Genomic DNA, 57,671 nt, shown 5'->3' with positions numbered 1-57,671 from the left:
AAATTTCATTGCTACGCCAATCGTCAATGCGGTCACCAGCATCAACAACAATTTCACACGCTGTAATTTCACACCATCAACAAACGCCAGATCCGGGCTAATCGTCATCGACAGTAAATTGCGCCATTGCCAGAACAGAATCGCCACCACGATAACCACGCCAATCGCAATAGCGATAAGATCTTCCGGTGTTACTGCCAGCAAATCACCGAACAGGTATGCCATCAAGTCAACGCGAATGTTAGACATCAGGCTGACGACGACCAGACCCAGCGACAATGCACTGTGCGCCATAATTCCCAATAACGTATCGATCGCAAGTTGTGGGCGCTTCTCCAGCCATACCAGGCCGCCCGCCAGCAGCAGCGTAACCGCAATCACCGCATAGAAAGGATTCACATCCAGTAACAAACCAAACGCGACTCCCAGTAAAGACGCATGAGCCAGCGTGTCACCGAAATAAGACATACGACGCCAGACAACAAACGAACCCAGCGGACCTGCAGCACAGGCCAGCATGATCCCGGCTAACCAACCGGGAAATAATAATTCAATCATGAGCGGTCATTTCCCCGACGCAGAATAATTCGCCCCTGTAAATCGTGGCGGTGATTATGATGATGGCGATAGATACCTAGCTGTTCAGCACCCCGAGGTCCGAACATCGAAATAAATTCCGGATGCAGGGAAACGACTTCCGGTGTGCCGGAACAACAGATGTGATGATTCAGACAAAGTACTTCATCGGTTTTGGCCATCACCAGATGCAGATCGTGAGACACCATTAAAACGCCGCAATCCAGTTCGCGGCGCAGTTGGTCAATAAGGTCGTACAGCGCAACCTGACCATTCACATCCACGCCCTGAGTAGGTTCATCCAGCACTAATAATTGCGGTTGATTTAACAACGCGCGTGCCAACAATACACGCTGCGTTTCACCACCAGAGAGCTTTTGCATTGGCGCGTCAATCAGATGCCCGGCCTGAACGCGTTTCAGTGCAGGCAGAATGTCTTCTTTATGTGTACTGGGGCGTAAGCGTAAGAAACGGTTTACAGTTAGTGGCAACGTGGTGTCGAGATACAGCTTCTGCGGCACATATCCGATGCGCAGTTTTCCGTGGCGCTTGATAACACCTTCATCAGGTGTTACCAGTCCGAGCACAACCCGCACTAGCGTCGACTTACCGGCACCGTTCGGCCCAAGTAAGGTCAAAATTTTTCCAGGTTTAAGTTCCAGCGACACATCAGAGAGGACGCGGCGTTGGCCAAAAGAGACCGAAACATTTTCCAGGGAAACCAGACTTGTCATGTTAATTTTAGTCTTGCAGTAGTCATGAAATGTTATAATATCACACTTCTCATATTCATTACGATGATTGGTCGCATTATGTTACATAAAAAAACGCTTCTTTTCGCAGCATTATCCGCTGCTCTCTGGGGGGGCGCAACACAGGCCGCAAATGCCGCCGTTGTTGCTTCGCTTAAACCTGTCGGATTCATCGCTTCCGCCATTGCTGATGGGGTAACAGAGACCGAGGTATTACTTCCGGACGGTGCTTCTGAACACGATTATTCACTGCGTCCATCGGATGTAAAACGCTTACAGAACGCGGACTTAGTCGTTTGGGTTGGCCCGGAGATGGAAGCGTTTATGCAAAAGCCGGTGAGCAAATTACCAGAGGAGAAACAGGTAACGATTGCGCAGCTTGAGAATGTAAAACCGCTGCTGATGAAAAGTATTCACGACGATGATGATGATCATAACCACGCGGAAAAAAGTGACGAAGATCACCATCACGGCGATTTCAACATGCATCTTTGGCTTTCCCCAGAGATAGCGCGGGCTACAGCGGTTGCAATCCATGGAAAATTAGTGGAACTTATGCCGCAAAGTCGAGCCAAACTTGACGCCAACCTGAAGGATTTTGAGGCACAATTAGTTGCAACCGATAAACAGGTTGGTAATGAGCTCGCGCCGCTCAAGGGAAAAGGTTATTTCGTTTTTCATGATGCTTATGGCTACTTCGAAAAACAATTCGGACTGACACCGCTTGGTCATTTTACCGTTAACCCAGAGATTCAACCGGGCGCGCAGCGTTTACATCAAATAAGAACACAGTTGGTTGAGCAAAAAGCAACCTGCGTTTTTGCTGAGCCACAGTTCAGGCCAGCGGTCGTTGAAAGCGTCGCACGAGGGACATCCGTTCGTATGGGAACGTTGGATCCCCTTGGGACGAATATCAAACTGGGTAAAACAAGTTATTCAGAGTTTCTGAATCAATTAGCCAACCAGTATGCGAGCTGCCTGAAAGGAGATTAATGAGGAAGTGATTACGTGCAACAGATAGCCCGCTCTGTCGCCCTGGCGTTTAATAATTTACCGCGACCACACCGCGTTATGCTGGGGTCGCTCACCGTTCTTACCCTGGCCGTCGCTGTCTGGCGGCCCTATGTTTACCACCGCGACGCCACGCCAATTGTCAAAACAATTGAGCTGGAACAGAACGAAATCCGTTCACTCTTACCTGAAGCCAGTGAACCGATTGATCAAACCGCACAAGAAGATGAAGCCATTCCGCAGGACGAACTGGACGACAAAACCGCTGGTGAAGCGGGTGTGCATGAATATGTCGTTTCCACAGGCGATACGCTAAGTAGCATCCTCAATCAATATGGTATTGAGATGGGTGATATCACCCAACTGGCTGCTGCGGATAAAGATCTGCGTAACCTGAAAATTGGTCAACAACTCTCCTGGACATTAACCGCAGAGGGCGATTTACAGCGTCTGACCTGGGAAGTTTCTCGCCGCGAAACCCGTACCTATGATCGCACTGCTGCTAATGGTTTTAAAATGACCAGCGAAATGCAGCAAGGGGAGTGGGTTAATAATCTACTGAAAGGCACCGTTGGGTCGAGCTTTGTTGCCAGCGCCAGAAATGCTGGTTTGACCAGCGCTGAAGTGAGCGCAGTGATCAAAGCGCTACAGTGGCAGATGGACTTTCGGAAGGTGAAAAAAGGCGATGAATTTGCTGTATTAATGTCGCGTGAAATGCTTGATGGCAAACGTGAGCAAAGCCAGTTGCTGGGCGTGCGTTTGCGTTCTGAAGGCAAAGATTATTACGCAATCCGCGCTGAAGATGGCAAGTTCTATGACCGTAACGGTACTGGCCTGGCGAAAGGTTTCTTGCGATTCCCGACGGCGAAACAGTTCCGCATCTCCTCTAACTTTAACCCGCGTCGTCTGAACCCGGTAACTGGTCGTGTTGCACCACACAGAGGTGTTGATTTCGCGATGCCACAGGGTACACCGGTGCTTTCGGTGGGTGACGGTGAAGTGGTAGTAGCCAAACGCAGTGGCGCTGCAGGTTATTATGTTGCGATCCGTCATGGTCGTAGCTATACCACGCGTTATATGCACTTGCGTAAGATTCTGGTGAAACCGGGGCAGAAGGTGAAACGTGGCGATCGTATCGCGCTATCCGGTAACACCGGGCGTTCAACCGGACCACACCTGCACTATGAAGTATGGATCAACCAGCAGGCTGTAAACCCGCTGACGGCGAAACTGCCGCGTACCGAAGGGCTGACAGGTTCCGATCGTCGCGAGTTCCTGGCGCAGGCCAAAGAGATTGTGCCGCAGCTACTGTTTGATTAATTAACATCCATTCGCAGCCGGTACGCAGTCAGTACCGGCTTTTTTATTTGGTGCGGGGCAAATTGCGCCGCTACACTATCAGCAGATTGATTTTTGCCTTATCCGAAACTGGAAAAGCATGGAAACGAAAAAAAATAATAGTGAATACATTCCTGAGTTTGATAAATCCTTTCGCCATCCGCGCTACTGGGGAGCCTGGTTGGGCGTGGCGGCGATGGCCGGTATTGCTTTAACACCTCCGAAATTCCGCGATCCCATTCTGGCGCGACTCGGGCGTTTTGCCGGACGACTGGGAAAAAGCTCGCGCCGTCGTGCGTTGATCAACCTGTCCCTCTGTTTTCCGGAACGTAGCGAAGCCGAACGCGAAGCGATTGTTGATGAGATGTTTGCCACAGCGCCCCAGGCGATGGCGATGATGGCGGAACTGGCGATACGTGGGCCGGAGAAAATTCAGCCGCGCGTCGACTGGCAGGGGCTGGAGATCATCGAAGAGATGCGGCGTAACAACGAGAAAGTGATCTTTCTGGTGCCGCACGGCTGGGCAGTGGATATCCCCGCCATGCTGATGGCCTCGCAAGGACAGAAAATGGCGGCAATGTTCCATAATCAGGGCAATCCAGTTTTTGATTATGTCTGGAACACCGTGCGTCGTCGTTTTGGCGGACGTCTTCACGCGAGAAATGATGGCATTAAACCGTTCATCCAGTCGGTTCGTCAGGGCTACTGGGGCTATTATTTGCCCGATCAGGATCATGGCCCGGAGCACAGCGAATTTGTTGATTTCTTTGCAACCTATAAAGCGACGCTGCCCGCGATTGGTCGTTTGATGAAAGTGTGTCGTGCGCGCGTCGTACCGCTGTTTCCGATTTATGATGGCAAGACGCACCGTTTGACGATTCAGGTGCGCCCGCCGATGGACGACTTGTCAGAAGCGGATGATCATACGATTGCGCGGCGGATGAATGAAGAAGTCGAGATTTTTGTTGGTCCGCGACCAGAACAATACACCTGGATTTTAAAATTGCTCAAGACCCGGAAGCCTGGTGAAATCCAGCCGTATAAACGTAAAGATCTTTATCCCATCAAATAAAAAAAGCCTCTCACGAGGAGTAATGCCAGTCAGTTAAGCAACTGACTGGCTCTTTTTCGGGGCTGTGGGGTATTTCCAGGGCCTCTCCTTTACCACTCTCGGGAAGGCCCTTTCCCTTCTTGTCGGTAATTTCACAAGTTGTCCCATACTTGCAAGATCGCGCATCAGCTCCGGTATACGTCCCGGTGAAGCGCCCTGCAATGTCATCAGCATTCTCATCACCATTCCGCATGATTCTGAGAAACTCAGTTGATTCGGCCAGTAACCTTTCAGATGTTCTGCCATTTTAATCATCTGATATCTCACCAGATTATAAGCCAGTAAGACACCCCACAGCTCTTGCTCCACAAGCTCCGGCTTTTTACTTCTCAGCGTCAGCCTGCTCAGTTGCATCGTCTGTTTTATCTCCCTGTATCCCAGTTCGATTTCCCAGCGATGACTGTACAGATCCGCCATTTCTCCTCCGGGGAAGCGCATGGCGTCCGTCATCGACGTCAGCAGATGGCAGACTTTTCCTTTGCGCGTCACGGTCAGCAGGCGGGCTGTCACCTCATTTCCCAGTCCCGGCCACTTTTTTCGTGCCTGCGGGCTGGTTTTCAGCTTCACCAGATGATCGCCTTTACCCAGTTTTCTGATCTCTTCATATTGCGCTCCCTTTCTGAGAGGGATCATCCAGTGGCGGTGTTCTCCCGCCTGGCTCCAGGCATTTAACAGTCCCAGTGAGTAATAACCTTTATCCATTAACGTCAGGGTGTTATCGCCGGTTTGTTCTATAAGTTGCTCAGCAAGCTCATTTTCGCTGTTCTTCATCGTGCCGAAGGCTGCAGCCGTCAGCAGATGGCTGGTCAGTTCCATCTGGCAGACCATTTTGACCTGCGGGTAGAGCGCCGGGTTCCCGGCATGTGTCTGGCGGGGGAAGGCTGCATCGTTCTCTGGTGTATCCGGTGTGCGCCAGAACACACCATCGATGGCCAGCAGGGTCAGGCCGCACCAGTGCGGATGCGGCGTGGCGTTATGCCAGAGCTGCGCTGTTTTCGTGAACACGCGGCGGACAGCCTCACTTCCCAGGCGCTGGCGGGCCTGAATAACGGCACTGGGGGCAACGAAGGGGCGATTGCCCGGTAGCATGATGTCCAGGCGATTCACAATCTGGTGAAGAGGTTCTTTACGCTCAAGCGCCATGCCAACAATACACCAGACCATCATTTCGAGGGGAAGACGGCGCTTGCGTAGCGTTACAGTACCTGATTCGGCAAGGCAACGAGAGATGAGTTCGGGGTCGAGGTAATCCCCCAGAGAAGTCAGTGGGTTACGCAGAGAATCGTAACGGGATACCAGATCAAGGGCCTGTCCAATGTGCATAAAAAAATCCGGAAACGAGTGAGCGTTTCCGGATTCTTACACAACCACTGGATCGGTCAACTGATCCTTAACTGATCGGCATTACTCACGAGGAGAGGCTTCCGTTAGTTGATAAGTTCAAGTTTGCCTGATGAGTAATTTTATCGAGCCTACAGACGATTTGTAATCTTTTGAATTATCAAGGTGTTGTAGGCCGGACAGGGCGTTTACGCCGCATCCGGCAACTTACTTACTCAACAGTTAAAATACGCGTGGTATTGGTAGAACCCACGGTACTCATTACGTCGCCCTGGGTGACGATGACCAGGTCGCCGGACATCAGATAGCCTTTATCGCGCAGCAGATTTACCGCTTCGCTGGCCGCAACTACGCCATCACTTGCACTGTCAAAATAGACCGGCGTGACACCACGATAAAGCGCAGTCAGGTTCAGGGTACGCTCATGACGAGACATGGCGAAAATTGGCAGACCGGAACTGATACGGGAGGTCATCAGCGCGGTACGACCAGACTCGGTCATGGTGATGATAGCGGTAACCCCTTTCAGGTGGTTAGCTGCATACATCGCGGACATGGCGATTGCTTCTTCCACATTATCGAACTGAACGTCCAGACGGTGTTTAGAAACGTTAATGCTCGGGATTTTTTCAGCACCCAGGCAAACGCGCGCCATCGCAGCAACTGTTTCTGAAGGGTATTGGCCCGCAGCGGTTTCTGCAGACAGCATCACGGCATCAGTACCATCCAGCACGGCGTTTGCCACGTCCATAACTTCTGCACGGGTTGGCATCGGGTTGGTGATCATTGACTCCATCATCTGGGTCGCTGTAATTACCGCACGGTTAAGCTGGCGCGCACGACGGATCAAGGCCTTCTGAATGCCGACCAGTTCCGGATCGCCAATTTCAACGCCGAGGTCACCGCGTGCGACCATCACCACGTCAGAGGCGAGGATAATGTCGTCCATTGCATCCTGGCTGCAAACGGCTTCCGCACGTTCAACCTTGGCGACAATTTTCGCATCACAACCTGCGTCGCGTGCCAGACGGCGGGCATAGTTCAGATCTTCGCCACAGCGCGGGAAGGAAACTGCCAGATAATCCACGCCAATCAGTGCTGCAGTCTGAATATCAGCTTTATCTTTTTCGGTCAGTGCTTCAGCCGACAGACCGCCGCCGAGTTTGTTGATCCCTTTATTGTTAGAGAGAGGGCCACCGACAGTGACTTCGGTGAACACTTTCATGCCCTGAACTTCCAGCACTTTTAACTGTACGCGACCGTCGTCCAGCAGCAGGATGTCGCCAGGCACGACGTCAGCAGGCAGACCTTTATAGTCGATACCGACTTTTTCTTTATCGCCTTCACCTTTACCCAGGTTAGCATCCAGCAGGAATTTGTCCCCAATGTTGAGGAACACCTTACCTTCTTTAAAGGTAGATACACGAATCTTTGGCCCCTGAAGGTCACCCAGAATAGCCACATGACGCCCCAGTTTTGCGGCAATTTCACGAACTTTATCTGCGCGCATTTTGTGATCTTCAGGCGAGCCGTGAGAAAAGTTCATACGTACAACGTTTGCGCCGGCAGCGATAACTTTTTCAAGGTTATTATCGCGATCAGTAGCCGGGCCTAACGTGGTAACGATTTTGGTTCTGCGAAGCCTTCTGGACATGTAATACTCCGTTGACTGAAACAACAAGGTGTTGCTTGAACATGAAATTCGCATAAATTAAAACGATAACGGTTCTAAATTAAACACATGCGAATGTCGTATAAGGATAGAACAGTGACTATCGTTTCAGCGATCGTCACTTAAATTAAGTAACTGCTTATCAAAACGCGATTCCTTGAGAGCTTCCTTGACCCGCTTCAAGTTATCTCTGAATTTTGTTCCGCGTCGCAAAGTAAATCCTGTTGCCAGCACATCTATCACGGTCAACTGTGCAAGTCGAGAGACCATGGGCATATAAATGTCAGTATCTTCCGGTACATCGAGGGTAATTGCCAGCGTTGCTTCCCGGGCGAGTGGCGTTCCCGCTGAGGTGAGGGCAATCACCATTGCGTCGTTTTCTCGCGCCAGTTGCGCCAGTTCAACCAGATTTTTTGTTCTGCCGGTGTGGGAAATCAGCACAACGACGTCACCATCACTACAATTCATACAACTCATTCGTTGCAGTACGATATCGTCCGAGTAGATCACCGGAACATTGAAGCGAAAAAACTTATTCATCGCATCGTGGGCAACGGCAGCGGAAGAACCTAATCCAAAAAAGGCAATTTTCTTCGCCTGGGTGAGGAGATCAACGGCACGATTGACGGCGGATTTATCCAGCGAGTGACGGACGTGATCAAGAGTAGCCATTGCCGACTCAAATATTTTCCCTGTGTATGATTCAACGCTGTCATCTTCATTGACGTTGCGATTAACATAAGGAGTGCCATTCGCCAGACTTTGCGCCAGATGCAGTTTAAAATCAGGAAAACCGCGAGTGTCCATGCTGCGACAGAAACGATTCACCGTCGGCTCGCTAACATTGGCTTCCAGCGCCAGAGCAGCAATACTCGAATGGATCGCGTTGTCGGGCGAAGCAAGAATGACCTCGGCAACTTTGCGTTCTGATTTGCTCAAATGTTCCAGTTGAGACTGGATTTTTTCCAGCATATTCATGATGTAAAGAGACTCACGGGTAATGACGATTTCCGCTCTGAAAGAAATCGAAATGCAGTTTTGTCAGATATTACGCCTGTGTGCTGGGTTAATGACAAAAGCAGATAAAAAAGTTGTTATTTTTTTTCATAACATGATCAGTGTCAGATTTTTACCCAATGGAAAACGATGGTTTTTTTATCAGTTTTGCCGCACTTTGCGCGCTTTTGCTGTAATCGCACGGGTGGATAAGCGTTTACAGTTTTCGCAAGCCCGTAAAAGCAGTACAGTGCACCGTAAGAAAATTACAAATATACCCAGGCTTAAGTACCGGGTTAGTTAACTTAAGGAGAATGACATGGCGGTAACGCAAACAGCCCAGGCCTGTGACCTGGTCATTTTCGGCGCGAAAGGCGACCTTGCGCGTCGTAAATTGCTGCCTTCCCTGTATCAACTGGAAAAAGCCGGTCAGCTCAACCCGGACACCCGGATTATCGGCGTAGGGCGTGCTGACTGGGATAAAGCGGCATATACCAAAGTTGTCCGCGAGGCGCTTGAAACCTTCATGAAAGAAACCATTGATGAAGGTCTGTGGGATACCCTGAGTGCGCGTCTGGATTTTTGTAATCTTGATGTCAATGACACGGCCGCATTCAACCGCCTTGGCGCGATGCTGGATCAAAAAAATCGTATCACCATTAACTACTTTGCCATGCCACCAAGCACCTTTGGTGCGATCTGCAAAGGGCTGGGTGAGGCAAAACTGAATGCTAAACCTGCTCGCGTGGTCATGGAAAAACCGCTGGGAACATCACTGGCGACTTCGCGTGAAATTAACGATCAGGTAGGCGAATATTTCGAGGAGTGCCAGGTTTACCGTATCGACCACTATCTGGGTAAAGAAACGGTACTGAACCTGCTGGCGCTGCGTTTTGCTAACTCTCTGTTTGTGAACAACTGGGACAATCGCACCATTGATCATGTTGAGATCACGGTGGCAGAAGAGGTCGGAATCGAAGGGCGCTGGGGGTATTTTGATAAAGCCGGTCAGATGCGCGATATGATCCAGAACCACCTGCTGCAAATTCTTTGCATGATTGCGATGTCTCCGCCGTCCGACCTGAGCGCCGACAGCATCCGTGATGAAAAAGTGAAAGTACTGAAGTCATTGCGTCGAATTGACCGCACCAATGTGCGTGAAAAAACAGTACGCGGGCAATACACCGCAGGCTTCGCTCAGGGCAAAAAAGTACCAGGCTATCTGGAAGAAGAGGGTGCGAATAAAAGCAGTAACACGGAAACCTTCGTGGCTATCCGCGTCGACATCGATAACTGGCGTTGGGCTGGCGTGCCGTTCTACCTGCGAACAGGTAAACGTCTGCCGACAAAATGCTCTGAAGTTGTGGTCTATTTCAAAACACCAGAACTGAATCTGTTCAAAGAGTCGTGGCAGGATCTGCCGCAGAACAAACTGACTATTCGTCTGCAACCCGATGAGGGCGTGGATATCCAGGTGTTGAATAAAGTCCCTGGTCTTGATCACAAACATAATCTGCAAATCACCAAACTGGATCTGAGCTATTCAGAAACCTTTAATCAGACGCATCTGGCTGATGCTTATGAGCGTCTGTTGCTGGAAACGATGCGCGGTATTCAGGCGTTGTTTGTGCGTCGCGATGAAGTGGAAGAAGCGTGGAAATGGGTAGATTCCATTACTGAAGCATGGGCGATGGACAACGATGCGCCGAAACCGTATCAGGCCGGAACCTGGGGCCCGGTTGCCTCGGTGGCGATGATTACCCGTGACGGTCGCTCCTGGAATGAGTTTGAGTAATATCTCGACTTATCCTTACGGGTTATTTTACCGGTAACATGTTCTTGCACAGATTGTAGAGTAATTTTTACACTTTTGAGCCTCGTGTGGATTCACCCACGAGGCTTTTTTTATTACACTCACTGAAACGTTTCTGCCCTATGAGCTCCGGTTACAGGCGTTTCAGTCATATTTTTCTTGAGTGAAACGCATTGTGAATCAGCCTGCTCTGACAACTCAATTTCAGGAGCCTTTATGAATCCACAATTGTTACGCGTAACAAAACGAATTATTGAACGTTCGCGCGCGACTCGTTCTGCTTATCTCGCCCGGATCGAACAAGCGAAAACCTCGACCGTTCATCGTTCGCAGTTGGCATGCGGTAATCTGGCACACGGTTTCGCCGCTTGCCAGCCAGAAGACAAAGCCTCCCTGAAAAGCATGTTGCGTAACAATATCGCCATTATCACCTCCTACAACGACATGCTCTCTGCCCACCAGCCTTATGAACATTATCCAGAGATCATTCGTAAAGCACTGCATGAAGCTAACGCGGTCGGCCAGGTGGCGGGGGGTGTTCCGGCGATGTGCGATGGTGTCACCCAGGGGCAGGACGGAATGGAGCTGTCGCTGTTAAGCCGCGAAGTGATTGCCATGTCGGCGGCGGTGGGGCTGTCTCATAACATGTTTGATGGCGCGCTGTTCCTCGGCGTGTGCGACAAGATTGTCCCAGGGCTGACGATGGCTGCACTGTCGTTCGGTCATCTGCCTGCGGTATTTGTGCCATCAGGCCCGATGGCAAGTGGTTTGCCAAACAAAGAGAAAGTTCGCATTCGCCAGCTTTATGCTGAAGGAAAAGTGGATCGTATGGCGCTGCTGGAGTCAGAAGCCGCGTCTTATCATGCGCCGGGTACGTGTACTTTTTACGGTACAGCCAACACCAATCAGATGGTGGTTGAATTTATGGGGATGCAGTTGCCAGGCTCTTCTTTTATTCATCCGGACTCTCCACTGCGTGATGCATTAACTGCAGCCGCTGCGCGCCAGGTTACACGCATGACCGGCAATGGTAATGAATGGATGCCAATCGGTAAGATGATCGATGAGAAAGTGGTGGTGAACGGTATCGTGGCGCTGCTGGCAACAGGTGGTTCCACTAACCATACAATGCACCTGGTGGCGATGGCGCGTGCGGCGGGTATTCAGATTAACTGGGATGACTTCTCTGATCTTTCTGATGTCGTACCGCTGATGGCGCGTCTCTACCCGAACGGCCCGGCCGATATTAATCACTTCCAGGCGGCGGGAGGCGTACCGGTGCTGGTGCGTGAACTGCTCAAGGCGGGTCTGCTGCATGAAGATGTGAATACGGTAGCGGGTTTTGGTCTTTCTCGTTATACCCTCGAGCCGTGGCTGAATAACGGTGAGCTGGACTGGCGAGAAGGTGCAGAAAAATCGCTCGACAGCAATGTGATCGCTTCCTTCGAACAACCTTTCTCTCATCATGGTGGGACAAAAGTGTTAAGCGGTAACCTGGGCCGTGCGGTTATGAAAACCTCCGCTGTACCCGTTGAAAACCAGGTAATTGAAGCGCCTGCGGTTGTTTTCGAGAGCCAGCATGACGTTATGCCAGCCTTTGAAGCGGGTTTGCTGGACCGTGATTGTGTGGTTGTTGTTCGTCATCAGGGGCCAAAAGCGAACGGAATGCCAGAATTACATAAACTCATGCCGCCACTTGGTGTATTATTGGACCGGCGTTTCAAAATTGCGTTAGTTACCGATGGACGCCTCTCCGGTGCTTCAGGTAAAGTGCCGTCAGCTATCCACGTAACACCAGAAGCCTACGATGGCGGGTTACTGGCGAAAGTGCGCGATGGAGACATCATTCGTGTGAATGGACAGACAGGCGAACTGACGTTGCTGGTAGACGAAGCGGAACTGGCTGCTCGCGAACCACACATTCCTGACCTGAGCGCGTCACGCGTAGGAACAGGACGTGAATTATTCGGCGCCTTGCGTGAAAAACTGTCCGGTGCCGAACAGGGCGCAACCTGTATCACTTTTTAAGACGACAAAATTTGTAATCAGGCGAGAGAAAACTCTGATGAAAAACTGGAAAACAAGTGCAGAATCAATCCTGACCACTGGCCCGGTTGTACCGGTTATTGTGGTAAACAAACTGGAACACGCGGTGCCAATGGCAAAAGCGTTGGTTGCTGGTGGCGTGCGCGTTCTGGAAGTGACTTTGCGTACCGAGTGTGCAGTTGATGCTATCCGTGCAATCGCCAAAGAAGTACCGGAAGCGATTGTGGGTGCTGGTACTGTGCTGAACCCACAGCAACTGGCAGAAGTGACCGAAGCAGGCGCACAGTTCGCCATTAGCCCGGGTCTGACTGAACCACTGCTGAAAGCAGCGACTGAAGGCTTCATTCCTCTGATTCCAGGTATCAGCACTGTTTCTGAACTGATGCTGGGTATGGACTACGGCCTGAAAGAGTTCAAATTCTTCCCGGCGGAAGCTAATGGCGGCGTGAAAGCACTGCAGGCGATCGCAGGCCCGTTCTCCCAGGTTCGTTTCTGCCCGACTGGTGGTATTTCTCCGGCTAACTACCGTGACTACCTGGCGCTGAAAAGCGTGCTGTGTATCGGTGGTTCATGGCTGGTTCCGGCGGATGCGCTGGAAGCAGGCGATTACGACCGCATCACTAAGCTGGCACGTGAAGCAGTAGAAGGCGCGAAGCTGTAAAAGTCAAAATGCCCGATCCATGATCGGGCATTTTTGCAGCGTGTTTCTGACGGACTTAACCTTGTACTTTCACCTGTGCGGCGGCGTGCTTCGCGCGTTCAATCGCCTCATCAATGCTCTCCGCTGTAGCCAGTGTCACACCCAGACGACGGCTGCCATCAATTTCCGGCTTACCAAATAAACGAATCTGCAAACCTGCGCCAACGGCATTCTGCACATTATCAAACGTGACATTCTGACTGGTCAGTTGCGGCAGGATAACTGCAGAAGCGGCAGGGCCATTCTGACGAATCCCGCCAACAGGCAGTCCGAGGAACGCGCGTACATGCAGGGCAAATTCCGAGAGATCCTGAGAAATTAACGTCACCATCCCGGTGTCATGCGGGCGAGGGGAGACTTCACTGAAAATCACCTCATCGCCACAGACAAACAACTCCACACCAAACAGACCATAGCCGCCCAGCGCCAGCACCACTTTGCGGGCAATCTCCTGCGCACGTTCCAGAGCCAGTGGGCTCATTTGCTGCGGTTGCCAGGATTCGCGATAGTCACCATCTTCCTGACGATGACCTATTGGTGCACAGAAATGGACGCCATCCACCGCACTGACGGTTAGTAGGGTAATCTCAAAGTCAAACTTAACCACGCCTTCAACAATCACGCGGCCCGCCCCGGCGCGACCACCTTGCTGGGCGTACTCCCACGCCTGAGCAAGCTGGTCGGCAGAGCGAATAAACGTCTGCCCCTTGCCGGAAGAACTCATGACCGGTTTAACGATACAGGGATAGCCAATGGCGGTAACCGCCTCGCGGAAAAGACTTTCGCTATCGGCAAAACGATACGTTGAAGTGGGAAGCTGAAGTTCTTCTGCCGCCAGGCGACGGATCCCTTCGCGATTCATCGTTAGCTGAGTCGCACGAGCGCAGGGGACAACATTCAACCCTTCCTTTTCAAGCTGGATCAGCATATCGGTGGCAATAGCTTCGATCTCCGGCACGATATAGTGCGGTTTTTCCAGTTCAACCACACGGCGCAACGCATCGCCATCCAGCATATTGATGACATGAGAACGATGCGCGACATGCATGGCTGGCGCGTCGGCATAGCGATCGACCGCAATCACTTCTACACCGAGGCGTTGGCACTCGATGGCCACTTCTTTACCCAGTTCACCGGAGCCTAATAACATCACGCGAGTTGCTGCCTGACGCAGCGCAGTGCCTAATAACGTCATAACGAATATCCCCTGATTAATTCCGCGCGCAGTATAAACGAAAACGTTTGCGTATGTCTTTATTGCTTGATTGCTCGTGTTGATTTCAAGACCGAAAAGAATTATACTGTATAAAATTACAGTTATTGTGAGAGGCTGCAAATGGCGGTTGAAATTAAATACGTAGTCATTCGTGAGGGCGAAGAGAAGATGTCGTTTACCAGCAAAAAGGAAGCCGATGCTTATGACAAAATGCTTGATACGGCGGATCTGCTCGACACCTGGCTGACAAATTCTCCAGTACAAATGGAAGACGAGCAACGTGAAGCGCTTTCGCTGTGGCTGGCAGAACAGAAAGATGTGCTTAGCACGATTCTGAAAACTGGTAAATTACCGTCTCCCCAGGTGGTCGGTAGTCGCTCTGATGTGGCAGATGAGACACACGCCGCCTGAAGCCACTTGCGCTCCTGATAATTTGTACCATGCTTTCTCCTGAATCATTGTGCTATGGAGAAAAACATGAAAAAAAGAGGGGCGTTGTTGGGGCTGTTACTGCTTTCTGCCTGTGCATCAGTTTTCGCTGCAAATAACGAAACCAGCAAGTCGGTCACTTTCCCAAAGTGTGAAGGTCTGGATGCAGCTGGAATCGCTGCGAGTGTAAAACGCGATTATCAACAAAACCGCGTCGCGCGCTGGGCAGACGATCAAAAAATCGTTGGTCAGGCCGATCCGGTAGCGTGGGTCAGTGTGCAGGATATTCAGGGTAAAGATGATAAATGGTCAGTTCCGCTGACCGTGCGTGGTAAAAGCGCTGATATTCATTATCTGGTTAATGTGGACTGTAAAGCGGGAATGGCGGATTACCAGCGTCGTTAATTGCTGTCAGTCATTGCACACAACCCCTGGCGGATGCGGCGCGAGCGTCTTATCCGCTCTATAACGCACCAGATCCCGCAGGCCTGATAAGGCGCGACAGCGTCGCATCAGGCAATCAGCATAAGGCAACTCCAATTACGGCTACAAACCTCTACCATCGCAATTACCCTAAATAACCCGATCACCATTTTCCGTGGCTGGCTTCCTTGCTGTCCACTAATTTGCGCATCTTTTGCCTCAATATACACTTTCTGACATCCTCATCCGCTATGCTACAGGCATTAAAATGGTTATTGAGGAGCAAACATGGCTAACTGGTTAAATCAACTGCAATCCCTTCTCGGGCAAAACAGTTCTTCTACCTCCTCGTCTACGGATCAGGGATTGGGCAAACTTTTAGTGCCGGGCGCATTAGGCGGGCTGGCTGGGTTACTGGTAGCGAATAAATCAGCACGTAAACTTTTAACGAAGTATGGCACGAACGCGTTGCTGGTAGGCGGTGGCGCGGTGGCTGGTACGGTGCTGTGGAACAAATACAAAGATAAAATTCGCGCGGCGCACCAGAACGAACCGCAATTCGGCACCCAGAGCACGCCGCTGGATGAGCGCACGGAACGTTTGATCCTCGCGCTGGTATTTGCCGCTAAAAGTGATGGTCATATTGATGCCAAAGAGCGTGCGGCTATCGATCAGCAATTGCGTGAAGCGGGTGTAGAAGAGCAGGGCCGTGTTCTTATCGAGCAGGCAATCGAACAGCCATTGGATCCTCAGCGTCTGGCCCTGGGGGTTCGAAACGAAGAAGAGGCGCTGGAAATCTATTTCCTGAGCTGTGCAGCTATTGATATTGACCATTTTATGGAGCGTAGTTACCTGAATGCACTGGGCGACGCGCTGAAAATTCCCCAGGATGTTCGCGAAGGGATCGAACGCGATCTCGAACAGCAAAAGCGTACTTTGTCTGAATAATCCTTCTCTCTGTATAGCCCTATATTTACGTTTTTCGGGCTATACAAACTCGCACAGCTAGTTGAACCGACTGATTTTATCTGCCTGCTACCTTTCGATTTTCACTTCATAACGTGTCATCATCGCTGCAATGACTGTCCTGTTTCGCTTGCATCCCGGGTGAGTTTTGCCACCCTTATAAGATGCTTCAACCAGAAAGAACAATAACATGCTACCAAAAGCTGCTCGAATTCCCCATGCCATGACGCTTCATGGTGATACGCGTATCGACAATTACTACTGGTTGCGGGACGACACGCGCTCGCAGCCGGAAGTACTGAATTACCTGCAACAGGAAAATAGTTACGGGCACCAGGTGATGGCTTCGCAACAAGCCCTGCAGGATCGGATACTAAAAGAAATCATTGAGCGTATCCCGCAAAGAGAAGTCTCTGCGCCTTATATTAAAAACGGTTATCGTTACCGGCATATTTATGAACCCGGCAGTGAATATGCCATTTATCAACGCCAGTCTGCATTCACTGAAGAGTGGGACGAATGGGAAACGTTGCTTGATGCCAACAAGCGGGCGGCACACAGTGAATTTTATTCTATGGGCGGCATGGCTATAACGCCCGATAACACCATTATGGCGCTGGCAGAAGATTTCCTTTCCCGACGCCAGTACGGCATCCGTTTTCGCAATCTTGAAACGGGCAACTGGTATCCCGAACTGCTGGATAATGTGGAACCCAGCTTTGTCTGGGCGAATGACTCATGGACTTTTTATTATGTGCGTAAGCATCCGGTAACTCTGCTGCCTTATCAGGTCTGGCGGCACGCCATCGGGACTCCGGCATCGCAAGATAAACTGATCTACGAAGAAAAAGACGATACTTTTTATGTCAGTTTGCATAAAACGACATCAAAACACTATGTGGTTATTCACCTTGCCAGCGCCACGACCAGTGAAGTTCGTCTGCTGGATGCCGAGCTGGCCGATGCAGAACCGTTTGTCTTTTGGCCGCGGCGTAAAGATCACGAATACAGTCTCGATCATTATCAGCACCGCTTTTATCTACGCTCTAACCGTAACGGCAAAAACTTTGGTTTATATCGTACCCGAATGCGTGAAGAGCAGCAGTGGGAAGAGTTAATTCCGCCACGCGATAACATCATGCTGGAAGGATTTACGCTGTTTACCGACTGGCTGGTGGTTGAAGAGCGCCAGCGTGGGTTAACCAGTCTGCGGCAAATCAATCGCAAAACGCGGGAAGTTATCGGTATTGCTTTTGACGATCCGGCTTACGTCACCTGGATTGCCTATAATCCGGAACCTGAAACTTCGCGATTGCGTTACGGCTATTCCTCCATGACCACGCCAGACACGCTGTTTGAACTGGATATGGACACCGGTGAACGCCGCGTATTAAAACAAACTGAAGTGCCCGGTTTTGATGCAGAGAATTACCGTAGTGAACACCTGTGGATCACCGCCCGTGATGGCGTCGAAGTTCCGGTTTCGTTGGTTTATCATCGCAAACATTTCCGCAAAGGGCACAACCCGCTGCTGGTGTACGGATATGGTTCTTACGGCGCAAGTATTGATGCCGATTTCAGTTTTAGTCGCCTGAGTTTGTTGGATCGCGGCTTTGTCTACGCCATTGTGCATGTTCGTGGCGGTGGTGAACTGGGGCAGCAGTGGTACGAAGATGGCAAGTTCCTGAAAAAGAAAAATACTTTCAATGATTATCTTGATGCCTGCGACGCACTGTTAAAGCTGGGTTACGGTTCTCCTTCGCTCTGTTATGCGATGGGGGGTAGCGCGGGTGGCATGTTGATGGGGGTCGCTATCAATGAACGACCAGAATTGTTCCACGGCGTTATTGCCCAGGTGCCGTTTGTCGATGTGGTGACGACGATGCTTGATGAGTCGATTCCGCTCACTACGGGCGAGTTTGAAGAGTGGGGGAATCCGCAGGATCTACAATATTACGAGTACATGAAAAGCTACAGCCCGTATGACAATGTCACGGCGCAGGCTTACCCACATTTGCTGGTGACGACAGGTTTACACGATTCACAGGTGCAATACTGGGAACCGGCAAAATGGGTGGCTAAATTGCGCGAGCTTAAAACAGACGACCATCTGTTGCTGTTATGTACCGACATGGACTCGGGGCATGGCGGCAAATCCGGTCGCTTTAAATCTTACGAAGGTGTGGCAATGGAATATGCTTTTCTGGTCGCGCTGGCGCAGGGAACATTACCTGGTCAGCCAGCGGCTTAAGCATCCGCCAAATAGTGCTTCAAGGTTAAACGCAGTTCCGGGCTCATACTGTCGAGGTTATTAAACAACCAGCGCAGATAGCCCGGATCGCGCTCTGCAACTTCTGATACCGCTTTGCCGCGATACTTGCCAAACGTGAATGTCGTTAACAATGACGGACGCCCGGTGATATCCGCCATTTGTTCTACCGTCCAGCCGGATGTGTTCATAATATCGATAAGTAAGGCCGCGGTGATGTAACAGTCATACAGCGCACGGTGGTGATGCAGCCCCGGCGGCGTTTGCACATTGAGCTTACGTGTTTTATACAGCGCCATGTTGCTGTACTTGATCCCCGGCCACAAACGACGGGCCAATTTCATCGTGCAGATCCACTCACCGGGCATTTCAGGCAGTACACGGCGGTCAAAGCTGGCGTTGTGGGCGACATACCATTCACTACCGTAGTAGTGTGGGAGCACGTCTTCAATCCACGGTTTGTCAGCAACCATGGCTTCAGTAATACGGTGGATCGCCATAGCCTGCGGAGTGATAGGGCGGTCGGGGCGAACCAGGTGACTCATAGGGTTAACGATTTTCCCGTCAACAACATCAACAGAGGCAATCTCCACGACCCCTCCCTGTAAACCGCAGGTTTCAGTATCGATAATACGCAACATGGCAAAACTCCGGGTCGAAAACGCCTAGCGTAATGGAATGATATCGCCTTGCCAACCCTGCGATGTGCGCTGACCAACTAACAATAACGAACCGTAATCGGCGCGGACGATGAGGCGACCATATTCATCCCACAATGCACTATTACCGCGGGCATTAGCCATTAGAACAGCGATGGAATATTGATGTGAGAAAAATTGTAAGTGGCGAGTAGAAGTCAATAAATCTGGCTCGCTGATGCACTGACCGGTGGTAAAGAGTGAGCAGCTCGGGTCCATATCAATACCTTCAGGTTGTCCATCCACCACCGTGATGGTTTTGGAATGTCGCCCCAGGCATGCTCCGTGACTTTGATGATAAATTGCTGGCGCATTCATCCACGGTGCAAATACGGCAATTCCACGAATAAATCGATCGTTATATTCAACGGGAAGGCCGGTAATAATGGTCATTCGATAAGTCATTGCGGCATAACAAAGCGGGTCTAATAGCGAGAGGTCGGGCGGGGCAGGAAGAGGGCGTCGTTTATAATCACATCCCAGTAGAGAAAGCGAGGGGAAAACCAAAAGTTCACACTGCTGTCTGGCGGCAGCCCTCACGAACTCCAGATGATGGGCTACCTGCTCAGTGAGTGAGGCTTTACGAGGCTCATATTGTGCTGCTGCGACTTTCCTGTATGACATGATGACTTCCTTTTCACAGTGTCCGCAAATATTGGTGAGAATAAGAAAATACTCATAATTTAGCAGGCATCATGTAAGGAAGTGTAACTTAATATAAGGTTTATTTAAGTTTAGGTTCGTAAGGTAAACGTGACAGATTTACAGAGGTGAGACGGTGGGCGATAAGGCGCTCACGAAACCAGCTTCGCAGGTGTTCTGGTTGTTCACGTTCAACCGCTTCAGCAATCACCGGCATATTGTAACGTTCTTTAAATGCTACCCCGGCGGCCGCCAGATCGACATTAACTTTATCCATTTCAGTTTGATCCAGTTTGGCCAGATTCTTCAACATGCTGTGTCTCCTCATTAATCGCGGGCAAAAGTTACTAAGAGTTAGCCAGGATGGCAAGCCGGAATTGATGATCCTCGACTCTATCATTAGACAAGGTTATGCTCAGTAAAAAAGTTATTACAAAAAGGAATAGATAATATGGCTTCAACTGCACGTTCCCTTCGTTATGCGCTGACATTTCTGACAGCTTCGCTGGGAGTACCTTCTGCCTGGGCGCATGCGCATTTGACGCATCAGTATCCTGCGGCGAATGCGGAGGTTATCGCTGCTCCACAGGCCATTACTTTAAACTTCTCTGAAAGTATTGAACCCGGGTTCAGTGGCGCAAAAGTCATTGGCTCAAAGAATGAAAATATTAAAACGTTACCCGCGAAGCGTAATGAACAGGACAAAACCCAATTGATTGTTCCGCTTGCCGACGCCCTGAAGCCTGGGAGTTATACCGTTAACTGGCATGTTGTTTCGGTGGACGGGCATAAAACCAAAGGGCAATACACCTTTACAGTGAAATAAAGCATGTTGGCGTTTACCTGGGTCGCACTACGATTTATCCATTTTATCTCCCTGATGCTGGTCTTTGGCTTCGCGATGTATGGAGCATGGCTGGCACCAGTAACAATTCGTCGATTACTGACGAAACGTTTTCTGCGTATACAACAGCACGCCGCCGTCTGGAGTTTGAGCAGTGCCGCTGCGATGTTCGCCGTTCAGGGAGGGTTGATGGGCGCGGGATGGCCGGATGTGGTGTCGTTGAACATTTGGTTGTCGGTGTTACAAACACAGTTTGGTGGTGTCTGGATTTGGCAAATCGTTCTCGCCCTCGTTACGCTGACCGTGGCTCTGATGCAACCACGGAATATGCCTCGTTTGTTGTTTATGTTAACTACCGCGCAATTTATTTTGATGGCGGGAGTAGGACACGCGACATTAAACGAAGGATTAACGGCGAAAATCCATCAGACGAATCACGCCGTACATCTGATCTGTGCGGCGGCATGGTTTGGTGGCTTGCTGCCGGTCGTCTGGTGTATGCAGTTGGTGAAAGGGCGTTGGCGACGTGAGGCCATTCATGCACTGATGCGATTCTCCAGGTGTGGGCATTTTGCTGTGATAGGTGTACTGGGCAGTGGTGTGCTTAATACATTGTTAATCACTGGATTTTCCCCCACACTTGCGACGTACTGGAGGCAGCTTTTATTACTTAAAGTCATACTGGTAATGGTTATGGTGGCCATCGCGCTGGCAAATCGTTATGTTCTTGTTCCGCGCATGGGGCAGGACGAAGACCGTGCGGCACCCTGGTTTGTGTGGATGACTAAACTCGAATGGGCGATAGGTGCGGTAGTGCTGGTGATTATCAGCCTGCTTGCGACTCTCGAACCTTTTTGATGGATTACGAAAATGATGAAAAAAAGTATTCTGGCGTTTCTGTTACTCACCAGTTCGGCAGCGGCGTTGGCGGCTCCGCAGGTGATTACCGTCAGCCGTTTTGAAATGGGTAAAGACAAATGGGCGTTTAATCGCGAAGAGGTGATGCTGACCTGTCGTCCGGGCAATGCTTTGTATGTCATTAACCCAAGTACCCTGGTGCAGTATCCTTTAAACGATATCGCACAAAAGGAAGTAGCCAGCGGGAAGACTAAAGCCCAGCCCATTTCGGTGATCCAGATTGATGATCCCAATAAACCAGGCGAAAAAGTGAGTCTGGCACCGTTTATTGAAAGAGCTGAGAGACTCTGTTAATTATCTATAGTAATTTTTTGATTTTAAATAAAAAACCGCTCGGGTGCTTTCACCAGAACGGGCGGTTTTTAACATTTTAGAGGATGATAAACGCGCTTTTTTTCTGACCACTTTACGCGCGGACTGGAAAACCTGGCGTCGTCATCTATTCTTAAAAGGCAAGGCAACTAAGCCTGCATTAATGCCAACTTTTAGCGCACGGCTCTCTCCCAAGAGCCATTTCCCTGGACCGAATACAGGAATCGTATTCGGTCTTTTTTTAATTGTATTTAAAATCAATCAGTTGCAAACGTATCCCCGAAATTCCCCGAAATTTACTCGAATTTCTGTATTCCGGTCTTTTTTGGTTATATCACAACCAAAATACATTTAACAATCCATTTACGTTAAAATCAGAGCAGTAAGTACGTTTTTTCTCTCTCATCAAGATACATTTTTGTTGTCTTCTCCGATGTGTGGCCAAGTAGACGCTGAGCAAATTCTTCTCCACATGTCTCTTTGTACAATCGTCCAGCCAGACTTCTGATCTCGTGAAAAGTTGGTGGGTTTTCACTGAACTGGATACCTGTTAATTTTCTGGCTGCGACAAATTTTTTTGTCAGGCCATCCGGGTGAATGCTGCCGTCAGGGCTGTTTTTTCTAATCCCGGCACTGATTAGATAATCTCCCCGGCTTACCAGGCGGCACTGTTCAACTACTGTACCAAGCCGTAGACCAGCGACAGGAAGGCTGAGTGACAGGGGGATAGCAATCATCATTCCTGTCTTAATTTGCCTGATGTGGAGACGATCATCATAAATATCACTGAACCGCATATTCGTTATGTCTTCGCGACGTTGTCCTGTTACAAGGGCTAAATCCATAGCTAATGGGAACCATGCCGGAAGTTGATCTGCTGCCTCCCTGATGCAGTTGTATGTCTTTAGTTTCAGTCGTTCTCTTGTAACTACTATTTTCGGTGCTCTTGTTGGCGTTACTGGATTTTGAGATATACGTCCTTCAACAATGGCCTCACGAAACATATCAGACAACACAGAACGCATTGATCCTGCCATTGTGTTTTTCCCTCCTTCAATCCACAAATCAAGAAACTCGGCAATATGGCGAGTGGTTATTTCTGTCAGTAAAATCCCTCCCAATTTTTCTTTTATTGTCTCCAGTTGATTGATCTTACCCACCAATAGTGGACACAGGACTAAGTGAGTAAACTCTCAACCAGAGGTGACTCATGACAAAACCAGTATCAATCAGCAAGAAGCCCCGTAAACAACATACGCCTGAATTTCGTAACGAAGCCCTGAAACTCGCTGAACGCATCGGTGTGGCCGCCGCAGCCCGTGAACTCAGCCTGTATGAATCTCAGCTTTATGCCTGGCGCAGTAAACAGCAGCAACAAATGAGTTCGTCAGAGCGCGAAAGCGAACTGGCCGCTGAAAATGTCCGCCTTAAACGACAACTGGCGGAGCAGGCTGAGGAACTGGCCATCCTCCAAAAGGCCGCGACATACTTCGCGAAGCGCCTGAAATGAAGTATGTCTTCATCGAAAATCATCGGGCAGAGTTCAGCATCAAAGCGATGTGTCGTGTACTTCGGGTTGCCCGCAGCGGCTGGTATGTCTGGCTCAGGCGTCGTCACCAGATGAGCCTGCGCCAACAGTTTCGGCTCACCTGCGATACCGCTGTTCATAAGGCATTCTTTGAGGCAAAGCAGCGATACGGTGCTCCCCGCCTTGCTGACGAACTGCCGGAGTTCAATATTAAAACCATTGCCGCCAGCCTGCGTCGTCAGGGGCTGCGGGCGAAAGCCGGCCGGAAGTTCAGCCCGGTCAGCTACCGTGCACATGGCCTGCCCGTATTGGAGAATCTGCTGGAGCAGGACTTCAGCGCCAGCGGCCCGAACCAGAAGTGGGCGGGTGACATCACGTACTTGCGTACCGATGAGGGCTGGTTGTATCTCGCAGTAGTCATCGACCTGTGGTCACGCGCCGTTATTGGCTGGTCGATGTCACCGCGAATGACAGCACAACTGGCCTGTGATGCACTGCAAATGGCGTTGTGGCGGAGAAGACGCCCGGAAAGCGTCATTGTTCATACGGACCGTGGTGGTCAATACTGTTCAGGGGATTATCAGGCGCTGCTGAAGCGACACAACCTGCGTGGCAGTATGAGTGCGAAAGGCAACTGTTATGACAATGCCTGTGTGGAAAGCTTCTTTCATTCGCTGAAGGTGGAATGTATCCACGGGGAACGCTTTAGCAGCCGGGAAATAATGCGGGCAACGGTGTTTAATTATATCGAGTGTGATTACAATCGCTGGCGTCGTCACAGTGCCTGTGGCGGTCTCAGCCCGGAACAATTTGAAAACCATAATCTCGCTTAGGGCCGTGTCCACATTACGTGGGTAGGATCAAACATCAGAGGCGCTAACTTAGAAGGCGATGACTTAGCCCATATAAAATCTGCGATGGAAAACCTACCTCAAGATGTTGTTGATTCTTTCTTAAGAACTATATTTGGGATGTATACTAATGATAACGCGGCTGTACAGGTTAAGAATAATATAAAAGGAATTGCAAAAAAATGTTGGGATCTTTCGTCAGAAACTACGAAGTATAGTTGTGGTATAAGATATCAATCTTTTGCAGCTAACGGAGAGAGAGCCAGGAAAGATGCGGCTAATGAGTTTTTAACTACTGTATCTGGTCTTCCATATCTTCCATCAGACTCTTTGGCTGTTGAAATATCAATCAGAGTGACAAATTTATACCAAGCCCATTTTGGATGGAATAATTTCCATAATGAACCTGCTCATGCATCCTCTTTGGCAGCATATATCTCCTCTGCTGGGAATGTCCCTGACTCAGTTCGATTTGAATATGTTAAGACTATAGTTTTGTGTTATTTGGGCAACATCTATGGAGTGTCTAATATGGCCGTTTCTTACTATGAAGAAATGATTGGTAAGTTCGGCGAGGCAGAGTTAAAAGAGTTCGTAAAAATAATTTATGATAAAGACGTGATATCTAGGCTTGCAACTCAAACATGTGCTTCTCGATATAAACATATAGCATCCAATTTTGTTAGCAGAACTACCAATCAAATAACCTCGCAAGCTCTTAATGCGATCATAGCATCGACTGCTCTCCAGTTACCGAACCTATCGAAAGCAACGGCCTACGATAAACTTATTCGCTCATACTAAATACTGTGAGACAAAAACAGGCTTAGATCAGATAACAGCCCTCTCTATTCGAGGGCTTTTTTGTAGGAATGCTTAATTGAATATCCGCTTTTCGCTCAAAGCGGACTAAAATGTTGGCTTGTTTCTGACTTAGAGCATTTAAGGAAGTGCTGGTGGTGACTGGTTGTTGTGTTCCATTTCTACAGAATAAAATCACAGAAACTATACCCAATAGTTGTATTGAATCACTGACGAGACAGCCTCATATTTATCAGGACTGGTGTGCGTCTAATACAGGGGGTTGTCGTGCTGGTTCTCAAATGTGCGCTGGCTATTGCGGCTGTAATGGCAATTTATTGTCTTGCTGTTGTTCTTATGGAGCGGCTTTCTGATTGATTACATACTGGCTAGAAAAAAGGTGTTACCTTGGTTTATCTTTGTCCGGCAAGGTGCGCTCATTAATCTTAAGTAAATTTATTGCTCAAGTATTCAGATTACTTCTTATGGTTGAAGTCTCCTGTCAATGTAGAACCAATATATTTACAAAAATGAGACCCGTCGGGGATAGCCCTGCCGGGTCTGACTGTTAAAGCATTTTTAATATGATCATCTATTTTTTGGTGCTATAGACTTTTTCGCCCGAGAAGTCTGGAGCGACCCAAAAGTTAATATTAAACTGAGCATCATCGCTTAGTTCAACACGGTGCCAGTATTGTGGTGGGCTTGTTGCAAAAGCGCCAGCATTAATGACTACTTTTATCTCCGGTTCAGTAGCATTCTCATCAGTAAAACCATAATATGTTACAGTGCCTTCCATTACGCACAACTGCCCAAAAACACCTGCTGCTGTATTATGATGTGTTAATAACGCTGAAGGTACGTTCTCTTTTGTGAAGAACGGAGTTGAGCGTTTGATTACCCAATCTTTAGGAATTCTCTTGTGTGTCATAACCACCTCCTCCAAAACATGCATTATAAATGCATCTTTTGGAGGGTTATGTCAAGCTGTTATGAAACACATAATTGATATGTTGATTAGAGGAGAAGATAGAATAAATATGGTTGTTTTTCGTATAACTATTTGTTTTACTTTTAGTTTATGCATTCTGTGTGTTAGGAATAAGTTATTAAAGTTTAATCAAAAAATCTCGATGTAGTCCACATAGATTACTGTTACTGAACCTTATTGTGTGTATTAGTTGTGTTCTGAAATTTCAGCTTAATTATTTATGATATATTTTTTTAACGATAAATATTTTCCCAGGATACCTTTACTGTGTATATAAATAAATTATATACGCATAAATAATGTAAAGGCGTCCTTTTAGATATATCTTATCAAATGTTAATGACTTGAGTGGGAAATATGATTCCAGCAACTTATCATGTGGCTACTTTATAAAAATAATGCCCATATAAAACAACAAGCGAAAAGGATTACGGATAAAAAAGGAGCGAGATGTGCGAACTTGTTATTTTCCATGTTTAACCACCTTAAATAATTGATGATGACGGGATGATTGCATCTGTAATGCTTTTATTGAAATATTATGATAAAAAAGAACTTTTGCATAACATTAAAATGTAATTTATCTAATCGTTTTTAATAATAAGTGTCGTATTTCTATCCTTGTACCAGCTATTTGATATGTAGTGTTTGTTCATGCTATGTGGGGCTTTACACCATAGCCAGTTTATTTATACTTTATTCGTCAGCCTGAACAACTGGCATCTGCTGCGCTGCGCCATCGAGAGATTGAGAAATGGCGCATATACAACTGGTCAAACAAACCTCTTCTGGTTTACTTCTCCCGGCGACGCCGGAGAGTTGCGATTTTCTGCATCAAATCAAAATAGGTGAGTGGATACACGCAGACTTTAAGCGTGTGCGTAACTACGCATTCCACAAGCGTTTTTTCAAACTCCTGCAACTGGGATTCGATTACTGGACTCCGGTCGGTGGGGCGATCACACCTCGCGAACGAGAACTGCTGTCTGGTTTCGTGGATTACTTGTGCGAATCAGTTGGTCGGGAACACACACCAGCCCTGAGTGATGCCGCAGAGCAATATCTAAATACAGTTGCGACACGCAGAACTCGGGATACGGCATTGCTAAAGTCGTTTGAGGCTTTCCGCGAGTGGGTAACCATTCAGGCCGGATTTTACACCGAGCATCTTTATCCTGATGGTAGTCGTGGGCGTCGGGCGAAATCTATCGCGTTTGCGAATATGGACGAAACCGTGTTTCAGCAGGTTTATAAATCTGTACTGAATGTGCTGTGGAACTGGATTCTGTTCCGTAAATTTTCCTCTCCGGAACAAGTCGAAAATGTGGCCGCGCAGCTGCTGGAGTTTGCGTAATGGTGGATTTACGTAAAGCGGCGCGGGGCCAGATGTGCCAGGCCAGAATTCCTGGCTACTGCAATCACAATCCCGAAACGTCTGTGCTGGCGCATTACCGACTGGCGGGAACGTGCGGAACAGCGACAAAACCACACGATATGCAGGCGGCGATTGCCTGTAGCTCATGCCACGATTTAATCGACGGGCGGGTAAAAACCAGCGATTACACCAAAGAAGAATTACGCCTGATGCATGCAGAAGGTGTTTTTCGCACACAAGAAATCTGGAGAAAGGAAGGTTATTTATGATTTACCCAACAAATACAGGCAAAAGCGGGGAACACCTTCGTCTCACCACGCTGGAAAGTGTCTGGATTCAGGGAAAACTGCGCATGTGGGGGCGCTGGTCGTATATTGGCGGCGGTAAGATGGGAAATATGTTCAACCAGTTGCTGACCTCTAAAAAGCTGACAAAAACGGCAATTAACGAGGCGCTCCGGAGGATGAAAAAAGCAGGTCTGGACAAACCTGAACTTGAGGCTTTTTTGCGGGATATGATCAACGGCAAGCAAAAAAGCTGGCTGGTGCATTGTACTGATGCAGAGGCGTTATGCATTGATCGGGTGATTAGTGAAGTGCTGGCAGAACACCCAGGATTGATTTGTATCCTCCGGCAACGATATGAAGGGAGGGGGATGACTAAGCGCAAAATGGCTGAATTGCTGAATGATTCACACCCTGAGTGGTGTTACGCCACGTGCCGTAATCGCATAGATGCGTGGTTGAAAATGGCAGAGTTTATGCTCTATCTGCCGATGCGTGATGCATTCTCTTCCGGGGATCTAAAAACCGTCTGTTGACTCAATCTGTTATCCGGGGCTATATTCCTCACGCGCCAGCAAAATCTGGCGTCGGGATTAGCACCCCGGATGTTTACGGAGCGATATGAGACGCGCCCGCGTCTTTTTTCATATCGTTTGCACAGTCACATTCGCGATTTATGGCGGGCTGTGTGGGGGAGCCGAAAGGCTCGCCGGTTTCCGTACCCGGTAGTGCTAACCCCGCACAGTTCGCCACCACGATGATTAGCACCTGACGGTGGCGATAATGTCCAAATGTACGGAGTTATCGTTATGGCCACTCAGATTTCTGTCGAAACTCTTTCCCCAATTACACACAACCAAATTCCCGTTATCACTACCGAGTTACTGGCACAGCTTTACTGTACCGAGATCAACAACATCAAAGTAAATTACACCCGTAATTCCGAGCGTTTTGTTGAGGGTAAACACTTTTTCAAGGTTGTTGGTGATGAGTTGAAAAATTTGCGGGTTACTTTAAGTAACTCACAAAATTTGCAACCATCTTTAAGAGGGTTACAAATTTCCCCGAAAGCCCGCTCCCTCATACTCTGGACAGAACGCGGAGCAGCCCGTCATGCCAAAATGCTCGAAACCGATCGGCGTGGGATGTGTTCGAAAGACTGGAAGACTGCTATTTCAGACAAAAGGATCCGTCAGCGCCAGTTTCATGCCAGAAAAGTTACGACACGCGAGTTCTCTGTTATCAGCGAGGCGGTGTCACTGTTTCCACAATTCAGTTGCGGGATGATGATATTGTTATTTCCCTTGAGTCATGGCTGGAACTGGCGAGAGCCAATGGTTGGTTTGTTGTTCGCAGAGATAAACTGGTGGAAAGGCTGATGCAGCTTTAAAAAAGTTCTTGCAATTTTAGCCATAAACTGCTTCAATTCCGGTACGCTTCGCAAAGCTGTATAGCGAGGCGAACCAAGCGCATGAACTTTACCAGAACCCGCCATTGAGCGGGTTTTGTTGTTTGAGGAGGGGGGAATGAATCAGACTGGTCAACCCAGCTATGCGCTTTTCGCTGGGAATGATAGCAACAACCTCAAAACGTTTGTTCTTGAGGTTGATTGCTACCGCACTGAAGACGCGCTACTAGCAATGGAGAAAGCCATAATCGAATTAAAAATCTGTCAGCGTCAGTTCGGCTATGGAAATGATTCTGGTGTCAGAGCCATTATTCGATAATTCTTTCTCCAATAATAACTGGCAATGGAATGAGTACCTCCCAGAATGGTTGATACCCTGCGTAAATCTGAGTTGTTTCTCCCTTCCAGTAAAGATCCAGCCTCTGAGATATTTCTACTGGGGAGCAGTTCAGATTTAACAAATTCATATCGCCTCTATGATAGTTCGACGATGAGTTGACTTGAAATATTGGGGTATCAAGTGGAAACTTTGAAAAACCTCTGAACCAGGCTGCTTCTTTTACAGACTCACATGCAAAAATTGATTGGAAACGCGATGGTTTTTCAGGGAAATGTGATTTTCTTCGTTCTTCCAGCAGTATTTCTATTATTGCTCCAAATCGTTCGTCTGAGCTGACGAGGTTTATGTGGTAGTTGAAAAAAAGATTATTTGCATGCCTGGATACGCCGTCGGAAAACAATGAGCTCGTATGAGCCTGAAGTGGAACGATTGGGCAGTGCGGTTCAGTCAACTCAATTTTCATGCCTGACGTCAGTGTACGTAGCCTGTCAAGTGTGAAAAAAAGATGGTTCGCCATATTAATGCTTTCCTGCTGATATTGGTTATTTCTGTTGATTTAACGATATCAGGATATATAAGAGTAGTGAATACAATGCTGTAAAAGCGGTAGAGCAGCTTCCGCATCTGGTATCCTGACTGGATGAAATAGTGCAGTGATATTCATAATAGCCACGATTAACAGACCTCGGCATTTGCCGTAATGCCGATCAGTTAAGGATCAGTTGACCGATCCAGTGGCTGTGTAAGAATCCGGAAACGCTCACTCGTTTCCGGATTTTTTTATGCTCATTGGACAGGCCCTTGATTTGGTATCCCGTTACGATTCTCTGCGTAACCCACTGACTTCTCTGGGGGATTACCTCGACCCCGAACTCATCTCTCGTTGCCTTGCCGAATCAGGTACTGTAACGCTACGCAAGCGCCGTCTTCCCCTCGAAATGATGGTCTGGTGTATTGTTGGCATGGCGCTTGAGCGTAAAGAACCTCTTCACCAGATTGTGAATCGCCTGGACATCATGCTGCCGGGCAATCGCCCCTTCGTTGCCCCCAGTGCCGTTATTCAGGCCCGCCAGCGTCTGGGAAGTGAGGCTGTCCGCCGCGTGTTCACGAAAACAGCGCAGCTCTGGCATAACACCACGCCGCATCCGCACTGGTGCGGCCTGACCCTGCTGGCCATCGATGGTGTGTTCTGGCGCACACCGGATACACCAGAGAACGATGCAGCCTTCCCCCGCCAGACACATGCCGGGAACCCGGCGCTCTACCCGCAGGTCAAAATGGTCTGCCAGATGGAACTGACCAGCCATCTGCTGACGGCTGCAGCCTTCGGCACGATGAAGAACAGCGAAAATGAGCTTGCTGAGCAACTTATAGAACAAACCGGCGATAACACCCTGACGTTAATGGATAAAGGTTATTACTCACTGGGACTGTTAAATGCCTGGAGCCAGGCGGGAGAACACCGCCACTGGATGATCCCTCTCAGAAAGGGAGCGCAATATGAAGAGATCAGAAAACTGGGTAAAGGCGATCATCTGGTGAAGCTGAAAACCAGCCCGCAGGCACGAAAAAAGTGGCCGGGGCTGGGAAATGAGGTGACAGCCCGCCTGCTGACCGTGACGCGCAAAGGAAAAGTCTGCCATCTGCTGACGTCGATGACGGACGCCATGCGCTTCCCCGGAGGAGAAATGGCGGATCTGTACAGTCATCGCTGGGAAATCGAACTGGGATACAGGGAGATAAAACAGACGATGCAACTGAGCAGGCTGACGCTGAGAAGTAAAAAGCCGGAGCTTGTGGAGCAAGAGCTGTGGGGTGTCTTACTGGCTTATAATCTGGTGAGATATCAGATGATTAAAATGGCAGAACATCTGAAAGGTTACTGGCCGAATCAACTGAGTTTCTCAGAATCATGCGGAATGGTGATGAGAATGCTGATGACATTGCAGGGCGCTTCACCGGGACGTATACCGGAGCTGATGCGCGATCTTGCAAGTATGGGACAACTTGTGAAATTACCGACAAGAAGGGAAAGAGCCTTCCCGAGAGTGGTAAAGGAGAGGCCCTGGAAATACCCCACAGCCCCGAAAAAGAGCCAGTCAGTTGCTTAACTGACTGGCATTACCCCGGCGGCCCAACTTCCCTTATGAGTTTAAAATCGCCTTAGTGGAGCAGTCACTGCAGCCCGGAGCCTGTGTGGCGCAGATCGCCCGGGAAAACGGAATCAACGATAACCTGCTCTTCAACTGGCGCCATCAATACCGGAAAGGTGGCCTGCTGCCTTCCGGAAAAAATATGCCGGCACTGCTTCCCGTGACGTTAACGCCGGAGCCGGATAATAAAATCCCGGCCCCCGCACAGGAACCAGAGCAGATAAATACACCGTCCGACAGTCTGTGTTGTGAGCTGGTTCTGCCGGCCGGAACTCTCAGGCTTAAAGGTAAACTGACGCCGGCGTTATTACAGACACTTATCCGCGAAATAAAAGGGAGCAGCCACTGATGATATCTCTCCCTGCCGGTTCGCGTATCTGGCTGGTTGCCGGTATCACCGACATGCGGAATGGCTTTAACGGCCTGGCATCAAAAGTTCAGAACGTCCTGAAGGATGACCCGTTCTCCGGACACCTGTTTATCTTCCGCGGACGCCGGGGTGACCAGATAAAAGTGTTGTGGGCTGACAGTGACGGACTGTGCCTCTTCACCAAACGCCTGGAGCGGGGCCGCTTCGTCTGGCCAGTCACCCGTGACGGCAAGGTGCACCTTACTCCGGCTCAGTTATCCATGCTTCCTGAAGGTATCAACTGGAAGCACCCGAAACGAACGGAACGCGCTGGAATCCGCATATAACCCGTTGTAAAGTGAGGATATGGACACCTCACTTGCTCATGAGAACGCCCGCCTGCGGGCACTGTTGCAGACGCAACAGGACACCATCCGCCAGATGGCTGAATACAACCGCCTGCTCTCACAGCGGGTGGCGGCTTATGCTTCCGAAATCAACCGGCTGAAGGCGCTGGTTGCGAAACTGCAACGTATGCAGTTCGGTAAAAGCTCAGAAAAACTTCGTGCAAAAACCGAACGGCAGATACAGGAAGCTCAGGAGCGAATCAGCGCACTTCAGGAAGAAATGGCGGAAACGCTGGGTGAGCAATATGACCCGGTACTGCCATCCGCCCTGCGCCAGTCTTCAGCCCGTAAACCGTTACCGGCCTCACTTCCCCGTGAAACCCGGGTTATCCGGCCGGAAGAGGAATGCTGTCCTGCCTGTGGTGGTGAACTCAGTTCTCTGGGATGTGATGTGTCAGAGCAACTGGAGCTTATCAGCAGCGCCTTTAAGGTTATCGAAACACAACGTCCGAAACTGGCCTGTTGCCGGTGCGACCATATCGTGCAGGCACCAGTACCTTCAAAACCCATTGCACGCAGTTATGCCGGAGCGGGGCTTCTGGCCCATGTTGTCACCGGGAAATATGCAGACCATCTGCCGTTATACCGCCAGTCAGAAATATACCGTCGTCAGGGAGTGGAGCTGAGCCGTGCCACACTGGGGCGCTGGACCGGTGCCGTTGCTGAACTGCTGGAGCCGCTGTATGACGTCCTGCGCCAGTATGTGCTGATGCCCGGTAAAGTCCATGCCGATGATATCCCCGTCCCGGTCCAGGAGCCGGGCAGCGGTAAAACCCGGACAGCCCGGCTGTGGGTCTACGTCCGTGATGACCGCAACGCCGGTTCACAGATGCCCCCGGCGGTCTGGTTCGCGTACAGTCCGGACCGGAAAGGTATCCATCCACAAAATCACCTGGCCGGTTACAGCGGTGTGCTTCAGGCCGATGCTTACGGTGGTTACCGGGTGTTATACGAATCCGGCAGAATAACGGAAGCCGCGTGTATGGCTCATGCCCGGAGAAAAATCCACGATGTGCATGCAAGAGCGCCCACCGACATCACCACGGAAGCCCTGCAGCGTATCGGTGAACTGTATGCTATCGAGGCAGAGGTCCGGGGCTGTTCAGCAGAACAGCGTCTGGCGGCAAGAAAAGCCAGAGCCGCGCCACTGATGCAGTCACTGTATGACTGGATACAGCAACAGATGAAAACACTGTCGCGTCACTCAGATACGGCAAAAGCGTTCGCATACCTGCTGAAACAGTGGGATGCACTGAACGTGTACTGCAGTAATGGCTGGGTGGAAATCGACAACAACATCGCAGAGAACGCCTTACGGGGAGTGGCCGTAGGCCGGAAAAACTGGATGTTCGCGGGTTCCGACAGCGGTGGTGAACATGCGGCGGTGTTGTACTCGCTGATCGGCACATGCCGTCTGAACAATGTGGAGCCAGAAAAGTGGCTGCGTTACGTCATTGAACATATCCAGGACTGGCCGGCAAACCGGGTACGCGATCTGTTGCCCTGGAAAGTTGATCTGAGCTCTCAGTAAATATCAATACGGTTCTGACGAGCCGCTTACTTAAGCGCTGTATTATTGTCTTCTGGTTGACTGCCGTGATCCAGCACCAGTTTATCAGGGCTTATTGCCAGTATTTTGCTGATCAACTGACCGCCTGACCAACTGATACGCAAGGGAACAGCGGCTTTGTGCAAATCGCGTAAAACGCCCAGGACTGCTAACGGATTTTGTTTCAGGAACTGCTCATGGTAATGACTCACGCGGAAAAACTCCTGACCGACAAACTGTCTTTGGTTTATCGGTAGTGATTAACAAAACTTAATACAAATGCGTGAATATTTTTTACACGTTGATCTTAAATCAACCGACAGACGCCAGCATCGATCCAGCCCTTGCCTATACTTAGAGCGTTGACGTAAACATTTTCTGCGTCCGATTCATCGAAACGAGGGCCTGAACATGGGAATTATTGCCTGGATTATTTTTGGCCTGATAGCCGGCATTATCGCCAAGCTGATCATGCCAGGGCGTGATGGTGGTGGATTTTTCCTGACCTGTATTCTCGGGATAGTCGGTGCGGTTGTCGGCGCTATCCTGGTTCTGGGGGTATTTCGCCTTCTGCGAAGAGAATAAGATTTTCATAAGGCGGATAGCGGTGCTGACGCCGCTATCCGCTTTCAAATCAGAACGTATATTCCACACCTGCCCAGAAATTACGCCCTTCTTCAATAAACCCTTCGCTGTAGGCATATTTCGTATCAAACAGGTTATTGACGGACGCATTGACGCTGAAGCCATGACCTAAGGCGTAATCGGCACGAATGTGGGTCACCGCAAAACCGGCGGCTTTTTGTGAACCGTCGCTGTTGCTGTAACTGGAGGAACGCGCCTCTTCCGACAGCGTTACGCTTAACGGCTCCCACGGTTTGAGTGTCATCCATGCAGTCATTGTCTGTGTCGGCAGATCGGTTATCTTGCCGATATCTTTGCGTTTGGCATCGGCATGAATCAGAGCGTAGCTCAATCCTACATCCAGTACATTGCTGATTTTCCCCTTAATACCGGCATCCAGGCCACTGTAATCTACCGTGCCGCTGTTCTGGTTTTGAATGGTATCGGCATCGATATTGTGTGAAAGGATGGCGTCACTTACCCGGTTATAGTAAACGCTGACTTCAAATCCCCAGGCGCGGGTGAAAGCGCCATTCCAGGTTAAATCCACTCCGCGAGCGCGTTCTGGCTTAAGTTGTGGATTAACAATGGCTATCTGGTTATACGCCGGTTTGGACGTGGTATAGCGTTCTTTCAGTGTCGGGAAGCGCGTGCGGTCATAGTATGAAAGCGTCAGCGTGTCTTCATTGGCAAAGTGGTATTTCCCCATCACCTGCCAGTTAAAAGCTGACTGATTGTTGTCGTCATAATGGGTGATGCTGCCATCTTTTTCGTGTTTTTTCGCTTCTACGCTATCACGCCAGTCATAGCTGATCCCGGCCACAACATCCAAATTATCAGCAGCAGCCCATTGATATTCACTGGCGAGCGACCAGGTACGATCTTCATAGCGATCGTAAGCGGCGTGAGGTGCACCTTTTTCCCGGTGTACGTCATCCTTCCAGTTAACGGCAAACGACAGCAGATCGTTTTCACGTACATCGGCCGCCAGTTGTAATCCGGCACCATCGCTGTAATCGGAATAGTGACTATAGCTACCGTTTTTACTTTTCAGATCGGCCAGCGAGTTGTACATCATGAGAGTATTTTCAAAGGTGTCGCGATACAGCCGGCTTTTCAGGGTAAAACGGTCGTTTAGCTGTGTGGTTCCCTGATAGTAAAAACTTTCTTTGTCATACTCCGGCCACTGCCAGTAGCGTGACTTTTGGCCACTGTTTCCGCTGTATGGCGGGTTGTCTTTTTCGCCATCCTGCTTAATGTAAGTCAGCGTGTATTCATCGTTTTCACGCGGTGTAAAACCGAGCTTCACAATGCCGCGTTTGTCATCGGCAGATGAGTTAATCATCTTGCCGTGCTTGCCTGCAATATCATTATTAACACCGTGTGGCAGGCCGAGAAAATCCTGTTTTAGCTGGCTGCCGCTGACTTGCAAGTATCCCAGATCGCTGCTGGCGGCAAATGAAGCGTGCATATCGTAGGCGTTGTCCTGACTACGGCTCCATCCCTGACGATATCCCAGACTAGCTTCCAGCGGTTTGGTCGGTTTCTGAGTGGTGATGTTTATGGACCCCCCCATCTGATTAGGTCCCTGTAGCAGTGAGGAATACCCTTTGGAAACTTCGACCGCGCCCATATTGTTGGTTAAAATCCGCGCCAGATCGAGGTTACCATCATAGGGAACATAAATGGGGACGCCGTCGAAATAGACCGGCACCTGACGGCTATCAAAACCACGAACTTTGACCTGTTCTTCGTTGCGGCTGCCTGATTTTTGCAGCACCACGCCGGGAACGACACTTAATGCCTGAGCAACATTTTGTTTATCCAACGCCTTTATGTTGGGTTGATCGAGAATGGTGGTCGTCGTCGATGATACAGGGCTGGACCATACAGTCAGTGTATCGCTCTCTTGAGCTGCTACGGCCTGCTGGGCAAGTGCAATTGATAATGCTGTGCAGAGATAATGTTTTTTGAATCTCATAAAATAAATTCCGTTTAATAAAGAATTAAAAAGAGGCTTTGGGTTTCAGACTGACTTTGATATCAGCCGGTGCCGCGTAATAAGGCGCGGAGGTAATAAACAGTCGGATGCCACAATCGAGGTAATTTTTGAGAGTTGTCAGATTAATTCCACCCGTCAGAGCCAGCGTGCAGTGAGGAGCCAGTGACGGTGCTTTTTGCGCAATTTCCGTTGCCTGCTGCGGACTAAATTTGTCGAGCTGAAGTACGTCTGGTTGCGCGCGTAACGCGGCAATTGCCTCTTCAGGCGTATCGGCTTCAACAACGATTTTCTTCTCCGGTGCGTGGCGACGTAACTGAGCGATTGCGCCCGACCAGTCCTGCTTGTCGGCAAGAAAATGACGGTGGTTGGCAAACAATAATATGGTCTCCGCACATCCGGCACGGTGAATCAATCCCCCTGCGGCCAGAATTGCCTGCGCTGCCAGTAAACGGGTGCCGGGGATCGCTTTTCGGGTGCAGGCAATATTGCCATCGGAATAACGTTCGCGAAGCAGCATCAACATTTGAGCGAGATAATCAGACACGCCGCAACTCCACTCCAGCACGTTCTGGACTGCTTTCCACCCCTGATGAAGTGCAGCGGCATTGCCATGTGCCCGGATTAGACGCTGACCCGGGTTCGCTAGTGAACCGTCGCTGACAGCATCATCGATGGTTAATCCCAGCGTGGTTAACATCTTGCAAGCCACCGCCACGCCACTGACGCAGCCGCCCTTGCGGTGAAAAAAATCAATAACACCAGGCTGTTCACCGATGCCTAATGCGCGTGTGGTCAGGTCACCGCCCTGGATATCCTCCAGAAGTAACGCATCGATTTGTGCCTGAGAAATGAAAATCATCGCAGTGCCTCCTGTGGCACGCTGTCCCACCAGATGAGTGCCCAGTCGCGGCTGGCAGGGGCGAGGGCGCGAGCATCCTGTTGTTGATACCAGCGATATAACCGTTCGCGTTCATCGTCGTTAAGCGTGCCGAGACTCCAACTGACGTTCTGCTCAAAACGTTCCCAGGTACTGTTATCCTGTTGGCAATTTTGCCCACGGATAAAATCAACGTGAGCATAAATTCCCATCTGATACAGCACGTTAAGTGCAAAGATATAGTTGGGTAATTCGATCACTTCCCGACCTGCCGCCCGCTGGATGGCAGGGGAGACGAACGAGGTACTGACAAGATGGGTGGTATAGACGCGTAACCGTGCCTGATTATTCAGTTTGGTCATCGCCTGGCGCATGTCAGCCACCAGCGTGGATCGGGAAGCCACGGCAATATCGCAGCGTGGCAGGTCACTCCAGTGCTCTTCCCAGGCGCGTTGGATCCAGTGGACATTGTCGGCCTTCATCGCGGCGGCGCGACGGGCGGCAACGTTCAGCATCCCCTGACTGTAATCAACGCCATAAACGGTAGTGACTTTATCAGCCAGTGCCAGTGACACAGTGCCCGGTCCACAGCCCATATCGAATAAGGAATTTGCGCCCTGCAGGTCAATTTTAGCGATCAGTTGTTGCAGATAGCTGTCCGTTGGCGAGGCGCAATTCTCGGCCATTTTTTCCGCCCGTTGATCCCAGTGATCTGGCGTTTTTTCTGTTCGGTGAGCCAGCTTTAATTGCTGAAGATAAAGGTCTGCAAAATCAATATCATCAATGAGCATGATTGTTCCTTAGCGTTTAATGGCAGAGAGGTGATGATGAATCTGAGCGGCGGAAACCCGATACAGGGCTGCCAGTTTGTCCATTGTCAGTTGTTCAGCCGGTAAGCCTTGTGTTACGCGTCCATCTGGCTCAACCCGGATAACGCTGTCGGCAATGGCGTTAGCATGTAGCGGATGATGGGTCGACATCAGCATCGTCATTCCGTTATTTTTTAGCTGCGCCAGGGTGTCCAGCAGTTGGATCTGATGACCAAAATCGAGGCTGGAGGCAGGTTCATCCAGTAACAACAAGCGTGGTTGCTGAAGCAGGGCGCGGGCGATTAATGCCATCTGGCGTTCACCGCCGCTAAGGGTATTCCAGCGCCTTGTCGCCAGATGCGAAATACCCAGCTTTTCCAGTTGCTCTGTGGCTTTCAGGCGTTCTTGCTTACCGGGGACGGAAAACGTCCCCATTATTGGAGTCAGTCCCATTAACACCATGTCCAGTACACTGAAAGCAAAAACACCGTCGTGCGCTTGCGGCACCCAGGCAATAGCTTGCGCGCGCTGGTGATGGCTAAGTTTCTGAACAGGTACGCCATCCAGCAAAATCTCGCCACCTGACAATGGAATCACGCCAAGAATGGTGCGCATCAGCGTAGTTTTACCGCAGCCATTGGCTCCCAGCAGGCAACAAATTGATCCCTGAGACAGGTTGAAGGAAACGTCGTGTAGCACTGGATGGCGGGAGTAACCCAGAGAAGCATGACGGACGGCAAGCAAAGTCACTGGCGACCTCCGCGTAACAACAACAGCAGAAAAAATGGTGCACCAACAAAAGCGGTCAGAATGCCGAGCGGGATTTCTGTTGTCCCAATGCTTCGCGCCAGTGTGTCGGTGAGCAGAAGCAGAATGGCACCTGTAGACATCGCCACAGGCAATAGTTGCTGATGGTTGTGACCAGTCAACAAGCGGGCAATATGTGGGACGACGAGGCCGATCCAACCAATAATTCCTGCTATTGCCACTGTGCTGGCGGTGATTAGCGTGGCGCAGATAATCAACCCTAACCTCAGGCGCGCAACATTCAGCCCCAGCGAGCTGGCTTCATCGTCGGAAAGTGTGAGTAAATTCATGCGCCAGCGGAGGAAAAACAGGGGCAGGGAGCCAATTAGAATGATCGGCGCAGCGTAGTAAAGATCACGCAAGGTTACGGTGGACAGCCCTCCCAGCAACCAGAAGGTTATTGAAGGTAACTGGGTGTAGGGATCGGCCAGAGTTTTTATTAGCGAAATTCCGGCTCCGCATAGCGTACCCAGCGCAATACCGACCAGTACCAGAGTTAAGACCGGATCGTGGCGGGTAACCCGGCGTGTAATCAACCAGACACCCGCGACGACCAACAGTCCGCCGCAAAACGCGTACAGTTGGATGTAAACAATCGATAATCCCCACAGGATTGCCGCGCAGGCTCCGAGTCCGGCACCCGCGGAGACACCCAGAATATCTGGTGAAACTAAGGGATTACGGAACATACCCTGATAGGTGGTTCCCGCCCCCGCCAGCGCAGCGCCCAGTAACAGCGCAGCAAGAATGCGCGGTACGCGGATTTGCCAGAAGACAATGTGTTCCTGCACTGGGACATCTTCTTGACGAAGAATGAGCGCCAGCAACTGCTGCATATCGAGGTGATAAGCCCCACTTACGGCAGCAAAAGTGATGCTGATGGCTGCCAGCAGCAAAAGCAAAATAAACCCGTCCACTGTTCTCATTAGCTCGCCACCATTTTTTGATAGTCGGCGTCACTTAATGTGCTATGCCAGAACAGTTGGGCGTAACGCTGCATATCATTTTTAAACTGGCTGTTGACTACGGGATCGAGCCAGGCATGCAATCGGCGTAACCCCAAAAGGCGATTGATTCCTGGTGGGGCATCCAGCCAAAGGGCAAGCCAGTTAAAAATAAGATGCGTCGTTCCGCGACAGCTTTTACCCCCTGCCAGAGCGTGTCGTTACGGATAAAGTCAGCAGTGACGGGATCCTGAACCAGAATAATATCCGGCTGCCAGCGCAGCAGGTTTTCCATGGATACTTGCGCCAGCCCATGACGATCGGCAATTTGTGCAACATTGTGCAGACCTAATAATTCTGCCGCCTCAGTATGCAACGAACCTTGTAAACCTGTTTCCAGCCCCCGGGCACCACGCGCGGCATAAAAGCGAATGTTGGCAGCGGGCGAGGCGGCGAACGCCTGAGCTTCACGAACGAAACGGTTGGCGAGACTGGCTTGTTCTGCGGCGCGGTTTTCTTCGCCTAACGTTTTGCCCAGCGTTGTTAACTGTTCTGCGGATTGTTCCAGTTTCCCGTTAAGCAATAACCAGGGGATTTGTGTCTGCTCGCTAACCTGCCGGGCCTGGGAGATCCAGGTGTCATCTGTATTGCCGCAATCAACGACCAGATCGGGCTGCAATGCCATCAGCCCTTCCATCGAGAGCGAACTGGCGCGCCCGGCAAGCCGCCCAAGTTTAGGTAAATGGCGAATCGCCGGGGGTAATGGAATAGCCGCTTCGCGGGCAAAGTCAAAGGAAGAAAAACCGACCAGTTTTTCCGGAGCGACAGCCAGCAAAAGCAGATCCGCAGGCGCACCAGCGCTGACTATGCGCGTAATCTTTTTTGCGTCGGGGAGCATCGGTGAGGCCCAGAATTTAACGGGTTGTGCAAAGGACGGCAAATGATACAGGAGCAGGGTGGATGCAAGAGCCTGCGTAAACATCCGTCTGGTTAGTGGCATGAGTAATATCCTGACAATCAAAACCGCTATATATTTACATATATATCGATAAAGATCATGTTTGATATCAAGATTTATTTAAAGAAACAGATTGGTCTGCTTATTTGCTAAACAGCATTTTGTTTAACAAGAAAAATTATCAGGGAGAATGGGAGACAGACAAAAATATAAATAGAATCGTAATGATTAATAAATTGATAATGCAAGATTTAACGCTTGCTCTGATATAAGGCGGCTAAGGTATAGAACGTATAATGAGCGATTTTTGATATTTCATGGAAAAAATGGGCAATGCCAATTTAATGTGCGGAATGACATTGCCCGATATACAGTAAATTTAAGGCGTAGGTTCCGCCTCTTTTTGTTTAACCGGCGGTGTTGTTGATTTACTGAGTGGGCGACTTGCCGGAACGTTGTCACACGGTTGCGCTTTCGGGCAGATCAAATCCAGCATTTTCAGCGTCACGCCGTTGGTCCAGCCAAAGCCATCCTGCAACGGATATTCGCCACCGCCGCCACCTGTTCCGGTGGTGCTGACATCATATTTTTCGACCAGCTTTTTCTCCCGGTCATAAGTGTGTTGAACATTGGTCAGGAAATTCCAGCTAATATCCATCGCCACCTCATTTTGCCCGTAGTTTTGCAATCCTTCGGTAGCAACCCATTGCAACGGTGCCCAGCCATTTGGCGCATCCCATTGCTGTCCACTTCTCACCGAGGTGGTGTTCAGTCCGCCAGGTTGCAGCAGATGCGTTCTGGTCGCCGTTGCCATTTTGCTGGCACGATCTTTCGCCGCAGCGTTGACATACAGCGGGAACAGGGCGGCGGCAGTTAACTGATTGCGTACTTTATGGCTCTTCAGATCGTAATCGGCATACCAGCCTTGCTGGTCGTTCCACAGGTATTTTTCGATCCCTTGCTGACGGGCATTGGCTAATGTTTCATATTGACTGGCCATCGCGTTATCCCCGGCGGCTTTACTGGCGCTGGCGAGAATTTTTTCCATTTTATACATCAGACTATTAAGATCGACCGGCACAATGCTGGTGGTGCGCAAGGTATTTAACTGCTGTGGATTATCCATCCAGCGCGAGCTGAAATCCCAGCCAGATGCGGCGGCGGAACGCAGGTCGCGATAGATTTCCGTAGCGGGGCGACCGGGATTGCTTTTGGCTGTGGCGATATCTTCCACCCACGATTCCGGACGCGGTGTATCGCGGTCGTCCCAGTAGCGGTTAAGGATAGTGCCATCCTTGAGCTTTACAACGCGTTTTTCCTGTTGCCCGGCTTGCAGGTTTTCAACGCCGTCCATCCAGTAAGCATATTCTTTTTGCAGTTGCGGCAGATACTGTTTCAACGCTGCATCGCCTTCATGTTGTGCCAGTAACTCCACCATCAGGGCAAAGAAGGGTGGTTGTGAACGGCTCAAATAATAGCTGCGATTACCGTTTGGAATATGTCCGTAAGTGTCTATTTCATAGCCAAAATTCGCCACCATATCCGCAACTTTATCCCAGTGACCGCTTTCAGCAAGCCCCAGCATAGTGAAGTAGCTGTCCCAGTAATATACTTCCCGGAAACGCCCCCCCGGCACGACATAGGGTTTCGGCAACGGCAGCAGAGAGTCCCATTTTTCGGTGCTTTCGGTTGTGCGGGTTAATACCGGCCAAAGCCCATCAATATGTTCACGTAGCGACTGTCCCTTTGGTGGGATGTGTTTCTCGCCTTCTTTTGGCAGGGAGAAATTGACTTTCACGAAGTGACGCAAATCAAACCCGCTCTGGTTCTGTTGCATCCGGTAATCAGCGAGGATCATCAGCGGATCGCTGTTTGGCACGGCGTCGGCAAAGGTTTTTTGATCCGGAAAAAGTTTGGCGTTTTGTACATCGTCAAACAACGGTCCCAACAAAATATCAGGCGATTGTGGTGTGACGGCAATTTCTTCCGCCTGTGCCGATAGCGCGGCAAAACACAAAAAAAGTGTGGTGGGAATTAACGCCATTCTTTGTGGATGACGAGGGACACGTGGTTTCATCAATCATTCTCCTTTGGCGATACCGAACAAAACGGTATTCAAGTATCAGAAAACCTTAGTTCAGGATCGCCGTAAGGACATGATTGAAATCTTATTCTGCGAACTGACAGACAAATCTGACGGAGAATCTAATTTAACTCTGATGCCTGAAGCGTTGTGCTTTTACATCCAGGGTTAATGTCTCTTCAGGTTGTAGCGCATACAGTTTCTCGCCCTGCTGACAAACCCAGCCAATGCCCAGTTCACGGGCAATTAAGGCGCTGTGGGATACCGGGCTTCCGGCGCTAAGACAGATGCCTTTAACGACAGTCGGGTCCAGTTGCAACATGGTGGAAGGGTAAATATTCTCCGCCAGTAAAATAGTCGGCGCGCTAAATTGCGGCAGTTCTTCTTTCGTCTGTGTCAGGTGGAGCAGGGTACGATGCAGAAGATCGTCTACATCAATATAGCGAGCTTGCAAATATTCATCATCAAGCTGCTGATATTGCTGGCTAAGTTCTTTAAGAACCTGCTGCCAGGCATATTCTGCTGTGCAGTGTTCATGCTGAAGGAGTTCGCTTGCCGCCGCCAGTAGTTCAGGATCGTCTAACAGAGTATGGTGGCCGGAAAAGATCGCGGCGATATCGTCGAGCCCGTTTGCCTCTGCCTTTGCCGATAAGGCCATCAAATCTAACAATGTGAAGTCAATCGCCTGGCGTAATCGTTCCTGTTCTTGTTCCGCTGTCAGAGTTGATTTCGCCTGCACTGTGCATAAAACCGGTTGATAATAGAAGGCTTTACCCGTGACAGGAGGGACTGGGCGCAGAGTCGGTGGCGCTATCTCTTCCGTTTCACCAAAGTTATCTTCAGCCAACTGGCGGAAAGCGGCCAGCGCCTCTTCAGCTTCAGGCCCTTTCACAATCAGGCGCAGAGTATCGTTATAGCGGACTTGTAACAGCGCAATCTGGTTAATACTTTCCGGCGTGACGCATTTACCGTTTTTCTCCAGCAGCATGTCCGCATTAAATACCGATAAGGTATAGACCAGTCGGGAGGCCGGGCGCACGTGGAGGCCGTTACGGTTTTTAATCACCACCGCCATAGAACGAGCTTCTTCATCGTGCGGAGGGCATATGTCAGAGATTTCACTGTCGGATGACGGTAAACCCAGTTGTTCGCGTTTGGCTTCCAGCGCATGCATTGCGTCATGGATAACCTGGTTGATATCCGCACCTGACGCCGCGCTGACCGTCGCAGCCAGCGTCCCTTCAACCAACGGTGCGGCGCACAACCGTACTTTTGCGGCGATCTCTGGCGCAAGCAATTCCAGTGCGGTTTCTGCACTCAATAACGCGCTCCCCATATCCATCATGACCAGCACATGGTCGGCATCGGCAACGGATTCGATGGCTTCCATCACTTTGACGGCATCGGTGCCGATGGGATTTTGTGGATCATCAATCCCCGCGGCAACGGCGATTTTACAACTATCGCTCATCAGCATCTGACGGGCTAATTCACCAACACCTTCTCCCAGTCGGGCGCTATGTGAAACTATGACCAGGTTTACCATCACCAATTCCTTACTCTTTCGCGGCTAAAGCCAGCATTTTCATCATAAACATCACGGAGGTCGCGCCAGGATCCTGGTGACCGATACTGCGTTCACCGAGGTAACTGGCACGGCCTTTGCGGGCTTGCATCGTAATCGTGCTTTGTGCAGCGGATTCAGCGACGCTGCTGGCAGCGTCGAGCGCCGCCGGAACAGAGAGATTTTGCTCGCAGGACTGACGTAACGACTCAACCACCGGCACCCAGACATCGCACATGGTCTTATCGCCGGGCTCGGCTTTTCCCCGGCTGATTACGCCATCCGCACCATCGCGGAACATCTGATAAAGCTCTTCCAGCGTCAGGCTTTGTCGTGCCTGAGTTACCTGTGCGGCGCGAATAAAAAACGTACCGAACAGCGGACCACTGGCACCGCCGACGCTGGAAAGCAACGTCATACCGGTATTTTTGAGGATGAAACCAATATCCTTGTCCTCGATGGCGGGTAGTTTCTCCACCACTTTGCTAAAGCCACGATTCATATTCAGCCCGTGGTCAGCGTCACCAATTTCACGGTCAAGGCTGGTGAGATAATCGCTCTCTTTGCTGAAAATTTCTCCACAGCGAGTGAGCCAGTTAACAATCTGTGTTCTGCTCAGTGACATCATCATCTCCTTATTTACCCCAGTTGAGTGCCGGGGTATGGACCGGGGCGTCCCATAGTGCCAACATTTCGTCATCAACTTTCAGTAAGGTGATAGAAAAGCCGGACATATCCAGTGAGGTGCAGTACGCGCCAATTAAATTACGCTCGATAGTCAAACCCGCTTGCTGACAACGCGTGGTCAGGCGGTTATAGACGCCGTATAGCTCAGAAAGCGGTGTGGCACCAAGATTGTTGACCAGTGCAATCACCCGATCGCCAGACTGTAGCGGCTGTTTGGTTTGCGTCTGTTCCAGCCAGTTTCCTTGTTGATAATCCCAGAAGCGCAGCGAGCGATGATATGCGCCATTTTCCAGCAGGGTATCGAACATTTCATCGACGGTTTGATTAAGGGAAGAGAAGGGGCGACGGTCAATACCTGGTTCACCATGAATGCCAACGCCAAACTCCATCTCATTATCCGCCAACGTAAAAGACGGTTTGCCTGCGGCAGGAACGGTACAGGCACCGAGGGCGATACCAATTGAGTGACCCTGATTATTCAACTTACGCCCCAGTTCTGCACAGGCGTCCAGTGAGTCGCCACGTTCCGCCGCCGCACCCACCAGTTTTTCAATTAATACCGTGTTGGCAACGCCGCGCCGCCCGGCGGTGTAAAGACTGTCTTTCACCGCAACGTCGTCATCGACAACCACTGTGGTGACTTTTACGCCGCTGTCGTGCAGTAATTCTGTTGCTGTTTCGAAGTTAAGAATATCGCCGGTGTAATTTTTGATAATCAGCAGCACACCTTCGCCGCCATCAATTTGCATGGCGCATTCAAAGATTTTGTCTGGCGTCGGAGAGGTGAATATTTCGCCAGGACATGCCCCCGAGAGCATTCCCTGGCCGATATAACCGCAGTGCATCGGCTCGTGTCCGCTGCCGCCGCCCGACAGTAGAGCGACTTTTCCTGCAACGGGTGCATCAGCTCGGGTGACATACAGTGGGTCCTGATGCAGCGTCAGCGAAGGATGGGCTTTCGCCAGCCCTGCCAGTTGTTCGTTCAGTACGTCTTGCACATCATTGATCAATTTTTTCATTATTTTGCTCCAGCATTTACGGTAGGGCATGGATGATGTTCAACGATACGGCGACCACTGACTGCCGATGAATCCATTGTGCATCAGGCAAGGGAAAAGAAAATTAACCCAAATTGCGTTTCATAATGGAACATATGCTTTAATGAATGTTTCATATTGAAACTTGTATGTGTCTTAATACTAAAAATTGCGAGCCGGAACACCTTTTGTCATAAGTGAGCGGAATATGAATGGCGGTTTTAACAACGATAGCCGGGGGCTTTCTCCCTTAATTGCAGCCTCCTGGGAGCGATGCTGTAAGCTGATGAAACGGGAGTTATGGAGCAAACCGCACCAGGCACAGGGCGTAACATTTGCTTCTATTTGTCGGCGTAAAAAGGCGATGCTGACGCTCGGGCAAGCGGCGCTGGAAGATGCCTGGGAATATATGGCACCCCGAGAGTACGCCCTGTTTATCCTTGATGAAACGGCCTGCATTCTTAGCCGTTATGGTGATCCGCAGACGTTGCGCCAGCTCAGTCTGCTGGGATTCAGCGACGGTACATATTGTGCTGAAGGGATCATTGGCACTTGTGCATTATCGTTAGCGGCTATCTCCGGTCAGGCTGTGAAAACGAAGGCCGATCAACATTTTAAGCAGATGCTTTGGGATTGGGCATTTTGTGCAACGCCACTGTTTGACAGCAAAGGGCGATTGACGGGGACGATAGCCCTGGCGTGTCCGGCTGAACAATCGACGGCAGCCGATTTGCCGTTGACGCTGGCAATTGCTCGCGAGGTGGGGAATTTACTGCTGACGGACAGTTTGCTTGCTGAAACTAATCGGCATTTAAATCAGCTTAACGCCCTGTTAGAAAGTATGGACGATGGGGTGATTAGCTGGGACGAGCAGGGTAATTTGCAATTTATCAATGCTCAGGCGGCGCGTGTTTTGCGTCTGGACGCGACGGCAAGTCAGGGCAAGGCGATCACTGAACTGTTAACGTTACCCGCCGTTTTGCAACAGGCAATAAAACAGGCGCATCCGCTCAAACATGTGGAAGCGACCTTTGAAAGCCAGCATCAGTTTATTGATGCGGTCATTACCCTTAAACCGATAATAGAAACGCAGGGAACCAGCTTTATTCTGTTGCTGCATCCGGTGGAACAGATGCGGCAATTGATGACCAGTCAATTAGGCAAAGTTAGTCATACATTTGCCCATATGCCGCAGGACGATCCGCAAACCCGCCGCTTGATTCATTTTGGCCGTCAGGCGGCGCGCAGCAGTTTTCCTGTTCTACTTTGTGGGGAAGAGGGCGTTGGTAAAGCCCTGTTAAGTCAGGCAATTCATAATGAAAGCGAGCGGGCAGCAGGGCCTTATATCGCCGTCAATTGCGAGTTATACGGTGATGCGACGCTGGCGGACAAGCTTATTGGCAGCGATCGCCCGGAGAACGAAAATGGTCGCCTGAGTCGGCTGGAACTGGCGCACGGCGGCACGTTGTTTCTTGAAAAAATTGAATATCTGGCAGTGGAGTTACAGTCTGCTTTATTACAGGTTATCAAGCAGGGGGGTATCACGCGGCTGGATGCGCGGCGTTTAATACCGATTGATGCCAAAGTCATTGCTACAACGACCGCGGATCTGGCAATGCTGGTGGAACAAAATCGCTTTAGCCGGCAACTTTATTACGCGCTGCATGCGTTTGAAATTACTATCCCGCCGCTGCGTATGCGGCGCGGCAGTATTCCGGCGTTGGTGAATAACAAGCTGCGCAATCTCGAAAAACGTTTCTCAACCCGCCTGAAAATTGATGACGATGCGCTTGCCCGCCTGGTTTCTTGTGCATGGCCCGGCAATGATTTTGAACTGTACAGCGTCATCGAGAACCTTGCCCTGAGCAGCGATAACGGGCGAATTCGCATCAGTGATTTGCCTGAACATCTGTTTACCGAACAGGCGACAGATGATGTCAGCGCCACACGTCTTTCAACCAGTCTGTCATTTGCGGAAGTCGAAAAAGAGGCAATTATTAATGCAGCTCAGGTTACGGGCGGACGTATTCAGGAAATGTCTGCATTACTGGGGATTGGTCGCACTACGCTGTGGCGAAAAATGAAGCAACATGGCATTGATGCGAGTCAGTTCAAACGCCGTGGATAGTGGGAGAGTATGTACTCTCCCGTCTATGACTTGCTAATTAATAGCGACCATGACCAGGGCTGCCATGATTTGGCCCACCATTTGAGGGGGGCATTGGCTTACCGGAGGCCGCAGGGCCACGAGGGCCATCGCTGTGGCGGTGATGATGGTGAGGAACACAAGCACTTAACAGGCTGGCGAAGACAATTGCTAACAGGCTGAAGGTAAATGTTTTTTTCATGACAAACTCTTGAACGGTTAATGCACTGTGATTGTTATCACATAAAAGCCATATTGTTAATATTGCCAGGAGTCTGATTATGAATTTCGGTAACTCAGAATTGGAAGCAGCAGCGTAGCAGGTAAAAAAAAGCCATTATGTGCAACTCACATAATGGCTCATTATTAACCGCTCGGGTATTACGCGGAATTAGACGTTGAACAGGAAGTTCATCACATCGCCATCTTTAACGATGTAATCTTTACCTTCTGCACGCATTTTGCCCGCTTCTTTCGCGCCTTGTTCACCTTTGTAAGTGATGAAATCTTCAAACGAGATGGTTTGTGCACGGATAAAGCCTTTTTCAAAATCGGTGTGGATTTTGCCAGCAGCCTGCGGAGCCGTTGCACCAACCGGAATGGTCCATGCGCGCACTTCTTTCACCCCAGCGGTGAAGTAAGTTTGCAGATTCAGTAGTTTATAACCAGCACGGATCACACGGTTCAGACCCGGCTCTTCCAGTCCCAGTTCCTGCATAAACTCGTCACGTTCTTCGTCGTCCAGTTCGGCAATGTCTGCTTCAACAGCAGCACAAACCGGAACCACGATAGAGCCTTCTTTCGCCGCAATCTCACGCACCTGGTCAAGATACGGGTTGTTTTCAAAACCGTCTTCGTTGACGTTGGCGATGTACATCGTCGGTTTCAGAGTCAGGAAGCTCAGGTAACGAATAGCCGCTTTCTCTTCTGCGCTTAAATTCAGCGCGCGCAGCATACCTGCGTTTTCTAGCTGTGGCAGACATTTTTCCAGAACCGCCAGTTCGGCTTTCGCGTCTTTATCGCCACCTTTGGCCTTCTTCTGTACGCGATGAATTGCACGTTCACAGGTGTCGAGATCCGCCAGTGCCAGTTCGGTATTGATAACTTCAATATCGTCCGCCGGGTTAACTTTGCCGGAAACGTGGATGATATTGTCATTTTCAAAGCAACGAACAACGTGGCCGATCGCTTCGGTTTCACGGATGTTGGTCAGGAACTGGTTACCCAGACCTTCACCTTTCGACGCGCCTTTTACCAGACCGGCGATATCGACAAATTCCATGGTGGTGGGAAGCGTGCGCTGCGGTTTTACGATTTCAGCCAGTTGATCCAGGCGTGGATCGGGCATTGGTACGACGCCGGTGTTCGGCTCGATGGTGCAGAATGGAAAGTTGGCCGCTTCAATACCGGCTTTGGTCAGCGCGTTGAACAGGGTAGATTTCCCGACGTTGGGCAAACCGACGATACCGCATTTGAATCCCATGATTTAAATCACCTTAATATCTTAATAATCAACCTGTTATCGTAAACAGATTGTAGAAATGGAAATAACTTTGCCTATTATACACGGCACTCGGCAAAAATGCCGCAGACAACGACTTATTGCGCTTTAAAGGCGTGCAATCGGTTCGTTGCTTTGGTCAGGCCATCTGTAAACCACATTTCAGTACAACGTGCCGCTTCGTCGATGGCGTCATCAATTAATTTCTGTTCACTAACAGGTGGTTTGCCTAACACAAAGCCGACAACTTTGTTTTTATCGCCCGGATGACCAATTCCGATGCGTAAACGGTGAAAGTTAGGGTTATTACCTAATTTACTGATGATGTCTTTCAGTCCATTGTGACCACCGTGGCCACCGCCCAATTTAAATTTGGCGACGCCAGGAGGCAGATCCAGTTCGTCGTGGGCGACCAGAATTTCATCCGGGTTAATGCGGAAAAAACTGGCCATCGCTGCGACTGCTTTGCCGCTGAGATTCATAAATGTAGTCGGGACTAACAGGCGGACATCTTCTCCTCCGAGAGTCACTCGTGAGGTATAACCGAAGAATTTAGCTTCTTCCCGTAGAGGGGCGCGTAAACGCTCCGCCAGTAAGTCAACGAACCAGGCACCAGCATTATGTCGCGTTGCTGCATATTCAGCGCCGGGGTTCGCCAGGCCGACAATCAATTTAATCGTCACGTTTTTTTGTCCTGAGTGAGTACATAACTGGCGCGTAGTTTACTGGTTGCGGCCCCGCTTGACAAAAAACAGCGCCTTATATGCTGACAACACAATAATTGCCTCTACAGACTATTAGAAAGTCAGGGTGTTCAGATGGTTATTTGTAAAGTTTTGTTGAAATAAAGGGGGTAATTGTGATCACACCCGCACATAAGCCACAGGGTGTTGTCTATACTTTACACATAAGGATGAGGGGTATTCCCTGTTACAACCCAGAAAGTTCCGGAGGTGACATATGAAACGCAAAAACGCTTCGTTACTCGGTAATGTGCTCATGGGGTTGGGTCTGGTGGTGATGGTGGTTGGCGTGGGGTATTCAATCCTCAACCAGTTACCACAGTTTAATATGCCCCAGTATTTCGCACATGGTGCAGTGCTGAGTATTTTCGTCGGTGCCATTCTCTGGCTGGCGGGTGCCCGTGTTGGTGGGCATGAACAGGTGTGCGACCGTTACTGGTGGGTTCGCCACTATGACAAACGTTGCCGCCGTAGCGATAATCGTCGTCATAGCTAATGTATAATGCAGTTTACTGACCAGTCAGTTTGCGCTGACTGGTCAATTTAATGCCTTTCTTACAGATCAGCCATCGCTGCGCTGCGATTCGGGAAGAACGCCAGGCGTCCCGGAATCGGTTGAATACCGGATCGAGCCATTGTGCGTAGAGGCTGAAATTCCACGTTACACACGCGCAGTTCACACCCTTCAGGCAGTCGCTTCACAAAACGCTGGAACGCATCAAGACCACCGGCATCAAGCACCGGAACGGCATCCCACTTCAGAATAACAATTCGTTTTCCTTCCAGACGTGATTCCAGTTCAGTGAACAGATCTTCAGCCGCAGCGAAAAACAGCGGGCCGATAACACGCAGAACCAGTACATCGTCAGGCACGTCTACTGCTACCGGAGCCAGGCGAGTCATACGGGCGATACGGCGCATAAATAGCAGCGATGCAAGCACGATCCCTACGCTGATGGCAATAACCATATCAAACAGCACGGTCAGTGACATGCACAGCAGCATGACGATGATGTCATCCTTCGGCGCATGACGCAGCAAATCGACTACTTTATGCGCTTCACTCATGTTCCACGCCACCATCAGCAGCAGGGCAGCCATGGCGGAAAGCGGCAGCCAGGAAAGCAGCGGTGCCAGTACCAGCAGGGCAAGAATAACCAGAATAGAGTGAATTACCGCCGAGATGGGGGAAGTCGCCCCGGCACGGACGTTAGCGGCAGAACGCGCGATCGCGGCTGTAGCGGTAATACCGCCAAAGAATGGGGCAATGATATTCCCCAGCCCCTGGCCGACCAGCTCACTATTCGCTTTGTGTTTCGTCCCGGTCATACCATCCAGTACCACAGCGCAGAGCAGAGATTCAATCGCCCCGAGCATTGCCATTGAGAATGCTGCAGGCAGAAGAGTGCGAATGGAGTCCCAGCTTAGCGTGAATTCTGAATTGGGCAGATCCCACGGTAGCACCAACTGCGGCAGCAGTTGCGGGATACCGTTACCCTGGGAGCCATCGGCCAGAACGTAGTGGAATTGCGAGCCGATGGTAGCAACATGCCCGCCGAGCAGGTTAACAATTCCCATCACCGCACAACCGGCCAGCAATGCTGGAAGGTGACCAGGTAAACGGATGCCCAGGCGCGGCCAGAAAATCAGGATCCCAAGCGTAACAATACCAATTGCGGCATCACCCACGTTAATCGTCGGCAGCGCCATAAATAATGCGCCAACTTTTTGCAGATAATGTTCCGGGACATGAGCCATTTGCAGACCGAGAAAATCTTTAATCTGCATCGTACCGATGGTGATCCCGATACCCGAGGTGAAGCCTAAGGTAACGGAAACCGGAATATACTCAATCAGGCGGCCAAAGCGTGCCAGCCCCATCAGGATCAAAAAGATCCCAGACAACAATGTCGCAACCAGCAGGCCTGCCAGTCCAAACTGTTGCGAAACAGGATAGAGAATTACCACAAATGCCGCAGTCGGACCGGAGACGCTAAAGCGCGACCCACCCGTCAGAGCAATGACAATCCCTGCAACAGCAGCGGTGTATAAACCGTACTGTGGAGCTACGCCACTGCCAATTGCTAACGCCATCGCCAGCGGAATAGCAATAATCCCGACGGTAATCCCGGCAATCAGGTCACGGGAAAACCGTGCGGCAGTGTATTTTTCTTTCCAGCAAGCGTCGATCAGAGCGCGGAAAGGCATCACATGTGAGGAGAATATTTTGTTCACAATAATGTTTCATCCGTGAGCGCATCATCTGTCAACTAAATGGCAGGTGAAGGAGGCATAGGTCATACAAATGGATATTACAGACAAAAAAACCCGCCGCAGCGGGTCTTTGAGCCGGGTTCGATTAATGTTCGAACATAGCAGAGATCGATTCTTCGTTGCTGATACGACGAATCGCTTCGGCCAGCATACCTGACAGGGTCAGAGTACGCACGTTCGGCAGTAATTTGATTTCATCGCTCAGCGGAATAGTATCGCAGACAACGACTTCATCAATTACAGAGTTACGCAGGTTGTTCGCCGCGTTGCCAGAGAAGATCGGGTGAGTCGCATACGCAAATACACGTTTAGCACCACGTTCTTTCAGCGCTTCAGCAGCTTTACACAGCGTACCGCCAGTGTCGATCATGTCATCGACCAGTACGCAGTCACGACCTGCAACGTCACCGATGATATGCATCACCTGGGAAACGTTCGCACGCGGACGACGTTTATCGATGATTGCCATATCGGTATCGTTCAACAGCTTAGCGATAGCGCGGGCACGCACAACGCCGCCGATGTCCGGAGAAACAACAATCGGGTTATCCAGATTCAGCTGCAGCATGTCTTCCAGCAGGATCGGGCTACCAAATACGTTATCAACCGGAACGTCGAAGAAACCCTGAATCTGTTCAGCGTGCAGATCCACTGTCAGCACACGGTCAACACCGACGCTGGAGAGGAAGTCTGCAACCACTTTCGCAGTGATTGGTACACGAGCGGAACGGACGCGACGGTCCTGGCGCGCATAGCCAAAGTAGGGGATAACAGCGGTGATACGACCTGCGGAAGCACGACGCAGGGCATCAACCATAACGACTAATTCCATCAGGTTGTCGTTAGTAGGGGCACAAGTGGACTGGATGATGAAAATATCACCACCGCGTACATTTTCGTTGATTTGTACGCTGACTTCGCCGTCGCTAAAGCGACCTACAGCGGCGTCGCCGAGTGAAGTGTACAGGCGGTTGGCAATACGTTGTGCTAGTTCCGGGGTGGCGTTACCAGCAAAAAGCTTCATATCAGGCACGAGAAGAACCTCAGGCATGCGTCCATTGGTGGAAAGAATCTGCCGAAAACTGTGCGGGCCAGGCAATATTCTTTCCAGGCGGTGTATTAAAGAGCGCGATGCAACGTCTGGAACAAGGTGACGTTGTCACCGAAACTCAGCTTGCCCGGCTTAAAGCATGGCTCTGTGCAATGGGGAAAGGTTGACGCCTTTCGCCACAAAGCCATTGAGCCATTCCGGGGCTTGCTCTAGCACCTGGCGGGCTTCAGACTCTGTATCAAATTCAGCAAAGACACAGGCCCCTGTCCCAGTCAGGCGCGACGGGGCGTATTCTAACAGCCAGGAAAGCACCGCATCAACCTCGCGAAAACGTTTTCTTGCGATAACCTCGCAATCATTGCTAAATTCACATTTTAGCAACGTTTCTATTGACCTTTTCGGCGTGTTGCGCGGGAGTTCGGGATCTTTAAAAATTACCGGTGTCGGAATACTCACACCAGGGTGCGTTACCAGATACCATTTTTCTGGCGGATCCACCGGTGTTAATATTTCGCCAACGCCTTCGGCAAAAGCAGCATGACCACGCACAAAGACAGGCACATCAGCGCCCAGCGTCAGCCCCATTTTCGCCAGCTCCTCGATGCTGAGTCCACATTGCCAGAGATGATTTAACGCCACCAGAACAGTCGCGGCATTGGATGAACCGCCGCCCAGACCGCCGCCCATCGGCAAACGCTTGTCAATACTGATATCTGCACCGCTTCCCGCCGGAAGACGCCCGCTGGCGGCTGCTGTTTTCATCAGCAAGCGTGCCGCGCGAACAATCAGGTTATCTTCGTTTTCCACGCCTTCAACGGGCGTTAACAGGCGAATTTCCCCATCGTCACAAAGTTCAATGTTGATGGTGTCGCCGTAATCAAGAAACTGAAACAGCGTTTGCAACGTGTGGTAGCCGTCCGCACGCTGACCGGTAATGTATAAAAACAGATTAAGTTTTGCCGGAGAAGGCCACTGAGTCCGCATTATTTCACTATCCAGTTATCCATTTTTAACTTGATGCGCTGACCGCCGTCGGTGAGCTCCATATTGGCAGGCATCGCTGGTTGCGTTTTAGTGTCATAACCACCGTATACCACTTTCCAGTTTTTGCCGTTCTGGCTGTAGGTGATTTCACTCAGGCGATATTGATCGTCCAGTTTGTAGTCGGTCGCGTCTCCCGGCAAACCTAAAATCCACTGACGCAGACTATTGAGCGGTATTGGCATCCCGGTCAATTTGCCTATCATCTCTTCGGCATCATCAGCGGTGTAGCGCTGGCCTTTGTTATCCACTAACTGCACGTTACCTGGTTGCGCATTCAGCTCCAGCTCGGTGCTGCCCAATGGGTTAGTCAGCAGCAGACGGTAACGATCCTGACCGGTTTGCTGCCAGAAAAAGCGGGCGTAGACTTTCTGTTGATCGGAAATATAAGCAAACGCACCGCGAGTCTGATACTGATTAAGATTACGAACGTCTTGCTGATGCTGACGCCACTGTGGCGAATCCGGGCTTTTGCCTGGACCTTTGGGCGTGGTAACGGAACAGGCAGTGAGCACGAGGGCTGCCAGCGGTAGCAGGTGGATAAGACGAAAATCGGGCAGGGGCATAATGATGACAAGTCCTTGAGATACGTTGCAGTTATAACCCTTAATGCTAGCGTTACCGTCCGCTATCGTCTATGTTCAAGTTGTCTTAATTGCCAGAATCTAACGGGTTTCGGCAATTACTCCAAAAGGGGGCGCTCTCTTTTATTGATCCCGCGCATCCTGTATGATGCGAGCAGACTAACCATATCAACGTTGGTATTATTTCCCGCAGACATGACCCTTTTAGCACTCGGTATCAACCATAAAACGGCACCTGTATCGCTGCGAGAACGTGTATCGTTTTCGCCGGATAAGCTCGATCAGGCGCTGGACAGTCTGCTCGCGCAGCCGATGGTGCAGGGCGGCGTGGTGCTGTCGACGTGTAACCGCACAGAACTTTATCTTAGCGTTGAAGAACAGGATAACCTGCAAGAGGCGCTTATTCGCTGGTTGTGCGATTACCATAATCTTAATGAAGAAGATCTGCGTAATAGCCTCTACTGGCATCAGGATAACGATGCGGTTAGCCACTTAATGCGTGTCGCCAGTGGTCTGGATTCACTGGTTCTGGGCGAGCCGCAAATTCTCGGCCAGGTGAAAAAAGCGTTTGCCGATTCGCAAAAAGGCCATATGAAGGCGAGCGAACTGGAGCGCATGTTCCAGAAATCTTTTTCTGTAGCGAAACGCGTTCGTACCGAAACAGATATTGGTGCCAGTGCCGTGTCTGTCGCTTTTGCGGCTTGTACACTGGCGCGACAGATCTTTGAATCACTCTCTACGGTGACGGTATTACTGGTGGGGGCGGGCGAAACTATTGAGCTGGTGGCACGTCATCTGCGCGAACATAAAGTGCAGAAGATGATTATCGCCAACCGTACTCGCGAACGAGCACAAATTTTGGCAGATGAAGTTGGCGCGGAAGTGATTGCATTGAGCGACATCGATGAACGTCTGCGTGAAGCCGATATCATCATTAGTTCTACCGCCAGCCCATTGCCGATCATCGGTAAAGGCATGGTAGAGCGCGCATTAAAAAGCCGTCGCAATCAACCGATGCTGCTGGTGGATATTGCCGTTCCGCGCGATGTCGAGCCGGAAGTCGGCAAACTGGCGAACGCCTACCTTTACAGCGTTGATGATCTGCAAAGCATCATTTCGCACAATCTGGCACAGCGTAAAGCTGCCGCCGTGGAGGCGGAAACCATCGTCGCTCAGGAAGCCAGCGAATTTATGGCGTGGCTGCGTGCACAAAGCGCCAGTGAAACCATTCGCGATTATCGCAGTCAGGCAGAGCAGGTTCGCGATGAGTTAACCGCCAAAGCGTTAGCGGCTCTTGAACAAGGCGGCGACGCGCAAGCCATTATGCAGGATCTGGCATGGAAACTGACTAACCGCCTGATCCATGCGCCAACGAAATCACTCCAACAGGCCGCCCGTGACGGGGATAACGAACGCCTGAATATTCTGCGCGACAGCCTCGGGCTGGAGTAGCAGTACATCATTTTCTTTTTTTACAGGGTGCATTTACGCCTATGAAGCCTTCTATCGTTGCCAAACTGGAAGCCCTGCATGAACGCCATGAAGAAGTTCAGGCATTGCTGGGTGATGCGCAAACCATCGCTGACCAGGATCGTTTTCGCGCATTATCTCGTGAATATGCGCAGTTAAGTGATGTTTCGCGCTGTTTCACCGACTGGCAACAAGTGCAGGAAGATATCGAAACCGCACAGATGATGCTCGACGATCCAGAAATGCGTGAGATGGCGCAGGATGAACTGCGCGAAGCGAAAGAGAAAAGCGAGCAACTGGAACAACAACTTCAGGTTCTTTTGCTGCCAAAAGATCCTGATGACGAACGCAACGCCTTCC

General features: G+C 50.2%; 55 protein-coding genes and 5 pseudogenes (2 of these 60 only partly in view). 30 read left to right on the top strand and 30 right to left on the bottom strand.

The genetic code is table 11. The features are described from left to right. Together znuB and znuC are read right to left on the bottom strand one after the other, a co-directional pair. A protein-coding gene (znuB, locus tag C1192_RS06390) for a zinc ABC transporter permease subunit ZnuB (RefSeq protein WP_000571466.1) crosses the window boundary here: on the bottom strand, nt 1-558 show its 5' portion. 228 nt of this gene lie to the left of the window's left edge; only the first 558 of its 786 coding nucleotides appear in the window; it begins with the start codon at nt 556-558; the stop codon falls past the left edge of the window. Beyond that, nucleotides 555-1,310: a zinc ABC transporter ATP-binding protein ZnuC gene (gene znuC, locus C1192_RS06385; protein WP_001516255.1), complete on the bottom strand. Its 756-nt coding sequence runs from the start codon at nt 1,308-1,310 to the stop codon at nt 555-557. The genes znuB and znuC overlap by 4 nt, the downstream gene beginning before the upstream one ends. A 78-nt stretch (nt 1,311-1,388) precedes the next feature. On the opposite strand from znuC, the gene znuA reads away from it, so the two are divergent. From znuA to lpxM, 3 genes are all read left to right on the top strand, one after another. Beyond that, nucleotides 1,389-2,321 carry a zinc ABC transporter substrate-binding protein ZnuA gene (gene znuA, locus C1192_RS06380; protein ID WP_010376204.1) on the top strand — a complete coding sequence of 311 codons (933 nt, stop codon included), beginning with the start codon at nt 1,389-1,391 and terminating at the stop codon, nt 2,319-2,321. A 15-nt stretch (nt 2,322-2,336) separates the two neighbouring features. Further along, complete coding sequence (mepM, locus tag C1192_RS06375) at nt 2,337-3,659, top strand: murein DD-endopeptidase MepM (protein ID WP_001184055.1); 1,323 nt, start codon at nt 2,337-2,339, stop codon at nt 3,657-3,659. 118 nt (nt 3,660-3,777) lie between these two features. Further along, nucleotides 3,778-4,749 carry a lauroyl-Kdo(2)-lipid IV(A) myristoyltransferase gene (gene lpxM / locus C1192_RS06370; protein ID WP_001516257.1) on the top strand — a complete coding sequence of 324 codons (972 nt, stop codon included), beginning with the start codon at nt 3,778-3,780 and terminating at the stop codon, nt 4,747-4,749. 33 nt (nt 4,750-4,782) lie between these two features. Here lpxM and C1192_RS06365 read toward each other — a convergent pair whose 3' ends face one another. The 3 genes from C1192_RS06365 to hexR form a co-directional block, all read right to left on the bottom strand. Further along, a complete protein-coding gene (locus C1192_RS06365; protein WP_103194780.1) occupies nt 4,783-6,111 on the bottom strand; it encodes an IS4-like element IS4 family transposase in 1,329 nt (442 codons plus the stop codon). A 229-nt stretch (nt 6,112-6,340) separates the two neighbouring features. Then, entirely contained in the window at nt 6,341-7,783 is a 1,443-nt protein-coding gene (gene pyk, locus C1192_RS06360; RefSeq protein ID WP_000091161.1) for a pyruvate kinase, read from the bottom strand. Between the two features lie 126 nt (nt 7,784-7,909). Continuing rightward, nucleotides 7,910-8,779: a DNA-binding transcriptional regulator HexR gene (gene hexR, locus C1192_RS06355; RefSeq protein ID WP_001056699.1), complete on the bottom strand. Its 870-nt coding sequence runs from the start codon at nt 8,777-8,779 to the stop codon at nt 7,910-7,912. 22 nt (nt 8,780-8,801) lie between these two features. Here hexR and C1192_RS06350 point away from each other — a divergent pair, with 22 nt between their 5' ends. The 4 genes from C1192_RS06350 (at nt 8,802) to kdgA (ending at nt 13,317) form a co-directional block, all read left to right on the top strand. Continuing rightward, nucleotides 8,802-9,101 (top strand): hypothetical protein, encoded by a 300-nt coding sequence (locus C1192_RS06350; RefSeq protein WP_000155615.1) that lies wholly within the window; start codon nt 8,802-8,804, stop codon nt 9,099-9,101. 15 nt (nt 9,102-9,116) lie between these two features. Beyond that, nucleotides 9,117-10,592: a glucose-6-phosphate dehydrogenase gene (gene zwf / locus C1192_RS06345; protein WP_000301721.1), complete on the top strand. Its 1,476-nt coding sequence runs from the start codon at nt 9,117-9,119 to the stop codon at nt 10,590-10,592. 234 nt (nt 10,593-10,826) lie between these two features. After that, entirely contained in the window at nt 10,827-12,638 is a 1,812-nt protein-coding gene (gene edd / locus C1192_RS06340) for a phosphogluconate dehydratase (RefSeq protein ID WP_038354775.1), read from the top strand. A gap of 37 nt (nt 12,639-12,675) precedes the next feature. Beyond that, nucleotides 12,676-13,317, top strand: a complete 642-nt coding sequence (gene kdgA, locus C1192_RS06335; RefSeq protein WP_038354774.1) for a bifunctional 4-hydroxy-2-oxoglutarate aldolase/2-dehydro-3-deoxy-phosphogluconate aldolase — start codon at nt 12,676-12,678, stop codon at nt 13,315-13,317. Between the two features lie 55 nt (nt 13,318-13,372). On the opposite strand, the gene purT is transcribed toward kdgA, so the two are convergent. Next, nucleotides 13,373-14,551: a formate-dependent phosphoribosylglycinamide formyltransferase gene (gene purT, locus C1192_RS06330; RefSeq protein WP_038354773.1), complete on the bottom strand. Its 1,179-nt coding sequence runs from the start codon at nt 14,549-14,551 to the stop codon at nt 13,373-13,375. A gap of 141 nt (nt 14,552-14,692) precedes the next feature. Here purT and yebG point away from each other — a divergent pair, with 141 nt between their 5' ends. The 4 genes from yebG (at nt 14,693) to ptrB (ending at nt 18,641) form a co-directional block, all read left to right on the top strand. Next, a complete protein-coding gene (gene yebG, locus C1192_RS06325) occupies nt 14,693-14,983 on the top strand; it encodes a DNA damage-inducible protein YebG (protein WP_000257577.1) in 291 nt (96 codons plus the stop codon). 66 nt (nt 14,984-15,049) lie between these two features. After that, on the top strand, nt 15,050-15,406 hold the full coding sequence (gene yebF / locus C1192_RS06320) for a protein YebF (protein WP_001516261.1): 357 nt from the start codon (nt 15,050-15,052) through the stop codon (nt 15,404-15,406). A gap of 306 nt (nt 15,407-15,712) precedes the next feature. Beyond that, nucleotides 15,713-16,372, top strand: coding sequence for a tellurite resistance TerB family protein (locus tag C1192_RS06315; protein ID WP_000024720.1), 660 nt, complete (start codon nt 15,713-15,715; stop codon nt 16,370-16,372). A gap of 208 nt (nt 16,373-16,580) precedes the next feature. Next, entirely contained in the window at nt 16,581-18,641 is a 2,061-nt protein-coding gene (ptrB, locus tag C1192_RS06310) for an oligopeptidase B (protein ID WP_038354772.1), read from the top strand. On the opposite strand, the gene exoX is transcribed toward ptrB, so the two are convergent. The 3 genes from exoX to holE all read right to left on the bottom strand — a co-directional run bounded on the left by exoX (nt 18,638) and on the right by holE (nt 20,312). Next, entirely contained in the window at nt 18,638-19,300 is a 663-nt protein-coding gene (exoX, locus tag C1192_RS06305) for an exodeoxyribonuclease X (protein WP_000944296.1), read from the bottom strand. The genes ptrB and exoX overlap by 4 nt on opposite strands. Nucleotides 19,301-19,324: 24 nt before the next feature. Next, on the bottom strand, nt 19,325-19,981 hold the full coding sequence (gene yobB, locus C1192_RS06300; RefSeq protein WP_000122137.1) for a carbon-nitrogen hydrolase family protein YobB: 657 nt from the start codon (nt 19,979-19,981) through the stop codon (nt 19,325-19,327). 100 nt (nt 19,982-20,081) lie between these two features. Next, entirely contained in the window at nt 20,082-20,312 is a 231-nt protein-coding gene (gene holE / locus C1192_RS06295; protein ID WP_000916764.1) for a DNA polymerase III subunit theta, read from the bottom strand. A gap of 138 nt (nt 20,313-20,450) precedes the next feature. On the opposite strand from holE, the gene yobA reads away from it, so the two are divergent. Genes yobA through C1192_RS06280 form a run of 3 tightly spaced genes read left to right on the top strand, consistent with a single transcriptional unit; the run spans nt 20,451 to nt 22,055 of the window. Then, complete coding sequence (gene yobA / locus C1192_RS06290) at nt 20,451-20,825, top strand: CopC domain-containing protein YobA (RefSeq protein ID WP_000168753.1); 375 nt, start codon at nt 20,451-20,453, stop codon at nt 20,823-20,825. Nucleotides 20,826-20,828: 3 nt separating this feature from the next. Continuing rightward, entirely contained in the window at nt 20,829-21,701 is an 873-nt protein-coding gene (copD, locus tag C1192_RS06285) for a copper homeostasis membrane protein CopD (RefSeq protein WP_038354771.1), read from the top strand. Nucleotides 21,702-21,713: 12 nt separating this feature from the next. Next, entirely contained in the window at nt 21,714-22,055 is a 342-nt protein-coding gene (locus C1192_RS06280; protein WP_000976465.1) for a YebY family protein, read from the top strand. A gap of 392 nt (nt 22,056-22,447) precedes the next feature. Here the strand turns inward: C1192_RS06280 and C1192_RS06275 are convergent. After that, nucleotides 22,448-23,227: pseudogene (locus C1192_RS06275) on the bottom strand (tyrosine-type recombinase/integrase); the annotation flags it as partial. 56 nt (nt 23,228-23,283) lie between these two features. On the opposite strand from C1192_RS06275, the gene C1192_RS06270 reads away from it, so the two are divergent. Together C1192_RS06270 and C1192_RS06265 are read left to right on the top strand one after the other, a co-directional pair. Continuing rightward, nucleotides 23,284-24,434, top strand: a protein-coding gene (locus tag C1192_RS06270) for an IS3-like element ISEc16 family transposase (protein WP_103194781.1) whose coding sequence is annotated in 2 segments (ribosomal slippage) — nt 23,284-23,545 and nt 23,545-24,434 — 1,152 coding nt in all. Because the reading frame shifts where the segments join, the coding sequence is not laid out codon by codon here. A gap of 84 nt (nt 24,435-24,518) precedes the next feature. Further along, nucleotides 24,519-25,256, top strand: coding sequence for a hypothetical protein (locus C1192_RS06265; protein ID WP_052463016.1), 738 nt, complete (start codon nt 24,519-24,521; stop codon nt 25,254-25,256). A 589-nt stretch (nt 25,257-25,845) separates the two neighbouring features. On the opposite strand, the gene C1192_RS06255 is transcribed toward C1192_RS06265, so the two are convergent. Next, the gene (locus tag C1192_RS06255) at nt 25,846-26,184 is read right to left on the bottom strand and encodes a TehB family protein (protein ID WP_000149055.1); all 339 of its coding nucleotides are present in this window, start codon (nt 26,182-26,184) and stop codon (nt 25,846-25,848) included. 814 nt (nt 26,185-26,998) lie between these two features. On the opposite strand from C1192_RS06255, the gene C1192_RS06250 reads away from it, so the two are divergent. The 5 genes and pseudogenes from C1192_RS06250 (at nt 26,999) to C1192_RS06225 (ending at nt 29,630) form a co-directional block, all read left to right on the top strand. Further along, a complete protein-coding gene (locus tag C1192_RS06250) occupies nt 26,999-27,598 on the top strand; it encodes a DUF1367 family protein (protein ID WP_000940320.1) in 600 nt (199 codons plus the stop codon). After that, nucleotides 27,598-27,888, top strand: coding sequence for a DUF1364 domain-containing protein (locus C1192_RS06245; protein WP_038354854.1), 291 nt, complete (start codon nt 27,598-27,600; stop codon nt 27,886-27,888). The genes C1192_RS06250 and C1192_RS06245 overlap by 1 nt, the downstream gene beginning before the upstream one ends. Next, nucleotides 27,885-28,439: a DUF1133 family protein gene (locus tag C1192_RS06240; protein ID WP_038354853.1), complete on the top strand. Its 555-nt coding sequence runs from the start codon at nt 27,885-27,887 to the stop codon at nt 28,437-28,439. Before C1192_RS06245 ends, C1192_RS06240 begins: the two co-directional genes overlap by 4 nt. A gap of 273 nt (nt 28,440-28,712) precedes the next feature. Then, a pseudogene (locus C1192_RS06235) lies at nt 28,713-29,293 on the top strand (ORF6N domain-containing protein). A gap of 136 nt (nt 29,294-29,429) precedes the next feature. Continuing rightward, nucleotides 29,430-29,630: a hypothetical protein gene (locus tag C1192_RS06225; protein WP_038354852.1), complete on the top strand. Its 201-nt coding sequence runs from the start codon at nt 29,430-29,432 to the stop codon at nt 29,628-29,630. On the opposite strand, the gene C1192_RS06220 is transcribed toward C1192_RS06225, so the two are convergent. After that, complete coding sequence (locus C1192_RS06220) at nt 29,620-30,114, bottom strand: DUF2441 domain-containing protein (protein WP_218621707.1); 495 nt, start codon at nt 30,112-30,114, stop codon at nt 29,620-29,622. The genes C1192_RS06225 and C1192_RS06220 overlap by 11 nt on opposite strands. Before the next feature lie 319 nt (nt 30,115-30,433). Here C1192_RS06220 and C1192_RS06215 point away from each other — a divergent pair, with 319 nt between their 5' ends. From C1192_RS06215 to C1192_RS06200, 4 genes and pseudogenes are all read left to right on the top strand, one after another. Beyond that, on the top strand, nt 30,434-31,762 hold the full coding sequence (locus C1192_RS06215) for an IS4-like element IS4 family transposase (RefSeq protein WP_103194760.1): 1,329 nt from the start codon (nt 30,434-30,436) through the stop codon (nt 31,760-31,762). A gap of 13 nt (nt 31,763-31,775) precedes the next feature. Further along, nucleotides 31,776-32,153 (top strand): annotated as a pseudogene (gene tnpA / locus C1192_RS06210) (IS66-like element accessory protein TnpA); the annotation flags it as partial. Next, entirely contained in the window at nt 32,153-32,500 is a 348-nt protein-coding gene (gene tnpB, locus C1192_RS06205) for an IS66 family insertion sequence element accessory protein TnpB (RefSeq protein WP_069906977.1), read from the top strand. The pseudogene tnpA and the gene tnpB, both read left to right, overlap by 1 nt. A gap of 19 nt (nt 32,501-32,519) precedes the next feature. Next, the gene (locus C1192_RS06200) at nt 32,520-34,091 is read left to right on the top strand and encodes an IS66-like element ISCro1 family transposase (protein WP_103194767.1); all 1,572 of its coding nucleotides are present in this window, start codon (nt 32,520-32,522) and stop codon (nt 34,089-34,091) included. A gap of 29 nt (nt 34,092-34,120) precedes the next feature. Here the strand turns inward: C1192_RS06200 and C1192_RS06195 are convergent. After that, a pseudogene (locus C1192_RS06195) lies at nt 34,121-34,321 on the bottom strand (flagellar regulator YcgR PilZN domain-containing protein); the annotation flags it as partial. A gap of 199 nt (nt 34,322-34,520) precedes the next feature. Between C1192_RS06195 and C1192_RS06190 the strand changes: the two are divergent. Next, complete coding sequence (locus C1192_RS06190; RefSeq protein WP_101958031.1) at nt 34,521-34,694, top strand: GlsB/YeaQ/YmgE family stress response membrane protein; 174 nt, start codon at nt 34,521-34,523, stop codon at nt 34,692-34,694. 49 nt (nt 34,695-34,743) lie between these two features. Here the strand turns inward: C1192_RS06190 and C1192_RS06185 are convergent, their stop codons facing one another. The 10 genes and pseudogenes from C1192_RS06185 to dhaK all read right to left on the bottom strand — a co-directional run bounded on the left by C1192_RS06185 (nt 34,744) and on the right by dhaK (nt 46,483). After that, entirely contained in the window at nt 34,744-36,714 is a 1,971-nt protein-coding gene (locus tag C1192_RS06185; protein WP_038354506.1) for a TonB-dependent receptor plug domain-containing protein, read from the bottom strand. Between the two features lie 25 nt (nt 36,715-36,739). After that, the gene (modD, locus tag C1192_RS06180; RefSeq protein WP_016262064.1) at nt 36,740-37,594 is read right to left on the bottom strand and encodes a ModD protein; all 855 of its coding nucleotides are present in this window, start codon (nt 37,592-37,594) and stop codon (nt 36,740-36,742) included. Further along, the gene (locus tag C1192_RS06175; protein WP_038354505.1) at nt 37,591-38,403 is read right to left on the bottom strand and encodes a class I SAM-dependent methyltransferase; all 813 of its coding nucleotides are present in this window, start codon (nt 38,401-38,403) and stop codon (nt 37,591-37,593) included. The genes modD and C1192_RS06175 overlap by 4 nt, the downstream gene beginning before the upstream one ends. Before the next feature lie 9 nt (nt 38,404-38,412). Then, nucleotides 38,413-39,171: an ABC transporter ATP-binding protein gene (locus C1192_RS06170; protein WP_000173307.1), complete on the bottom strand. Its 759-nt coding sequence runs from the start codon at nt 39,169-39,171 to the stop codon at nt 38,413-38,415. Next, nucleotides 39,168-40,154 carry a FecCD family ABC transporter permease gene (locus C1192_RS06165; protein ID WP_038354504.1) on the bottom strand — a complete coding sequence of 329 codons (987 nt, stop codon included), beginning with the start codon at nt 40,152-40,154 and terminating at the stop codon, nt 39,168-39,170. The genes C1192_RS06170 and C1192_RS06165 overlap by 4 nt, the downstream gene beginning before the upstream one ends. Next, nucleotides 40,154-41,172: pseudogene (locus tag C1192_RS06160) on the bottom strand (iron ABC transporter substrate-binding protein). The gene C1192_RS06165 and the pseudogene C1192_RS06160 overlap by 1 nt, the downstream one beginning before the upstream one ends. 337 nt (nt 41,173-41,509) lie before the next feature. Further along, a complete protein-coding gene (locus C1192_RS06155) occupies nt 41,510-43,207 on the bottom strand; it encodes an alpha,alpha-trehalase (protein ID WP_000804567.1) in 1,698 nt (565 codons plus the stop codon). A gap of 133 nt (nt 43,208-43,340) precedes the next feature. Beyond that, nucleotides 43,341-44,759, bottom strand: coding sequence for a dihydroxyacetone kinase phosphoryl donor subunit DhaM (gene dhaM / locus C1192_RS06150; protein ID WP_038354503.1), 1,419 nt, complete (start codon nt 44,757-44,759; stop codon nt 43,341-43,343). 10 nt (nt 44,760-44,769) lie between these two features. Then, on the bottom strand, nt 44,770-45,402 hold the full coding sequence (gene dhaL / locus C1192_RS06145) for a dihydroxyacetone kinase subunit DhaL (RefSeq protein ID WP_001516534.1): 633 nt from the start codon (nt 45,400-45,402) through the stop codon (nt 44,770-44,772). A gap of 10 nt (nt 45,403-45,412) precedes the next feature. Then, entirely contained in the window at nt 45,413-46,483 is a 1,071-nt protein-coding gene (dhaK, locus tag C1192_RS06140) for a dihydroxyacetone kinase subunit DhaK (RefSeq protein WP_038354502.1), read from the bottom strand. A 226-nt stretch (nt 46,484-46,709) separates the two neighbouring features. Between dhaK and dhaR the strand changes: the two genes are divergently transcribed. Beyond that, on the top strand, nt 46,710-48,629 hold the full coding sequence (dhaR, locus tag C1192_RS06135; protein ID WP_038354501.1) for a dihydroxyacetone kinase operon transcriptional regulator DhaR: 1,920 nt from the start codon (nt 46,710-46,712) through the stop codon (nt 48,627-48,629). Between the two features lie 37 nt (nt 48,630-48,666). Here the strand turns inward: dhaR and C1192_RS06130 are convergent, their stop codons facing one another. The 3 genes from C1192_RS06130 to pth form a co-directional block, all read right to left on the bottom strand. Then, nucleotides 48,667-48,849: a hypothetical protein gene (locus tag C1192_RS06130; RefSeq protein WP_001516532.1), complete on the bottom strand. Its 183-nt coding sequence runs from the start codon at nt 48,847-48,849 to the stop codon at nt 48,667-48,669. Nucleotides 48,850-49,038: 189 nt separating this feature from the next. Further along, nucleotides 49,039-50,130: a redox-regulated ATPase YchF gene (gene ychF / locus C1192_RS06125; protein WP_038354500.1), complete on the bottom strand. Its 1,092-nt coding sequence runs from the start codon at nt 50,128-50,130 to the stop codon at nt 49,039-49,041. A gap of 116 nt (nt 50,131-50,246) precedes the next feature. Next, nucleotides 50,247-50,831 (bottom strand): aminoacyl-tRNA hydrolase, encoded by a 585-nt coding sequence (gene pth, locus C1192_RS06120; RefSeq protein WP_000152932.1) that lies wholly within the window; start codon nt 50,829-50,831, stop codon nt 50,247-50,249. Between the two features lie 277 nt (nt 50,832-51,108). Between pth and ychH the strand changes: the two genes are divergently transcribed. Continuing rightward, entirely contained in the window at nt 51,109-51,387 is a 279-nt protein-coding gene (ychH, locus tag C1192_RS06115; protein ID WP_000823885.1) for a stress-induced protein YchH, read from the top strand. Nucleotides 51,388-51,446: 59 nt separating this feature from the next. Here ychH and dauA read toward each other — a convergent pair whose 3' ends face one another. The 4 genes from dauA to lolB all read right to left on the bottom strand — a co-directional run bounded on the left by dauA (nt 51,447) and on the right by lolB (nt 55,823). After that, nucleotides 51,447-53,099 (bottom strand): C4-dicarboxylic acid transporter DauA, encoded by a 1,653-nt coding sequence (gene dauA / locus C1192_RS06110; protein WP_052462992.1) that lies wholly within the window; start codon nt 53,097-53,099, stop codon nt 51,447-51,449. A gap of 151 nt (nt 53,100-53,250) precedes the next feature. Next, a complete protein-coding gene (gene prs, locus C1192_RS06100) occupies nt 53,251-54,198 on the bottom strand; it encodes a ribose-phosphate diphosphokinase (protein WP_001516529.1) in 948 nt (315 codons plus the stop codon). Nucleotides 54,199-54,348: 150 nt separating this feature from the next. After that, on the bottom strand, nt 54,349-55,200 hold the full coding sequence (gene ispE, locus C1192_RS06090) for a 4-(cytidine 5'-diphospho)-2-C-methyl-D-erythritol kinase (protein WP_038354498.1): 852 nt from the start codon (nt 55,198-55,200) through the stop codon (nt 54,349-54,351). Continuing rightward, complete coding sequence (lolB, locus tag C1192_RS06085; protein WP_016248769.1) at nt 55,200-55,823, bottom strand: lipoprotein insertase outer membrane protein LolB; 624 nt, start codon at nt 55,821-55,823, stop codon at nt 55,200-55,202. The genes ispE and lolB overlap by 1 nt, the downstream gene beginning before the upstream one ends. Before the next feature lie 213 nt (nt 55,824-56,036). On the opposite strand from lolB, the gene hemA reads away from it, so the two are divergent. Further along, entirely contained in the window at nt 56,037-57,293 is a 1,257-nt protein-coding gene (gene hemA, locus C1192_RS06080; RefSeq protein ID WP_001516527.1) for a glutamyl-tRNA reductase, read from the top strand. A 41-nt stretch (nt 57,294-57,334) separates the two neighbouring features. Next, nucleotides 57,335-57,671: the 5' end (the start) of a peptide chain release factor 1 gene (gene prfA / locus C1192_RS06075; protein WP_000804714.1), read on the top strand. It continues 746 nt past the right edge of the window; the window shows 337 of its 1,083 coding nt (coding positions 1-337); it begins with the start codon at nt 57,335-57,337; the stop codon falls past the right edge of the window.

It is taken from the genome of Escherichia marmotae, from assembly GCF_002900365.1.
Classification (GTDB): Bacteria; Pseudomonadota; Gammaproteobacteria; order Enterobacterales; family Enterobacteriaceae; genus Escherichia; species Escherichia marmotae.
Note: the sequence above shows the minus strand (reverse complement) of the source record. Positions and strands in the feature narration are given on the sequence as shown.

Coding starts and splice junctions, on each gene's coding strand:
- C1192_RS06130 (WP_001516532.1), bottom strand. CDS start 48,849: ATGAAAAAAACATTTACCTTCAGCCTGTTAGCAATTGTCTTCGCCAGC.
- kdgA (WP_038354774.1), top strand. CDS start 12,676: ATGAAAAACTGGAAAACAAGTGCAGAATCAATCCTGACCACTGGCCCG.
- C1192_RS06250 (WP_000940320.1), top strand. CDS start 26,999: ATGGCGCATATACAACTGGTCAAACAAACCTCTTCTGGTTTACTTCTC.
- ychF (WP_038354500.1), bottom strand. CDS start 50,130: ATGGGATTCAAATGCGGTATCGTCGGTTTGCCCAACGTCGGGAAATCT.
- holE (WP_000916764.1), bottom strand. CDS start 20,312: ATGTTGAAGAATCTGGCCAAACTGGATCAAACTGAAATGGATAAAGTT.
- yebG (WP_000257577.1), top strand. CDS start 14,693: ATGGCGGTTGAAATTAAATACGTAGTCATTCGTGAGGGCGAAGAGAAG.
- C1192_RS06240 (WP_038354853.1), top strand. CDS start 27,885: ATGATTTACCCAACAAATACAGGCAAAAGCGGGGAACACCTTCGTCTC.
- ptrB (WP_038354772.1), top strand. CDS start 16,581: ATGCTACCAAAAGCTGCTCGAATTCCCCATGCCATGACGCTTCATGGT.
- hexR (WP_001056699.1), bottom strand. CDS start 8,779: ATGAATATGCTGGAAAAAATCCAGTCTCAACTGGAACATTTGAGCAAA.
- znuC (WP_001516255.1), bottom strand. CDS start 1,310: ATGACAAGTCTGGTTTCCCTGGAAAATGTTTCGGTCTCTTTTGGCCAA.
- znuA (WP_010376204.1), top strand. CDS start 1,389: ATGTTACATAAAAAAACGCTTCTTTTCGCAGCATTATCCGCTGCTCTC.
- ispE (WP_038354498.1), bottom strand. CDS start 55,200: ATGCGGACTCAGTGGCCTTCTCCGGCAAAACTTAATCTGTTTTTATAC.
- C1192_RS06155 (WP_000804567.1), bottom strand. CDS start 43,207: ATGAAACCACGTGTCCCTCGTCATCCACAAAGAATGGCGTTAATTCCC.
- exoX (WP_000944296.1), bottom strand. CDS start 19,300: ATGTTGCGTATTATCGATACTGAAACCTGCGGTTTACAGGGAGGGGTC.
- yobB (WP_000122137.1), bottom strand. CDS start 19,981: ATGTCATACAGGAAAGTCGCAGCAGCACAATATGAGCCTCGTAAAGCC.
- C1192_RS06190 (WP_101958031.1), top strand. CDS start 34,521: ATGGGAATTATTGCCTGGATTATTTTTGGCCTGATAGCCGGCATTATC.
- C1192_RS06220 (WP_218621707.1), bottom strand. CDS start 30,114: ATGAAAATTGAGTTGACTGAACCGCACTGCCCAATCGTTCCACTTCAG.
- pyk (WP_000091161.1), bottom strand. CDS start 7,783: ATGTCCAGAAGGCTTCGCAGAACCAAAATCGTTACCACGTTAGGCCCG.
- C1192_RS06265 (WP_052463016.1), top strand. CDS start 24,519: ATGGAAAACCTACCTCAAGATGTTGTTGATTCTTTCTTAAGAACTATA.
- lolB (WP_016248769.1), bottom strand. CDS start 55,823: ATGCCCCTGCCCGATTTTCGTCTTATCCACCTGCTACCGCTGGCAGCC.
- C1192_RS06255 (WP_000149055.1), bottom strand. CDS start 26,184: ATGACACACAAGAGAATTCCTAAAGATTGGGTAATCAAACGCTCAACT.
- C1192_RS06175 (WP_038354505.1), bottom strand. CDS start 38,403: ATGCTCATTGATGATATTGATTTTGCAGACCTTTATCTTCAGCAATTA.
- C1192_RS06365 (WP_103194780.1), bottom strand. CDS start 6,111: ATGCACATTGGACAGGCCCTTGATCTGGTATCCCGTTACGATTCTCTG.
- C1192_RS06315 (WP_000024720.1), top strand. CDS start 15,713: ATGGCTAACTGGTTAAATCAACTGCAATCCCTTCTCGGGCAAAACAGT.
- yebF (WP_001516261.1), top strand. CDS start 15,050: ATGAAAAAAAGAGGGGCGTTGTTGGGGCTGTTACTGCTTTCTGCCTGT.
- C1192_RS06350 (WP_000155615.1), top strand. CDS start 8,802: ATGACGATTTCCGCTCTGAAAGAAATCGAAATGCAGTTTTGTCAGATA.
- tnpB (WP_069906977.1), top strand. CDS start 32,153: ATGATATCTCTCCCTGCCGGTTCGCGTATCTGGCTGGTTGCCGGTATC.
- zwf (WP_000301721.1), top strand. CDS start 9,117: ATGGCGGTAACGCAAACAGCCCAGGCCTGTGACCTGGTCATTTTCGGC.
- modD (WP_016262064.1), bottom strand. CDS start 37,594: ATGATTTTCATTTCTCAGGCACAAATCGATGCGTTACTTCTGGAGGAT.
- C1192_RS06225 (WP_038354852.1), top strand. CDS start 29,430: ATGAATCAGACTGGTCAACCCAGCTATGCGCTTTTCGCTGGGAATGAT.
- C1192_RS06215 (WP_103194760.1), top strand. CDS start 30,434: ATGCTCATTGGACAGGCCCTTGATTTGGTATCCCGTTACGATTCTCTG.
- C1192_RS06245 (WP_038354854.1), top strand. CDS start 27,598: ATGGTGGATTTACGTAAAGCGGCGCGGGGCCAGATGTGCCAGGCCAGA.
- ychH (WP_000823885.1), top strand. CDS start 51,109: ATGAAACGCAAAAACGCTTCGTTACTCGGTAATGTGCTCATGGGGTTG.
- dhaM (WP_038354503.1), bottom strand. CDS start 44,759: ATGGTAAACCTGGTCATAGTTTCACATAGCGCCCGACTGGGAGAAGGT.
- dhaL (WP_001516534.1), bottom strand. CDS start 45,402: ATGTCACTGAGCAGAACACAGATTGTTAACTGGCTCACTCGCTGTGGA.
- lpxM (WP_001516257.1), top strand. CDS start 3,778: ATGGAAACGAAAAAAAATAATAGTGAATACATTCCTGAGTTTGATAAA.
- hemA (WP_001516527.1), top strand. CDS start 56,037: ATGACCCTTTTAGCACTCGGTATCAACCATAAAACGGCACCTGTATCG.
- yobA (WP_000168753.1), top strand. CDS start 20,451: ATGGCTTCAACTGCACGTTCCCTTCGTTATGCGCTGACATTTCTGACA.
- dhaK (WP_038354502.1), bottom strand. CDS start 46,483: ATGAAAAAATTGATCAATGATGTGCAAGACGTACTGAACGAACAACTG.
- dauA (WP_052462992.1), bottom strand. CDS start 53,099: ATGCCTTTCCGCGCTCTGATCGACGCTTGCTGGAAAGAAAAATACACT.
- dhaR (WP_038354501.1), top strand. CDS start 46,710: ATGAATGGCGGTTTTAACAACGATAGCCGGGGGCTTTCTCCCTTAATT.
- C1192_RS06185 (WP_038354506.1), bottom strand. CDS start 36,714: ATGAGATTCAAAAAACATTATCTCTGCACAGCATTATCAATTGCACTT.
- C1192_RS06200 (WP_103194767.1), top strand. CDS start 32,520: ATGGACACCTCACTTGCTCATGAGAACGCCCGCCTGCGGGCACTGTTG.
- purT (WP_038354773.1), bottom strand. CDS start 14,551: ATGACGTTATTAGGCACTGCGCTGCGTCAGGCAGCAACTCGCGTGATG.
- copD (WP_038354771.1), top strand. CDS start 20,829: ATGTTGGCGTTTACCTGGGTCGCACTACGATTTATCCATTTTATCTCC.
- C1192_RS06280 (WP_000976465.1), top strand. CDS start 21,714: ATGATGAAAAAAAGTATTCTGGCGTTTCTGTTACTCACCAGTTCGGCA.
- edd (WP_038354775.1), top strand. CDS start 10,827: ATGAATCCACAATTGTTACGCGTAACAAAACGAATTATTGAACGTTCG.
- C1192_RS06165 (WP_038354504.1), bottom strand. CDS start 40,154: ATGAGAACAGTGGACGGGTTTATTTTGCTTTTGCTGCTGGCAGCCATC.